Here is a 53,609-nt window from a genome sequence, read left to right on the forward strand (position 1 = left end):
GAGTAGGGGAGTAGGGGAGTAGGGGAGTAGGGGAGTAGGGGAGTAGGGGAGTAGGGGAGTAGGGGAGTAGGGTGTGTGTTCCGCAGGTACAATCTGCCTCTACTGCCTTATTCTCCCCACTCCCCTAGAGCAATCAAATGCCTTCACCGGCAAGTTCCTCCGAAATCGTGCCGACCTGGTCCTGGGCGCTGCGCATCATCGGATAGATGGCCAGCACCTTTTGCCAGGCCTCGAGCGCCGATTGCTTGTGGCCGGTCAACGCCATGATCTGCGCCAGGCCGGACAGCGCACCGAAATGGCGCGGCTCGAGCTGCAGCGTATGGTCGATGTCGGACATCGACTTGCCGTAGTTCTTCATCATGAAATGCACGGTGGCACGCCGGTTCCAGCCTTCGGCATAGGTCGGCTGCAAAGTCACCACTTGGTCGAGGAAATCGAGCGCGACGTCGAATTTCTGGCTTTCGACGGCTTTTTGCGACCATTGCATCATCAGGTCGATCGAGGCGCTGCCGGATTGCGACCACTCGCTCCAGATGTTGCCGGCGATGCGCTCGGCCGCCTTTTCGTTGCGCTCGCGTTTCAGATCGCTGAACAGCTGGTCGAGGCGGGCTTGTTTCGTCGTTGCGGCGGGCGGGGCGTCCTGAGTGGCCGGCGGCGCGATAGCATCATCCGCCCATGCCGGGCCATAAATGGCGCCGGAAACAAGCAGAGATGTCAAAAATGCAAAAAGAATCCGCATCACCGGACTCTAGTCCCAGGCGACGGAACGTCAAACTGAATTTGGTGTGAAAGGCCGGCAGGCGGCAACAAGCATCAAATGGGCGGAGGCAACAGCCTCCTGCCCGAAAGCTCAGCCCTGGCGTGCCTTGTAGCGCGGGGCGGTCTTATTGATGATGTAGACGCGGCCCTTGCGGCGAACCAGCTGGTTGTCGCGGTGACGCGCCTTCAGCGCCTTGAGCGAATTCTTGATCTTCATGGTCTTGCCTGTCGGTGTGGACCCGGTCCGGGTCGAAATTTTAAGGCGCGCCAGAAGACGCGCCTTTGAACTGTGGGTGGCTCATAAACGAGGAGCCTTGTCCCTGTCAACCGCAAGCGTGCTCCATTGCGGCTGTGAATCATCCCTGTCATCAATTATCCGCCATATCGGCCTGGCGCATTGCGCGGCCCCGGGCCGGCTGGGATGATGCGGTCGCCGTGAAGTGATTTGGAGAGAACCATGCGCCGAATGTTCCTGTCCGCCTGCCTTGTCCTGCTGGCGGCAGCTTCGGTTGCGCGCGCGCAGGAATGCGACCGCAGCGACGATAGCCAGCAGATGATGAAGATCTGTGCCGGCGAAGACTATCAGGCCGCCGACGCTAGGCTCAACAAGGCCTATCAAAACCTCACCAGCTCGGATGATGCCGGCGGCAAGAGATTGCTGCAGGTGGCGCAACGCGCCTGGATCGCTTTTCGCGATGCCGAGTGCGCGCATTCCACTGCCGCCAGCGACGGCGGATCGATCCATGCGATGGAAGTCTCGCAATGCCTGACCAGATTGACCAATGATCGCGTCAAGCAGCTCGCTGCCGCGGCCAATTGCGAGGAAGCCGATGTGAGTTGCGCCAATCCAGGCGAGGACGAGAGCGACGACGTGCAGTAGGCAACCTTATGAGGCGCGACGGCTGATCCGAGTGAAATGGCCCATCTTGCGGCCGGGCCGCGCTTCGGCCTTGCCGTAGAGATGCAGCATCAGATCGGGCTCGGCGAGAAGCTCAGGGATGCGCAGCACATCGTCGCCGATCAGGTTCTCCATCACGCAGTCGGAGTGGCGGTCCGGGCTGCCGAGCGGCAGGCCGGCGATGGCGCGGATATGCTGCTCGAACTGCGAAACGATACAGGCGGCTTCCGTCCAATGGCCGGAATTGTGCACGCGCGGCGCGATCTCGTTGGCCAGCAGCGAGCCGTCCGCCAGTACGAAGAACTCGACACCGATGACGCCGACATAGTCCAGCGCCGACAGGACCTTCGATGCCGCCGTTCGTGCGGCTTGCGCCGTTTCGAGCCTTACGCGGGCCGGTAAGGTTGACGTATGGAGAATGCCGTTGCGGTGGATATTCTCGGCCGGATCGTAGGCGACGACCGCGCCGTCCAGCCCGCGCGCCGCGATCACCGAGATCTCGCGCTCGAACGGCACGAAGGACTCCAGAATCAGCGGCACATTGCCCATCGCCTCGCAGGTGCCGGCAAACCCGCCGGTTTCCATGTTGCGGAAGACGCGCTGGCCCTTGCCGTCATAGCCCATGCGGCGCGTCTTCAGGATGCCGCTGCCGTCGAACGCCTTCAGCGCCGTCGTCAGTTGGTCATCATTGTCGACGGCGTGGAAATTCGCGGTGGCGATGCCGATGCCGTTGAGGAATGTCTTTTCGCTCACCCGGTCCTGCGCCACTTCCAGCGCGCGCGCCGGCGGATAGACCGGAACCTTGGCGGCCAGCGCGCTGGCCGCCACGACCGGAACGTTCTCGAACTCGTAGGTGACGACGGAACTCGACGCTGCCAGTTCGGCAAGGGCAGCCTTGTCGTCATAGGCGGCTGTTATCTGACGGTTGGCGACCTGCGCGGCGGGGCAGTCCGCTTGCGGCTCCAGCACCACGGTGCGGTAGCCGAGGCGGGCGGCTGATATCGCCAGCATGCGGCCGAGCTGGCCGCCGCCAATGATGCCGATCGTCGATCCGGCGGGCAGGCTCACGGCGTATCCGTCGGTTCGGCAGCGACCTTGGCGGTCTGCGCGGCGCGCCAGGCATCGAGACGGACGGCAAGGCTGTCATCGTTCAGCGCCAGCACGGCAGCGGCCAGAAGGGCTGCGTTGGCGGCGCCGGCCTTGCCGATGGCTAGCGTTCCCACCGGAATGCCGGCCGGCATCTGGACAATGGACAGCAGCGAATCCTGCCCGGACAGCGCCTTCGATTCCACCGGCACGCCGAACACCGGCAGCGGCGTCATCGCCGCCGTCATGCCGGGCAGGTGCGCCGCACCGCCGGCGCCGGCGATGATCACCTTGTAACCGGCCGCCTTGGCGCCTTTGGCGAAATCATAGAGCCGGTCCGGTGTGCGATGCGCGGAGATGATCAGCCGCTTGTGCGGGATGCCCAGTGCCTCCAGCGTTTCTGCGGCGTGGCGCATCGTCGCCCAGTCGGACTGGCTGCCCATGATGATGGCGACGTCGGCGCGTTGATCGTCCAAGTCCGTGTTCCCCGGAGACAAAGGCGCGCCTTAGCGGAATTCGAGCCAAGCCGCAAGGATAGGCGGCCGCCGCTTCGGTCCGGCAAGACGGAAACCAGCCGGTCAGATGCCGTCGCGCTCGGCCTCTGGTGTCGAGACCAGCAACGCCGAAGCCGCGTTGGCAGCGGTGACCGCCGCGTGCATGGTCTCTCCTCGGGCAAGCCCCGCGGCCAGCGCGCCAACGAATTCATCGCCGGCGCCATGCGTGCTGGCGACCTTGACCGGGATGGCGGACAGAGCAAAGGCCTCGCCGCTCCGATCGCAACAGGCGACGCCCTCGCCGCCCGCCGTGACAATTGCCACCGGATAAAGATCGGCCAGCAGCCGTGCGGCTTGCGCGGCCCCGTCCAGCGTCTCGACCACTGCTGTGCCAGCCAGGAATTCCGCCTCGATTGCGTTGACCACCAATATGTCGACCAGGGCGATCAACTCGTCGGAGAGTTTGCGCGCGGGGGCCGCGTTGAGCACGACGCGGCCGCCCCGTGCTTTGACGGCGCGTGCGGCGGCAATGTTGCCGGCTTCCGGCACTTCGTTCTGTAACAAAAGCACTGCCGTTTGGGCCATCACATCGGAAGCAGAGGCAATGTCGGCATGGCCCAGTGTCAGATTGCTGCCTGAGACGATCACCGCGCCATAGTCGCCGCCCGCGTCGAAGATCGCCACGCTCATGCCGGAGCTGGCGCCAGCGGCCACCCGCACGAAGCGGTGGTCGACCACCGCGCGATCGAGATTGGCCAGCAACGCCCACCCGAAATCATCGTCGCCGACGGCGCCGATCATCGCCGCGCGCACGCCGGCCCGCGCCGCCGAAACAGCCTGGTTGCCGCCCTTGCCGCCGCATTTCGGGTGCCAGGCATGGCCGGTCACCGTCTCGCCCTTGCGTGGGCGGTCGGGCGCGTCGACCATGATGTCGTAGTGCAAGCTGCCGAACACGGTGACCAGCGGCGTTGTCGTCATGAGCCCCGGTCTTTTCGTTTCGATGTCACCGCCGACATGGTGCGGCCGAGGTTGCGCTCCGCCGCCTGATAATCGCGCTGCGCCACCGCCACGAACAGCGCGTCGAGGATGTTGAGCTGGGCAATGCGGGCCGCCGCATTTTCGCCCATCAGCGGCGAACCCTGCGCGGTCGAGCAAAGCACGATGTCGGCGACCGCAGCCAGCGGCGAGTTGTCGTAATTGGTGATGGCCAGCGTGCGGGCACCGTTCTTGCGGGCCAGCTGGATGGCGTCGATGACGGCCGACGTGTTGCCCGAATGCGAGAAGCCGACGGCGATGTCGTCGCCGCCGAGCAGCGAGGCCGACATCAGCATCATATGCGAATCGTCATAGACCGATGCGCGGATGCCGATGCGCAGAAACTTGTGCGAGACATCGCGGGCGATCTGCGCCGAGCCGCCGACGCCATAGAAATCCCGGTTCTTGGCACGGAAGAGCAGCTCGGCGGCGCGGTCGAAATCCTCGATGTCGAGGATTGCCAGCGTTTCCTCCAGCGCCTGGATGGAGGTGCGGAACACCTTCTGCACGATCTCGGCCGAACTGTCGTCGGACGACAGTTCCTGGTGCATCTCGGCGGTCGGCAGGCGACTGTATTTATAGACGGCGGTGCGGAAGTCGCGATAGCCGGAAAAGCCTAGCTTCTTGGCGATCTTGACCACCATCGCCTCGGACACGCCAGACTCTTCGGCGATCTGCTTCAGCGGAATGCTCTCGTCGAAGCCGCGCCGGCCGAAGACGGTTTCCACCACCTTCGCCTCCAACGGGGTGAGATGCGGCATCATCATGCGGATGCGTGGTCCTACCGCTTTCAGGTCCAGCCCGCTCAAGGTCATCCACGCCCCCTCGTCACGCGATCGATAAGCATCGCGGCGAGGATTATAAGACCAGTTGCCAGAAGCTGATAGAAGGACTGGACGTTCATCAGCGTCAAACCGTTGCGCATGGCGCCGAGGATGATAGCGCCCAGGATGGTGCCGACGATGCTGCCCTTGCCGCCCATCAGCGAGGCGCCGCCGATGGCGGCAGCCGCGATGGCGTCGAGTTCCCAGAGATTGCCGAGGATGGGCTCGGCGGCGCCGAGCCGGCCGATCAGGATCTGCGCGGCAAGCGCTGCCAGCAGGCCTGAGATCATGTAGGCGGCGATCTTGGTGCGGGCAATCGGCACGCCGGCGATGTAGGCCGCCTCCTCGTTGCCGCCGACGGCAAGCAGATATTCGCCGAAGGGCGTCTTCTTCAAAACGACCCAGGCGACGACAGCCACGCAGGCGACGATGACGACCGCCAGAGGCAGTCCAAACAGCGATCCGTTGAAGATGGCGCGGAACCCCGCGGGCAGGCCCAGAACCGGATTGCCGCCGGTGTAGATCAATGCCAGCGCCCGGTAGGTGCTGAGCGTCCCCAATGTGACGATGAAGGGCTGCAGCCCGACATAGGCGACGAGCACGCCGTTGACGAGGCCGCAGGCAAGGCCAATGGCGAAGCCGGCGGCGATGGCCAGCGGAAACGGCACGCCGGCGACCATCATAGAGGCCGAGATGACGGCCGAGAGCGCTGCCGTCGGCCCGACCGACAGGTCGATGCCGCCGGAGATGATGACAAGCGTCATGCCCAGCGCCAGACAGGCATTGATGCTCGACTGCTGCAGGATGTTGATCAGGTTGCGCTCGGCGAAGAAGCCAGGCACCAGCGCGCCGAATACTGCCAGGATCACGACAAGGCCGATCAGCGTGCCGGCGTCGCGCATGGAAACCCCGCGCACGAATTCGGCCCGCGGCCGCACCAGAGTGGTATCCGACATATCCGTCACCTACTGCCTTGCCTGCTGTGCGGCCGGCGTTTGCGTTTGCGGGATGGCGTGCGCCGCGATCGCCTGTTCGCTGATATCGTCTCTGTGGAGTTCGGCCGCGATCGTGCCGTCGCGCATGACCAGCACGCGGTCGGCAAGCCGGATCACTTCGGGGAGCTCGGAGGAGACGACGATCACGGCATGGCCCTCGGCGGCGAGTTCCTCGATCAGATGATAGATCTCCGCCTTGGCGCCGACATCGATGCCGCGCGTCGGTTCGTCGAACAAGAGGATGCGGGTTCCCGCCGCCAGCCAGCGGCCGATGATCGCCTTCTGCTGGTTGCCGCCGCTGAACAGGCGAATCGGCCGGTCGAGCAGAAACGGCCGCAGGTTGACACGGCTCATCTTCTCGACGGCCACGTGTTTCAACCTGGCGTGATCGATGAGACCGCGCGGCGCGAACACGGCCATCGAGGCCAGCGCCATATTGCAGGTGATCGAGCGCAGCGGCACGATGCCTTCGCGTTTGCGCTCCTCCGGCACCAGTCCGACGCCGGCGGCAATCGCATCGCGCGGGCTGGCGAAGCGCGCCGCCTTGCCGTCGATTGCAATCGTCCCGGCCGTGGCGCGATCGGCGCCGGCCAAGAGCCGCAAAAGTTCAGTGCGGCCGGAACCGACCAGGCCGGCAATGCCCAGCACCTCGCCGCGATGCAGATTGAACGACACGTTGCGCACCTTTGTCGCCGAAGAGAGGCCACGCGCGCTCAGCATGACCTTGTTCGTGGCATGGGAATTATGGTGTTCCCGCGCCAGTTCGCGGCCGACCATCATCGCTACGACCGCTTTCTCCGACAGGTCTTTCAGATCGACGGAATCGACGACGACGCCATCGCGCATGATGGTGGCGCGCCGGCAGATACCGAACACCTCGTCCAGCTTGTGCGAGACATAGACGACCGCGACGCCGTCGCGGGCGAGGCCGGTGATGACTTGCGCCAGCCGTTCGAATTCGCTCGGCGTCAGGCTCGATGTCGGCTCGTCCATGGCGACGATGCGGGCGCGATCGAGCAGCGCGCGAGCGATCTCGACGATCTGCCGCTGAGCCACCTTCAGGGTACCAAGGGGTGCCGCCGGATCGATGGAGGGATCAATGGCCGCAAGAGCATCCGCAGCACGGCGCTCTTGCTCGCGCCGGGCGACGAAGATACCGCCGCGCGTCAGCGGATGGCCGAGGAACATGTTCTGGGCGACGCTGAGGCGCGGTACCTGCTGCAATTCCTGATGGATCATGGCGACGCCCGCAGCGCGTGCGGCGACCGGGTTGGCGAGTGTAACCGGCTTGCCGTCGATGAGGATGCTTCCCGCTGTCGGCCTGTAGACCCCAGACAGGACGCGCAGCAGCGTCGACTTGCCGGCGCCGTTTTCGCCGAGCAGGCCGTGGATTTCACCGGCCCCGACCGAGAGTGACACCTCGTGGAGCGCCCGTACGGCCGGAAACAGCTTGGAAATGCCCTTGAATTGCAGCCGGGGTGACATCGGGTTCTATCTCCGAGCAAGAGTGCCGGCCGGCAGCGAATTGCTCTGGCCGGCACCCGCCGATTAGCCTTATTGGCCCGCTGCCGCGTCCTCGAGCAGGGCCTTGCGCGCGCCGGTGCCGGAATAGCGGTCGGCATTGTCCTTGGTGATCAGCGCCTGCGGCGTGGCGACAACGCGCGGCAGCTTCTGTCCCGCGACGAGACGCAGAGCTGTTTCCAACGCCACTTCGCCGGTCAGCACCGGGAAGCTGTCGACCGTGCCGGTCAGTTCGCCGGCCCGTATGGAGGCGTAGGCATCGGAAATGCCGTCGGTGCCGAAGACCGCAACCTTGTCCTGCAGGCCGGCGGCCTTGACAGCCTCGACGATGCCGAGCGCCATGCCGTCATTGTTGGCATAGAAGCCGATCAGGTCGGGGTGCTGCTGCAGGATGTTGGTGGCCGCGTCATAGGAGGTTTGGCGGTCCCAGTTGCCGGGAACGCTGGCGACAACCTCGAATTTGCCCCCCTCGGTGATGGTCGACTTGAAGCCGTCGGTGCGCTGCACGGCGGCATAGACGCCAGCCTGACCTTCGACGATGGCGACCTTGCCGCCATTCGGACGGTTCTTGATGAACCATTTGGCGACGCGCACACCATTGTCGCGTTGGACATTGCCGACATAATGCTCGGCCTGCGGGATAACGGCGTCATTGACGTTGACCACCGGCACGTTGGCGGCCTTGGCCTGCTCCATGATCGGCTGCAGATTGGCATCCGTCTGCGGCGAGACGAGCAGCACGTTGTAGCCCTGCGTCACCAGGCCTTCGGCGATGGTGAGCTGGCCGAGCTGGTCGCCCTCGCTCTGCGCTGCCTGATAGACGACGGGAACGCCGACCTTGGCGCCGAATGCCGTGTAGCCCTCGCCCAGCGAGCGCCAGTATTCATTGGTCAGCGTCTTGGAGACCGCGCCTGCCTTGGTGCCTTCGGGCAGCTTGGGGAACGCGCCGAACTTGGCCTCGACCTGCGACCAGTCGATGCGGTCCTTTTCCGTGTCGGAATTGAGCGGCGCGAGGTCGGCGGCAAAGGCAGAGCCGATCGAGAGAACCATTAGTGCGGCAGTAGCGGTGGCAAGCAGAAGTTTCATTTGTATTCCTCCCTGGTTGAAAACGGCGATGGCGCGGATGCCTCAGCTATCCGGCCCGAGCATGATTTCCTGGATGATGGCCTGCGACGTCACCGCGTCCTGGCTGTCCATGGCGGCGGACAGGCGATTGTCCTGCTCCAGCCGGTCGACGACGCGCAGCATGCGCTTGACGGTGGCGATGTTGACTTCGCACTCGCGCACCGGATCGAGCCCGGTCATATCGGGGAACGTGTCGAAATAGATGGCGCCGGCGTAACCGTCGCGGCGAATCTGCCTGAGCAGCTCGATGGTCTGCAGCGTGTGCACCGCGCCGACCATCAGGCCGTCGTCGCGCTTGGCGTAGCCGTCGTTCAGGTGCACGCCGAGCAGCTTGCTGTGACGCGCCACCAGGGCCGCGGCAAAGGCCGGCTGTTCGTCGGCGTAGAGCACATGAGCGAAATCGAGCGTGACGCCGAGATTGGGCAGGCCGACATCGCGGATCGCCAGCAAGGTCGTCGCCGCATCCGGCGTCAGGCTGTAGGAGCGTGGTTCGTTCGGTTTGTATTCAAGGCTGATCTGACAGTCGGGATCATGTGCCGCAACTTCACGAATCCCATCAATTTCGTGTTGCCAAAGTGTTGAATAGTCGGCCTGGAAGGCGTAGTCGAAGCCATCCTGGCCGAGCCACAGCGTCATCAGGCTGGCGCCGGCCTCACGCACGGCATCGATGCCGGCCTTGGTCAGGTCGATGGCCTCGCGGCGCACCGCCGGATCCGGATTGGTGAAGGCGCCGAGCTTGAAGGCGGGGTTGGAGTAGTAGCGCATGGCAAAGCCATTGATGGAAAGCCCGAGATCGCCCAGTTTCAGGGTGATTTCCGTGGGCTTTTCACCGACGTGGTCAGGAAAGTTGAGGTCGAGATCGGTAAGCCCCTCGACCTTGGCGGCGCGCGCCGCCATCTGCAGCAGCGACGGCTTGCCGGTAAGATCGGGCCACTCGGCCTGCGGTCGCGAGGCAAAGGAATTCAGGCGCGTGGCGAAACGGTTGGCTGTCATGAGCGATCCTTCATCGTCATGACTTCACATAAATATAGATATTTGTAAAGTTATTGTTGAAAAGTTGTGAAGCAGCCGCCAAGCTGGAACCGCCAAGGCGCGCAGAGGGAGCCGGCAGTTTCCTGGCCGGTGCCCTGGAGAGCCCGTCAGGGCAGGAGGCGCATGATGGCGCGTGCCGGTTACGGCCGACGCATTTCAGGTAGCGATTCGCCGGGTGTTCAATCTGGCCAGCGTAAGACGCCGGACGAATCCTTGCGGGCGACTTTCATCGCATCGGCCGGGCGGTCCTTGGCGGTCAATATGGCGCGCAGCCGTTCGGCGACGATCTCGGCCTCGCCGGGATGAAGATTGCAGGGGTCGAGGAAGAAATGGCCGCGCTCCACCTCGTGGTTGCGCACGATAATCGGCGGCGAGCCCGTCGCCAATGCCGAGGTGAGACCGGCCGCCGTGAACCGGCTTTCGGGCAGTACAAAAATCTGAAGCCGATCCAGAGGGTTGGCGGTCGGATCCGGGATGATCTGCGCGATGACGCCCGGCAGCCCGTGCAACGTGTCCTTCCACAGGTTGAGCGCGGCGTCTTCGCGGCGGCGGATGCCGGCATGGTCGCGCTTTTCCCAGGCTTCCAGTGCGGCCATGGTGCCGGCGATGCTTTCCTTGCCGACCTTCATGGCGCGGGCGACGCCGCGGTTCTGCAGATAAGCGGCGCGAACCAGATCCTTGCGGCCGGTGACGATGCCGCTGGTCGGCCCGCTCAGGAATTTGTGGCCGCTGTAGATGACAATGTCGGCGCCGCGCGCGAGGAAGTCGCGCAGATCATACTCTGAAGCCGCATCCACGATCACCGGGACACCCCTGGCGTGGCAGATCTCGCAGAATTCCTCCAGCGACAGCATGCCATACTGCACGGTGTGGTGCGCAACGACATAGAGGCCCGCCGCCGTGCGGTCGTTGATCGCGTCGCGCACATGATAGTCCTGCGTCACGCTGACCGTGCCGGCCGGCACGACCCTGGCGCCCGCCAGCCGGACCGACTGGTCGATCGGCGCACCATAGTTGACGATGTGGCCGAGCTGGACGATGACCTCCGACTTGAGACCTTCCGTGTTATCAGGCAGCCGCTCGATGGCGAGCAGATTGGTCCCCGTCATCGCACCGGCGATCGCCATGGTGATGCCGCTGGCGCAGCAGGCAGTGATGAAACCGGTTTCGCCGCCGGTCAGGCGCGCGACGATCGTGCTTGCGGCGCGTTGCAGGTCATCCATTTCCACCCATTGCGAGGCCATTTCCGCCATGGCGCTGATCGCTTCGGGGACAATGATCGACGCGCCGAGCGCGGTCATCGTGCCGGAGACATTGATGATCGGGCGAAGGCCGAGCCGTTCGCGGATGGTGGTGTTGGAGCCGTCGGTGGAAGTGGTTTTCATCTCTCGGATTCCATTCTTCTAAAGGTCAGGCGGCGATCTCGACAACCGCCTCGATTTCAACGGTGATGTTTCCAGGCAAGGAGCCGACGCCGATCGCCGAGCGGGCATGGCCGCCGATATTGTCGAACACATCGGCAAACAGGTCGGAACAGCCATTGACCACTTTCGGGTGGTCGCTGAAGGTCGGTATGGCGTTGACGAAGCCGAGCAGCTTGACGACGCGCACGATCCGGCCAAGGTCGCCGGTGGCTGCGTGCATGACGGCAAGCAGATTGAGGCCGGTGAGGCGGGCATGGCCATAAGCCTGCTCGACGGTGACATCGTCTCCTACCTTGCCGGTGAACAGTTTGCCATCGGTGCGCAGCGGTCCCTGGCCGGACAGGAAGATCAGCCGGCCGCTTTCGGCATGGGTGACGAAGTTGGCGATCGGGGTCGGCGGCTCGGGCAGCGTCAGGCCCAACGCGGCGAGCCGGATATAAGGCGTCATGAAAGAAGGCTCCTTACGACAGCGTTCGCTGTCCCGTTCTAGAAATGCGAGGCGCGGAAGCGTGCCAGGAAGGTGCGCAGGCGCTCATTGTCGGTGTCGGCTGCCAGGATTTCGGCGGGTGGACCCGCCGCGCTGACGCCGCCATCGGCCATGAAGATGATGCGGCTCGAGGCATCTCGGGCAAAGGCCATTTCGTGCGTGACCATCACCATCGTCATGCCGTCCTCGGCCAGGCTGCGCACGACCTCGAGCACCTCGCCGACCAGTTCCGGGTCGAGCGCGGATGTTATCTCGTCGAGAAGCAGGATCTTCGGCCCCATGGCCACGGCGCGGGCAATGCCGACGCGCTGCTGCTGGCCGCCGGACAGTTCGGCGGGCAGGCTGTCGGCCTTGTGGGCTAGACCGACCCGGCCGAGCCAGTGTTCGGCGATGGTGCGCGCTTCGGCGTTGCTCTTGCCGCGCACCTTGGTGAGGCCAAGCATGATGTTGCCGGCGGCTGTCAGGTGCGGAAAGAGGTTGAAGCTCTGGAACACCATGCCGGTCTCGGCGCGCATCGCGGCGAGATCGCGTTCGCTGCGACGCTGGCGGGTTCCGGCTTCGCGAAAGCCGACCTCCTTGTCGTCGATGCGAATCGAACCGCTGTCATAGCTTTCGAGAAAGTTGACGCAACGCAGCAGCGTGGTTTTGCCGCTGCCGGAGGGGCCGATGACCGTCACCACCTCCCCCTTCGCCACCTGCAGGCTGACCGAACGCAGGACCTGGACGGTCCCAAAGGCTTTGGAAACGTCCAGGACGTCGAGAAGGGCCGGGGTGTTTTTCGGACTTGTGGACATTGCTATTCCCGGATGAAGGAGAAACGCCGCTCGAGCCGCCGGCTGGCGAGCGAAAGGGCATAGTTGACCGCGAAGTAGATGAGCGCGCCGAGAATATAGAGCGGCATGGCCTCGTAGGTGCGGCCGATGACCTGGTTGATGGCCTGCATCAGGTCGGTGATGCCGAGCAGCGATACCAGCGCGCTGCCCTTGACCGCATCGGTGACGCCGTTGATCCAGGGCGGCAGGAAGCGCCTGAACGCCTGTGGGAAAATGACGTAGGCGAGCCGCTGGCGAAAGGTGAGTCCGATCGCCATCGCCGCCTCGGACTGCCCTTTCGGAATGGAGCCGACAGCACCTCTGAAATATTCGCCGACCTGGGCTGTCTTGAACAGGGTCAGCGCCAGCACGGCGGCCCAGAACGACGGCAGATGAAGCCCGACGGCCGGCAGTCCGTAATAGACAAAGAAGATGAGCACCAGGATCGGGATGCCGCGGATGGTGTCGCTGAAGATGCGCACGGCCCATTGCAACGGCACCGGGCCATAGACCAGACCGACGCCCATGATCACGCCGGCAATCAGCGAAAACACCACGACCAGCAGGGATACCCACAGTGTCAGCGCAAAGCCCTGGGCGAGGAAAGGTAAGGCATAGGCGATCTGGGTCAGCATGTCAGCGCGCCGCCCTGAACCGGCGCTCGACAAGCCGAAGCGCAAAAAGCAAGATGTAGCCGGTCACCAGATACATCGCCGTGACCACGAGATAGACCTCGACGATGCGGAAGGTGTTGAAGTTGATCCACTGGGCGCCATAGGTCAGCTCCGGCACCGAAATGACCGAGGCGACGGAGGTGTCCTTGAACAGCGATATGAAGGTGTTGGACAATGCCGGCAAGGTGATGCGCAGCATGGTCGGCAGGCGCACGTTGAGCAGCCTTTGCCAGGGCGTCAGGCCGATTGCCTTGCCGGCGTCCAGCTGTCCGCGCGGAACGGCTTCGAGCCCGGAGCGAAACACCTCGACCAGATAGGCGCCGCTATAGAGCGACAGCGTGACGACGAACGAGGTCGGCGCGCTGTAGGCGATGTCGACCACTGTCGGCAGGCCGTAGAAGACGAGGTAGACGAGCAGGATCAGCGGCACGTTGCGGATGAATTCGACGTAGGCGGCGATGATGGTGCGCACGATGCGTCCGGCAGACACGTACCAGACCGCCAGAACCAGGCCGATGACGGTGCCGATGGCGATCGATATGACGGCGAGCTCGAGACTGAGCAGCAGTCCTCCCCACAGCTTGTCGAAGTGCCGCCAGATCAGGTTGAAATTAAGGGCATAGCCCATGCGTCCGCCTCAGTGCCGCAGGCTTAGAGCAGTTCACCGTTTCACGGAAACGGCGACCCGCTCTAACTCTTTGTTTTGACGCAATTCCGGGCGGAAAACCGTTTCACACTTTTCCTGGAATTGCTCTAGGGAGGCGGAAGGGCGCTGGATACGCCCATCCGCCCCGCAGGTCAGATTGCGGGGAAGCCGGGATGGCGCGCCGGCGGCTCCTGTCCGAAAAAGTCCTTGAAGGCGGCATCGTAGAGTGCGTTTTCGTGGCCGAACATGGCGATGGTGAAGGTCGAGTTGACGAAGGTCAGCCAGTCAAGGTCGCCTTGCCGGAGTGCCGCGCCATAAAGCATGCTCAGCCAGCTCTTGCCGGCGTCGAAATATCTGTCCGGATTGCGCGAGGCGAGCCAGCGCACCGTGGACAGATCGACGGCAGCGGCGTCGACGCGTTTCGATTCCAGTGCCTGCAGCACGTTGGCCTGGGTATCGATCTGCATAACCTGGCACTCGGGCAGCACCGAATGCACCTGCGCCTCGGCATCGACATTCTGCAGGATGGAGACGCGTGTCGCCGAGCCGCCGGCAAGCAGCTTGTCGAAGGTCTTGTTCTCGGCGGTCGGAAGGCTCAGCAGGGCGACGCCCTCGACGTAGTAAGGCCGGGAAAAATTGACCAGCTGCGAGCGCTGGGCGCTCATCGTCATGAACTGAATGGTGATGTCGACCTTGTTGGTGGTGACGTTGGGGATGCGCTGTGCCGGATCCTGCATCACGAACTCGACCTTGGTCGGATCGTCGAAAAGGCCCTTGGCAAGAATGCGCCCCATGGTGATGTCCATGCCGACGAGTTCGCCGGCATCGTTCTCGAAGTGCCACGGCGCATTGGTGCTGCCGGTGCCGACGATCAGCTTGCCGCGATCGAGCACGGTGCGCAGCAGGCTGTCGGGTGCTGCCTGGGCAGCGGCCTTTTGGGCATCGACGGTTACCGCCGCACCCACGACGCCGGCCGCGGCCAGTCCCGCCATTCCCAATTTCAGAAAATCACGTCTTCCGGATGTGTCGTTCACGGCGACCTCCTTTCGTTTGTGTTCCCCTTGCACAGGCAATACACGCGTCAGTGACGTCGAAGCGATTGTCTCTTACAAGAGACGCATGTATCCTGTACAGGACAGATACTAACACCGGGAATCAACAATGCAAGATGGCAATACCTCGGCACTTTCAGCCGGCGAGAAGATTTCGGGCTCCCGTGAAAAGGGGCTCAACCGGGTGCTCGAGATTCTGGAGTTTCTTCACACGACCCAGCGCGCGATCGGCATCGGCGACCTTGCCAAGGGCGTGAACGCGCCCCGCTCGACGACCTATACGCTGGTGCGGTCGCTGGTCGATGCGGGACTGCTGGAAATGGAAGGCGACGGCAATCGCGTCTATTTCGGCAAGAAGCTCTATCTCTACGGAATGGACTATGTGCGGGGCAACGACCTGTTGAGGCGGGGGCGCCAGGAGGTCGACAATCTGTCGCGCGAGACCGGCGAGACTTCCGAACTGTGCATGCTGCAGAGCGGCCGCTATACGATCGTCCATGCGAGTCCCGGCACCAGACCGTTCCGCATCAGTTCCGCCACCGGCTTGCAGATACCGCTGCCCTGGACAGCCTCGGGGCGGCTGCTTCTGGCGGGGCTGGAGAAGGCTGAGATCGAAGACATGGTGTCAAACGACGACCTCGTGCTGCCCGACGGGCGCAAACTGCGGCTTGACGATTTCGTCGCCGACATCGCAAAAGCCCAGGTCACCGGCTATTGCGTCACTTCGGGCCTTGTCGATGCCTATACGAAGTGCCTTGCCGCACCGGTGTTTTCAGCGCCGGGCAAGGTCGAGGCGACGATGTGCCTGGTGGTCCCCATCGATACGTCCGAGGAGCGGACCGGCGAACTCATCGGCTTGCTGCGTGATCGTGCCGCAAAGCTTTCGATCGCCGGGTAGCGCGCGGGCGAGCGAATGCCAACTCACGCAATGATGTCGGGAATGATCTTGTCTTCCAGTGCCATCAGCCGATCCTTGAGGAACAGCTTCTTCTTCTTCATGCGCTGGATCTGCAGCGGATCGCAGGCCATGGCGATCATCGCGTTGATGGCGGCATCGAAATCGGCGTGTTCCTGCTTCAGGCGGGAAAATTCGAGGCGAATATCGGCCTGTTCCTGATCGGACATTCTCTACCGTCTGCACGTCTGCGGCGCCCAAAGCTGGGCCTGATTGGGCGGGGCCGGGTGTTTTGTCACCGGCGTGCAGCCCATATCACATTTCACAGTGTCGTGGAATGCTACCACGGATCATTCGACATCGCCCGCGGAAGGTGACACACTGTCACCGTGCCGTCACAGAAGCGAACCTGCGGTGGACGCGCCGTGACGGTTGCAATCGAGGAAAACCATGAAAGGGAGAACCAATCATGTCTCTTGCATCCCATCTTGATGAGTTGCAGCGGAAACACGGCGACATCGAACGTGAAATCGATGACGCGATGAATCATCCATCGGTCGACGACCTCGAAATCGTGAATCTCAAGCGACGCAAGCTGGCACTCAAGGACGAGATTGAAAAACTAAGAGGCAAACCGACCACGCATTGATACCCTCCTGACATAGCCGCCCAATATTCGCGGCCTCTTTTCCCGGCGGCACCACGCCGCCGGTGTGGAGGGTTTTGATTTCCAGCACCGGTCTGTCAGCCGAAGCTGGACTTGCACCCGGCTCAATCTCCGCTTCGGCCGTCGCCCGTTTCGCCAGAACATCGATTGTTTCTGGTCGCCGGCGGCGGGCGATTCCGGCCAGTGGCGACCTGTCGCCATTGACAAGCCATCTTTGCTCCTCCACCTCATGCCCGGACCTCAGCGCATCGGCCCGGGGCGTCGTTGTGCGTCCATGCAGGACACAAGATGCCCCAGAGACAAAAGGCTGCCGGCATGACCGGATATTTTTCCTCTCCTTTCCCCCGCCGCACGTCGGTCGGCGTCGATGTCGGCGGCGTGGTCGTCGGCGGCGGCGCGCCTGTCGTCGTCCAATCGATGACCAACACCGACACGGCCGATATCGACCAGACGGTTGCGCAGGTCGCAGCCCTCCACCGGGCCGGCTCCGAGATCGTGCGCATCACCGTCGATCGCGACGAGAGCGCCGCCGCCGTGCCGCGCATTCATGAGCGGCTTCAGCGGCTGGGTATCCACGTGCCGCTGGTCGGCGATTTCCACTATATCGGCCACAAGCTTTTGGCCGATCACCCGGCCTGCGCCGACGCGCTGGCCAAATATCGCATTAACCCCGGCAATGTCGGCTTCAAGGACAAGAAGGACCGCCAGTTCGCCGATATCGTCGAGATGGCGATCAAGCATGACAAGCCGGTACGCATCGGTGTCAACTGGGGCTCGCTCGACCAGGAGCTTTTGACCCGGCTGATGGACGACAACCAGGACAAGGGTTTCCCGCTGACGGCCCAGGAGGTGATGCGCGAGGCGATCGTGCAGTCGGCGATCCTGTCGGCCGAGATGGCGGAGGAGATCGGCCTTGACCGCGAGAAAATCATCCTGTCGGCCAAGGTCAGCGGCGTGCAGGACCTGATCGCCGTCTATACCGAACTCGCCACCCGCTCCAATCATGCGCTGCATCTCGGCCTGACCGAAGCCGGCATGGGCTCGAAGGGCATCGTCGCTTCGTCGGCCGCCATGGGCATCCTGCTCCAGCAAGGCATCGGCGACACCATCCGCATCTCGCTGACACCGGAGCCGAATGGCGACCGCACGCGCGAGGTGCAGGTGTCGCAGGAATTGCTGCAGACCATGGGGTTCAGGCAGTTCGTGCCGATTGTTGCCGCTTGCCCCGGTTGCGGCCGCACCACCTCCACCGTGTTCCAGGAACTCGCCCAGAACATCCAGGCCGATCTCAGGAAGAACATGCCCGTGTGGCGCGACAAATACCCCGGCGTCGAGAACCTCAAGGTCGCGGTGATGGGTTGCATCGTCAACGGCCCTGGCGAGTCCAAGCATGCCGATATCGGCATTTCGCTGCCCGGCACGGGCGAAATGCCGACGGCGCCTGTCTTCGTCGACGGCAAAAAGGCGGCGACGCTGCGCGGGCCGTCGATCGCCGCGGATTTCGAGAAAATGGTCGCCGACTATATCGAGCAACGGTTCGGTCGCGGCAAGGCCGCGGCCGAGTAGAACCGATGCAGCGTTTCCTTTGGGCAGCGCTGATCCTGCTGTACGGGCTGACCTGGTCGACCCTTGTGCTGGCCGATCCGCCGCAATCCGCCAAGCAGCGGCTGATCGACAAAGTCTGCAATCTGATCCAGGCGCATGCCGACCAGAACGGCCTGTCCAGGGATTTCTTCGCCCGGCTGATCTGGAAGGAAAGCCGTTTCGATCCCAACGCCGTTAGTCCGGTCGGTGCCGAAGGCATTGCCCAGTTCATGCCGGGCACCGCCAAGATGCGCGGGCTTGCCAATTCCTTCGACATCAACCAGGCGATTCCGGCTTCGGCTAGATATCTCGCCGAAATGAAAACCGGCTACGGCAATCTCGGCCTGGCCGCCGCCGCCTACAATGCCGGCGAGAGCCGGGTGTCGCGCTGGCTCAGCTCCGGGGGGTTCCTGCCGATGGAGACCGAAAGCTATGTCTTAGACATCATGGGCGAACCAGCCGACAAGTTCACGGACCGGGCCTATGCCGGAAAAGTCGAGCCGCTCGACGCAAAGACGGATTTTGCCGTCGCTTGCCGAAAACTGCCGGTGATCATGTCGCGGACGGTGGCCATGGCTTCGATCAACATAAAGCCATGGGGCATCCAGGTGGCCGGCAATTTTCGCCGCAGCGCCGCGATCAACCAGTGGCTCAGGATAAGGAGCCGGTTCCCGGCCCTGCTCAACGGGCATGATCCGGTGGTCAGCCGGGTGCGCACGCCGATCGGCCGGCGCGGCATCTACGCGGTCAGGATCGGTGTCGACCGCCGCGCCGATGCCAACGTTATTTGCCAGAAATTGCAAAGTGTCGGTGGGGCGTGCGTGGTGGTGCGCAACCGGTAATTTGGCCGCTGCCGGCGCGATGTTCTGTCTGAGAAAGGCATTTATAAGCGACAGCCGGAACGTCGCATCCAGCAAAGATTTCAGCTATAGCGGCCGCCATCTTTACTGGGCGGCGGCCCTGTCTTTGACGAGCAGCATGGGTCTCAACATGTTCGATGGATACATTATCTGCGGCACGCCGAGGACCGGAAGCACGCTGCTGTGCAAGCTTCTGGCATCCACGAAGACGACTGGCGATCCGCACTCATTCTATCGGCGGCAGGATGTGCTGGAGTGGGCTGAAGAGTGGAAGCTGCCCGATCGCGACACGATGAGTGAGCTCGACTTCAATGTCGCCTATCTCAACGCGGCGATCGCTGCGGGCAAGGGTGGAACCGGCCTCTTCGGCCTTCGCTTGATGCGCGAAAATCTGGATGAGCTTTCGACGATCCTCGACCGGATTTTCCCGAAACTGCCGTCGGACAGAGCGCGGTTCGAAAGAGCATTCGGCAATGTTCTCTACATACACCTCTCGCGGGAGGACAAGCTCGCGCAGGCTGTCTCCCTGATCAAGGCAGAGCAGACCGGTCTTTGGCATATCGCTCCCGACGGCACCGAGATCGAAAGGGTCGCGCCGCCGAAAGAGCCTCAATATGATTTCGAGCGGATCAAACGAGAGGTCACGGAACTCGAGTCCTATGACGCGGCCTGGAACATTTGGTTCGCAGAGCAAGGCATATCCCCGCTGCGTGTCGGCTATGAGCGCCTTTCAGGCAATCCGGCCGCGACATTGCTAGGCATCTGCGAAGCCCTGAGGGTCCGAGCGCCTGACGAGGAGGATGTAAGCCCCGGCGTTGCAAAGCTTGCTGACGCGACAAGCCTCGACTGGATGCGCCGCTATCGTCTGGAGGCAGCAGCCGTCTGACGCATCCCATGGATGCAGCCTAGGCGGTCTTCGCCACCACCGTTTCGCTGAGCCAGGTGCCGATCTTGGTGCCCAGGCGGTCGGGCGAAACTGGCTTCGGCAGATAGTCGTCCATGCCTGATTCGATGCACTTGTCGCGATCACCCTTCAGCGCGTGCGCGGTGACGCCGATGATCGGGATGTGGGCGCCCGTCGAGACCTCCATCGCCCGGATGGCGCGGGTCGCCTCATAGCCGTTCATTTCGGGCATCGAGACATCCATCAGGATCAGCTTGGGGCGCAGCGCCCGGTACATCTCGACCGCCGTGCGGCCATTGCCGGCGATGCGGTAGCTCAAGCCCAACCCGTTGAGGATTTGGCCGAACACCAGCTGGTTCACGTCATTGTCCTCGGCAATGAGGATGTCGATCGGTCCGTTCGGCGCGGTTGTCGATTCCGGCGCTGCCGCGACCGGCATTGCCGGGCCGCGGATGACGGTGAAGGCGGGCGGCGCCGCCGGGGGAGCCTGCACGATCGGTTCGCGGACGAACCGCGCCTTGCCGACCTGCGAGCGGGCCTTCTGGATCACCGAGATGACCGTGCCGAGCAGCACCGCGGAGCGCGCCGGCTTGGTCAGGTGTGCTGCAATGCCGTAGTCGATGATCATCTTGCCGAAATCGACCTGGTCGACCGAGGTCAGCAACACCACCGGGATGGAGGACAGCCGGCTGTCGGAAGCAATGGCTCTGGCGACGTCGGCGCCGTTCATGCCCGGCATTTGGTAGTCGAGGATGATGCAGTCGACGGCGGCGCCCAATTGAAAGGCGCGGTCGAGGAAAGCAAGCCCAACCGCGCCGCTTTCGGCGGCGGCGCAATCGAAGCTCCAGCTTCTGAGCTGCTCGAGCAGGATTTCGCGGTTGACCGGATTGTCGTCGATGACCAGCACGCGCGCGCCGGTGACGTCGACCGGCACGATCTCGTCGCGCGCCGCCGCCTGATGCGCGGCCAGCGGCACCGCGAACCAGAACACCGAGCCGCGGCCGATCTCGCTCTCGACACCGATCTTGCCTGCCATCAGGTCGACGAGGCGGGCGGCGATGGCGAGGCCCAGCCCCGTGCCCTCATGACGGCGGGTGGACGAGCCGTCCACCTGCGCGAATTTCTCGAATACATTCTGCAGTTTCTCGGCCGGTATGCCGATGCCGGTGTCTTCGACGCGGACCTTGAGCTGGACCACGTCGTTGACGATTTCGCCGCCGACATCGATCAGCACATGACCCTTTTCGGTGAACTTCACGGCATTGCCAAGCAGGTTGGTGATGATCTGCCGGAACCGGCCGGCGTCGCCGACGACATGGGCCGGCAGGCGCGGGTCGACACGCACGATCAGTTCGAGGTTCTTTTCGGCGACGCGCGCCGAGACCAGCGTCGCCACATCCTCGACCGCCTCGGAAAGGCGAAAGGGAGCAGGGTCGAGGGTGAGCTGGCCGGCATTGATCTTGGAGAAATCGAGGATGTCGTTGATGATGGTGAGCAACGCGTTGCCGGATTTGACGATGACGTCCGTGAAGGTCTTTTGGCGCGGGGTCAGATCGGTCTTCGCCAGCAGTTCGGCCATGCCGAGCACGCCGTTCATCGGCGTGCGGATTTCGTGGCTCATATTGGCCAGGAATTCCGATTTGGCGCGGTCGGCGGCCTCGGCCTTGAACAGGGATTCGGCGGATTCGGCAAAGGCGCGGCGGATTGCCACTTCCATCGGGCGGAAGATCCAGAAGGCGACGATGGCAAGTGCCGCGAACAGGATGCCGCTCGCCCACAGCAGCAGTCTGTCGCTTGAGGCATCGGCCAGGTGGCGCTCATCATCCATGGCGGTGCGGACGCGAACCAGCATAGGCTGGGCAAACAGGTCGTTCTGGTTGCGGATTTCGCGATAGCTCCACTCGTCGACCTTCTGCGCCACCGACATCAGGTTAAAATTGCGCACCATGTCGCGCGGCGACCAGAACAGATCGCCGTTGACGGAAGCGGACTGGAGTTCGTTGACGGTCTTGATCGACAGCCGCGGCTTGATCGCCGCAAGCTGGGCGGTCAGCGTCTCGATCTCGCCGGTCAGACGCTCCGAATGGCCGCGCGCCGATGTGGTCAGGGCATCGCGTGTCTCCGCCCGCCAGGCGGTGCCGGTCGTCTCGGCAAAGCTGGTCGCGTTGCGCAGGTCGCGGGTGAAGATGACGAGATTGCTGCTCAGCGCATCGATGTCGCGGCGAAAGGAATTGACGCGGTCAAGCGCAATCACAATGCCGGCGGAAGCCAGCGCGAAGATCAGCAACCCTGAAATATAACGAATCCGGACCGACCGGATGAAGGACGAATATTCAGGCATGCGCAACCCCAACACATACGCACCATTTTAATGGCCGGGATTACGCTTCATTTACATTAAAATTTCGTTCGTGCGGGTTGGCAGGCCATGCGAGCCGCCGGATGGACAGCACGCCTAGGCCGCTTCCACGACGAGGGCGCGGATGCGGCCACTCACCGAGCCTTCCCCGAACCGTTTCCCAAGGGCATTCGCCACGTATCGCGTCGCCTCCTCCAGCGAGACGCCGCGCGCCTCGATCTCTGCCCGCAGGGGCGTGCCCTGGCAATAGGCTGCGGCTGCCTCATATGGCGAGGAAGCGGCGCTGACGGCATCCAGCGGCTCTATGGTGATGTCACGGAAGCCGGCGGCATGCAGGTCGGCGCGGATGGCGTCCGCATCGTGATAGCCATGCGGCGTCCTCGCCATGAAGCGAGGCGGATCGGCCGGAAAGAAATGGCCGAGTGCCCGCGTCACTTCCTCGGCGAACTCGTTGTCTTCGATGGCGCCCCAGACGTTGAACAGGAAATGCCCGCCCGGCCGCATCATCCGCCGCGCTTGCCCGTAGGCGCCCACCCGATCGGGGAAGAACATCGCGCCAAATTGGCAGACCACGGCGTCGAACCGGGCGTCCTCGAAGGGCAGTGCCTGGGCGTCGGCCTGCTGCCAGATGATACGAGGATCGTCCGACATCCGCGTGCGCGCGTGGTCGAGCATCGGCTGGTTAAGGTCGGTGGCACGATGCGTGTTTGCGCCGGCAATCTTGCTGCCAGCGCACGCGTCACCACACCGGTGCCCGCCGCCACTTCGAGCACCGATTGCGGCCCGAGCTTCGACACTCTCTCCGCCAGATCCTGCGCATAGGGCTCGAAGATCAGCGGCACCATCGCCCGGTCGTAGACTTCGGGGATGGAACCGGTGAACAGCTTGTCGGTGGTCGACATGGCATCCCTCCAACTCTATCCGCACCGCGTGCTTGCCGTGCGGTGGCAAAGCGATGTCGATCCTCTGCCTCGGCAGGCTTCCGCTCAAGCTCTATTTCAGAACCGGCCGGCGGGGACGTGCGTGCGTCGATCAGCTCGATGTTCCGGCTGGCACAAGCTCAGCTGTTACGCGCCGCCACGAACGTCGCCGCTTCCTTCAGCAATTGGGCATCGTCGCCATAGGGCTCAAGCAGTGCATGGGCCTGTTCGACGAGGCCGTGAAGCTGGCCGCGTGCCCAATTCGCACCATGCAAGGCCACCAGCGTCGCCTTGCCGGCGGCGGCGTCCTTGCCGGTCGCCTTGCCCATCTGGCTGGCATCGGCGGTCAAATCGAGCAGGTCGTCGGCAAGCTGGAAGGCAAGACCGATCGCCGAGCCGAATTCGGCCAGCCGCTCGCGGTCATCGGCTGGTGCACCGGCAATGAGTGCGCCTGCCTCGCAAGCGAAACGGATCAGCGCGCCGGTCTTCATCGCCTGCAGCCGGATGATGCCGGTCTCGTCCGGCGGCGCCTGTTCGGCTTCGAGGTCGAGCTTCTGGCCGCCGACCATGCCACCGGCTCCGGCCGCACGGGCAAGCGCCAGCACCAGGGCTACCCGCCGTTCCGCCGGCAGAGCGGTCGCCTCGCCAGCAATGATGTCGAAGGCCAGCGTCAGCAAGGCGTCGCCGGCCAGGATAGCGGTCGCCTCGTCGAAGGCTCTGTGCACGGTCGGCTGGCCACGGCGCAGATCGTCGTCGTCCATGGCTGGCAGATCGTCGTGTATCAGCGAATAGCAATGCACGCATTCAAGGGCTGCGGCGACGCGCAGTGCCGCCTCGCCATCGGCGGAAAAAAGGGCGGCACTTTCCATGACCAGGAAAGGGCGCAGGCGCTTGCCGCCGTTCAGCACGCCGTGCCGCATCGCCGCCATCAAACGCTCAGGCCGCGCGATCTCGCCCGAAAGCGCACGGTCGTCGAGCAGCCGCCGTAGCAGCACCTCGACGGCGGCTGCCCGTCTGATCAGCGCCATTTCGAACGCCATTTGGTCGTTATTCCTCATGGCCCGGACCGGTAGCCGACACTCAGACGTTGCGCAAGAAGCCAAGCGCCATTATGCCGGGGCAGGGAGAAGCACGGGTTGGGCGGCTTGGCGGAACCGATCGTCGATCATGAAACCGAAAGACTGGACATGGCGACGAGATCGCGGGGCGTAAACCGCCGTGGTCTCAAGCGCTGGGTCCGGCGCGGCATCGTCGTGGCCGCGGTGCTGGCTTTGATTCCGGTCGTGCTGACGTTTCTGTATCTGCCATTCTTCGTGCATCCTGTCTCGACGCTGATGCTGAAGGACCTGGCGACGTTCTCCGGTTACGATCGCCGCTGGGTGTCGATCGACGACGTGTCGCCGGTGCTGGCCAATTCCGTCATCATGTCGGAGGACGGGCAGTTCTGCTTTCATCGTGGCGTCGATCTCGGCGAGCTGAGGGGCGTCGTCGACGACGCGCTGGCCGGCGAAGCGACGCGCGGCGCCTCGACCATCACCATGCAGACGGTCAAGAACCTGTTTCTCTGGTCGCGGCCGCTGGGCTCGGTGCGCAAGGTGGTCGAATTGCCGCTGGCCGTCTATTTCGATGCGGTGATGTCGAAACGGCGCATTATGGAAATCTACCTCAACATCGCCGAGTGGGGGCCGGGCATCTACGGCATCGAGGCCGCGGCACAGCACCATTTCGGCGTTTCGGCAAAACAGCTGTCGCGACGGCAGGCCGCCTTGCTTGCGGTCTCCTTGCCAAATCCGATTGCCCGCAATCCGGCCAAACCCGGGCCTGGCTTGAGGCGGCTCGCCAATCTGATCGAGCGGCGCGCCGGCCGCTCCGGCGCCTATGTCGGTTGTCTCCGCTAGCCGATCCAAAAAAATTCGCGCCAGTGCTGGCCAAAACGGCACAGGGCGTGTATAGGCACCCGACTTTCTCAGATTTAGGCCCCGACATGGCCCTTTCACGAGGGCGGGCGGGGCTTTTGACCATGTAGTGGAGCATATCCATGGCCGTTCCGAAACGAAAAACCTCTCCGTCCAAGCGCGGCATGCGCCGCTCGGCCGACGCCCTCAAGGCCCCGACCTATGTCGAGGACAAGAATTCCGGCGAAATGCGCCGTCCGCACCATATCGACCTGAAGACCGGCATGTATCGCGGTCGCCAGGTGTTGACCCCCAAGGAAAGCTGAGACCAGCTTTTTCAAAGGTTTGAATTTCCAAAAGGACCGGCCGGTGGCTGGTCCTTTTGCGTTTGGGCGGGCCGGCAGCGCAGGCGTGCACCGCCGGCGTTGCAAATCCTTCGGCCGGCAACCGGCTGACATGGTTGTTGCGTGCGGTCTTCGACCGTGTTCAGCGCCGATGGCGAAACATCTTGACGACGTGGCTATGGCGCATTCTACAAAGGATCGCCCCCACATGGAGACGCCAGATGTTCGGTGCCATTCCGCTGCTGATCGTGCCTTTCGTGCTCTACAACCTCGGACTGCTGGGAATTTTCGGTAGCGGTGACGATCCGTGGGCGAGCGAGGTCTTCTCCTTCAGCATGATGTCGGGCGGCGTGTTCTCGATGACGCTGGGCGACCTGATGATACTGATCGGGCTGATCTTCCTGTTCCTCGAAATGGCGAAGTCGGTGCGCACGACCAACGCCTCGATCATGGACCATCTTCTGTCGACGCTGGTGTTCGTGGCCTTCCTGGTCGAGTTCCTGTTGGTGAAGGGCGCGGCCCATTCCGTCTTCTTCACGCTGATGGTCATCGCGCTGTTCGATGTGCTGGCCGGATTCGCGGTGTCGATGCGATCGGCCAGCCGAGACATCAATCTGAATTAGTTCCTCAGCGAAGCGATTGGCAGGAAACGCGCATCGCTTCGTCATCCCAGGGCCTCCGCGACGGAGCTTCGCTCCTGCTTCGCCCAGCGATGACCAAAGTGGAGAGGATTCAGCCCGGATCGGCGGTGAAGCCGGCGGCCTCGATGCCGGCGATGGCCGCGGCTTCGTCATTGTCCGACGTGTCGCCTGAGATGCCGACGGCGCCGATGATGGCTCCGGCCTTGTCGCGGATCAGCACGCCGCCGACCACCGGCAGCACGCGTCCGCCCGAGACGTCCGAGATGCCGGCCACCAGGTGCGGGCGCTCCTTGGCGAAGGCCTCGACTTTGCGTGAGCCCATGCCGATGGCGAGCGCACCGTAGGCCTTGCCGGCCGACATTTGCGGGCGCAGGAACGAGGCGCCGTCCTGGCGCTGGAAGGCGACCAGATGCCCGCCGGCATCAAGCACCGAAACGCCGAGCGGCTTGAGCTTGAGATCGGCGCCCTTGGCAAAGGCGGCATCGATGATTTGCCTGGCTTTTTCGAGCGGCAGTGCGGTCATGGCAGTCTCCTGTTTGAAAACGCGTCGATCATCGACCGTCGACGGGCGAGATAACATCCCCGTTTCGGTTGAAATTGCTTCGCGTGAAGGGGCGGGATGGAAGCAGCTTTCACCGATACCATCAGGACAGGCATTAGCGTTTATGGCTCAAGGGGTGGCTGCTATTTTTTCTTGGCGCGGGTCGGCTTCTTGGCGGGTGCCGCCGGCGCATTGGCTAGGTCTTCGGCTTCCTTGGCGAGACGCAGCGCCCGCAGCTTGTTGGTCTTGGCCTGGCGGGCGTCGCTCTCGGCGACGTATTCGGCCATCGCCTTCTGGCGGACGGTTGCCGCCTCTTCCTGCTTCTTGAAACGCAGGTCGGCGCGCGCGCGGGCAGCATCCCGAGAGTTTTCAACCAAGACCTTATCCAATCCCGTAAATTGTGATTTTCCGCCTCTTCTAGCAGAGTCGGCCCCAAAACGGGAAAATAAGTTAATTACGCGGCTGTGCTGGCGGCGGGGGCCTTGCTGGCAACCACGGCCTCATAGGCGGCCTGCAAGGTCGCGCGGACAGAAGGACCCGCTGCAGTATCGAGCGGCATGCCGAGATGTTCATGGCGCAACTCGTCCATGAATTTGTCCCACATCGGCTGTCCGCCCTTTTCCAGAAGTTCGGCGCGGATCGACAGTTCTTCGCTGACCGGCAGCCAGATGCGGCCCCAGGCGCCGAGATGGGCCAGGATCGGCACCAGCGTGATCGCCATTTCGGTCAGGCTGTAGATCGCCTTCTGCTTGTGCGAGGGGTCGTCGGCTTTGGTCAGCATGCCCAGCTCCATCAGCCGCTTCAGCCGGTCGGCGAGGATGTTGGAGGCGATGCCTTCCATCGATCCGTTGAGCAGCTCGCGAAAATGACGCCTGCCGCCGAAGATCATGTCGCGAAGGATGATCAGGCTCCAGCGATCGCCGAAGACTTCCAGCGACAGGTTGATCGGACACCCGGACCGGCGATCCATGCTCATGAGATTTTTCTCCAAAACCGGTTGCATTATCGTATCGGTTTTATTATCGTGCAACCGATTGCAAAATGCAATCGGTATTGCAGGAGAGGAGGTCGCACCGTGACGACGACCGAACGCCCCGAAATCATATCCGAAACCTTTGGCGATCCGGCGAACCCGCCGCTGTTGCTGATCATGGGAGCGATGGCCTCGATGCTGTGGTGGCCGGAGGCGTTCTGCCGGAAACTGGCCGGTGCCGACCTGTTCGTGATCCGCTATGACAATCGCGACACCGGCCGTTCGACCAAATACAAGTCGGGAGAGCCGCCCTACACGTTCGATGATATGGCCGACGATGCAATGCGCGTTCTCGATGACCACGGCATCGGCAAGGCGAATGTCGTTGGCATGTCGATGGGCGGCATGATCGCGCAGCTTGTGGCGTTGAAACACCCGTCCCGTGTCGCATCGCTGACCGTCATCAGCAGCTCGCCCGTGGGAACCGACACTTCGCACCTTCCGCAGACGAGCGATGCCTATATCGAGCATTCGGCCGAGGGCGCCAAAGTCGATTGGTCGGACCGTGGCCAGCTGATCGATTTCATCGTCAGGGATGCGCGGGCGATCGCCAGCATCGCACATCCATTCGACGAGGCCCGGATGCGTGCCTTTGTCGAGCAGGATCACGACCGCTCCGGCGGCTTCCTGAGCGCGACCAACCATTTCATGCTCAAGGGCGGCGACGCCTGGAAGGGCCGCCTGCACGAGATCGCGGCGCCGCTGCTGGTCATCCATGGCACGGCTGATCCGATCTTTCCGGTCGAACATGGCGAGGCGCTGGCCGAGGCGGTCACCGGCGCGAAAATTCTCCGGATCGGAAGCGACGGCCACGAGCTGCACCCGGACGACTGGGAGGTGATTGTCGCAGGCATCGTCGCCCAGGCCCATGTCGCTTGAAGCGGCAAGCGGGCCTTGACGGGCCATGCTTGCCGCAGTGTCTGACCCTTGATGAGCAGCACGGCACCGGCCATCGATGAACCACGAAACAGATAAGCAAAAAATGTCCCTGACGCTTCATTTCCATCCGTTGGCCTCTTTCTGCTGGAAGCCGTTGATCGCGCTGTATGAGAACGTGACGCCGTTTACCCCTGATATCGTCGATCTCGGCAATGCGGAATCGCGCGAGGCCTTCCTGAAGATTTCGCCGGCCGGCAAGATGCCGGCGCTGCGCGACGATGCGCGCGACCGCACGGTGCTGGAATCGACCATCGTTGTCGAATATCTGGCCGCGCATTATCCGGGGCCGGTCGACCTCGTTCCCGCCGACATCGACCTGGCGCTGGCCGTCCGCCAGGCCGATCGCTTCTATGATTTTTTATGTGCAGGAGCCGATGCAGAAGATCGTCGGCGACCGGTTGCGGCCACAGGACAAGACCGACCCGTTCGGCGTCGAGCAGGCCCGCGACCAGTTGCGCAATTCCTACGCCATCATCGAACAAGACATGCAGTCGAAGATCTGGGCGATGGGCGACACCTTCACCACGGCCGATTGCGCGGCGTCCCCGGCGCTGTTGTATGCCAACAAGGTCGAGCCGTTCGGCGACAAATACCCGGCCGTGAAGCGCTATCACGACCGGCTTCTGCAGCGGCCTTGCTTTGCCCGGGTTGTCGAGGAAGCGCAGCCCTACTTCAAGTTCTTTCCCTACAATAATGGCTGATCGGGATGCTGCACGATCTCGCCCCAGACGCTCGCCGATACGGTCGGTCAACTGACCGAGCCGCTGGCAATGTCACTGAGAAGCTCAGGCTTCCCAGAACTGATCGAGCCAGATGTTGAGTTTGAGGAAGCCGGTGCCGCTCACCGTATAGACGCGCCTTGTTCCTTCCGGCTTGGCGTGGACCAGGCCGGCATCGAGCAGCACTTTCAGATGCTGCGAAACGGCTGGGCGCGACACCGGCAAGCCGGCGGCCAGTTCGGTGACGGTTTTAGGGCCGCGGCGAAGTTCTTCCAGAAGATGGCGCCGGTTGGGATCGGCAATCGCCATGAAGGCGTCGGAAAACATCATGCCTGTATTAGTGCGGCAAAGCCTTTCGAATCTCAACCGTCTGCTTCTGCTTTTCTTCTGGGATCAAGCCGCAATGCTTCCGGCGTCACCGAACGGTCGGCCGGCTGCGTCTTGAAGGCGTCACGATCCCCGATCGGCACCGGCGCGCGGCGGCTGATGCGCAGCAGCGTGTAGCCCGCCAGGCAGAGATGCGCCAAGGCGGTCGCCAGGAACAGACCTTCCGGGCGCATCCAGCCCATCAAAGCGGCGGCGAGCAAGGGTCCAATCATCGTGCCGAAGCCGTAGAGCAGCAGCAGTCCGCCCGACACCTTGACGAAATCCTCCGAGCGCGCGTGGTCGTTGGCATGCGCCACGGCGATCGAATAGAGCGTGTAGGCGAAGGCGCCATAGGCTGCGGTGAAGACGATGACGAAGATGCCGGAGCGTGGCTCGAACAGGAAGATCATGAGCGCGAACAAGGCCGCGCCGAAAGCAGCGCCCGCCAGCACGAAACGCCGGTCGGTCTTGTCGGACATGCGCCCGGCGGGAAGCTGCATGGCGGCACCGGCAACGACCACAAGGCTCATCATCAGGGCGATCTCGGCCGTGGAGATGCCGATACGGGCGCCGTAGACCGCGCCAAGCGTGCCCCAGGCCCCGTTGGCGATGCCGATCAACACGCAGGCGACCGCCGAAACCGGCGAATTGGCATAAAGGCCTTTGACGTCGAGCGAGACATCCTGCAGCGGCTTGGGGTGGGAGGCGGTCGAGACCGCGGTCGGAATGAGCGACAGGCAAAACAGGATGCCGGTGATCATGAACAGCGACGCCGATTTCACGTCGCCGCCGGCGACGATCATCTGCCCGCCCATGATCGAGGCATAGGTGACCATCATGTAGAGGCCGAAGACGGTGCCGCGATTCTCGTTGGTGGCCTTCTCGTTCAGCCAGCTTTCGATGACCATGAAGGCGCCGGCCATGGTGAAGCCGGTGAAGGCGCGCAGCAGGATCCAAACATATTCGTCGATGATCAGGCCGGTGAGCAGCGCCACGATGGCGCCCGACGCGGCAAAGGCGCCGAAGGCGCGCACGTGGCCCGCGCGGCGCACGATGCGCGGCGCAAAGAAGCAGCCGGTGACGAAGCCGCCGGCCCAGGCCGTGCCCATCAGGCCGAGCGATGCGGTCGAGAAGCCTTCCAGCTGACCGCGCAGGGGCAGCAGCAGCCCGTGCAATCCAGACGCCGCCAGCAGGAAGGCGGTGCCGCGAAGCAGCGAGAGGATCGGACGGTAGGTTGCGAACATTGTTTGATCCGGCTCGAGTTTGGCGGGGACGCTGGGTCTGAAGACAGTCGCATTCGGGCTTTTCGGCGGCGGGCTTTAGCGCCCGCGCACCTATCCGCGACGGAACAGCGCCTCGGCGGCGGATTTGGTGTTGTCCTTGGCCTTGAGCTCGGCCTCCAGCCTGGCGATCTCGGCGCGCAGGATGCCGATCCGCTCGGTCAAGTCGCTGACGGAAAGCAGTGACAGGTCCTGCCCGATCTCGTGCGGGCGCGCCTTCTTCTTGGGTTCGTCGTCGAAGATCGCCATCGTCGCTCCTCCTCCGCCAAGACCAGATTGGCCATTTGCCTGATTTGGCAATCAGCATACATAGGGCAGGGGCGTCGATGCAAACAGCCGATCGGATAACGGCGAGGAAAGACGGGAAATCTCATGGCGAGCGGACAGAAAATTCCGGCAAGGATGACGGCCATCGCGATCTCGGAGCCGGGTGGCCCTCGGGTGCTGAAGCCGGAAACACGCGACGTGCCGCAGCCCGGGCCCGGCGAGATCCTGATCAAGGTGCATGCGGCCGGCGTCAACCGGCCCGACGTCCAGCAGCGCAAAGGCGCCTATCCGCCACCACCCGGCGCATCCGACCTGCCGGGCCTCGAGGCGTCGGGTGAAGTGGCGGCCCTTGGCGACGACATATCACGCTGGCGCATTGGCGACCGCGTCTGTGCACTGACGCCCGGCGGCGGCTATGCCGAATATGTCAAGGTCCATGCCGGGAGCGTGCTGCCGTTGCCCGCCGGCTTCACCCATACCGAAGCCGCGGCAGTGCCGGAGAATTACTTCACCGTCTGGCACAATGTGTTCGAGCGTGGCGCCCTCAAGAAAGGCGAGACGCTGCTCGTCCATGGCGGCTCGTCCGGCATCGGCACAACAGCAATCCAGCTTGCCTCGGCCTTTGGCGCCTATGTCATCACCACCGCGGGCAGCAAGGAGAAATGCGACGCCTGCCTGAAGCTCGGCGCAGACCGGGCGATCAACTATCGCGAGGAGGATTTCGTCGCCGCAGTCAAGGAGGCGACGGGGGGCAAGGGCGCCAATGTCATCCTCGACATGGTCGGCGGCGACTATGTGGGGCGCAACTACGAGGCTGCTGCGGTTGAGGGCCGGATCGTCCAGATCGCCGTGCAGGCCGGTGCTGTCGCAAGCGCGGATTTTTCGAAGATCATGGTCAAGCGGCTTACCCACACCGGGTCGACGCTGAGGCCACGCACCGTCGAGTTCAAGGCGGCGATCGCGGCGGCGCTGGAAGCGCAGGTGTGGCCGTTGCTCGGCACGCGCAAGGTTGCTCCTGTCATGGACATGATCTTCCCGCTCAGCGAAGCATGGCGGGCGCATGAGCGGATGGAAGACGGCGAACATATCGGCAAGATCGTGCTCGACGTCGGCTAGGCCGTATCGATACTCGGCCGGCCTGCAGGCCGGCCGAGCGAGGTCCGCGCCCGTGGCTGCCTACAAGATGAACAGAAGCTTAATGCTGCAATGCAGCATTTGCATCATTGCTATGCAAAATCAGCCATTCAAGTCCTCATCGATGACGCCTATTTGAGCACCATCGAAACGAACATCATTTTGGAGGACTACCATGAACCCGATCCGCGCTTTCCGTAACTGGCGTATGTACACCGAGACCGTCCGCGAACTGAACCGTCTCAACGCACGTCAACTCAGCGATCTCGGCATCAACCGCGCCGACATCGAAAAGATCGCCCGCAGGGCCATCTGACTTCGAGCATGGTTCGCTGTAGGGTGGCTCACCGTTTCACGGAAACGATGAACCGCTCTAGCTCCTGCCGATGCGACTCCGGACGGAAAACCGTTTCACGCTTTTCCCGGAATTGCTCTAAGGAGCGGACCTTGCCGTAGAAGCAAGAGCCGGAGCTGACGGTTTTGCCGTCGCCGGTTCCGAGCCCGCTGGACCCCGTCCGGCGGGTTTTGTCTTTTTGGGGCCATCAACCGCATGCGCTCGACAGCAATCTGAGGTTGACCTTCAACGGCCGCCCTTGCGCAAGGGAGGCCGCCAGCCGCGCCTCTGCGGGGTCGATCGAGAAACCTACTTCGACAAGTGGTTCAACTACAATGGACGGTGGACGCTCACCCAACTCTACGATCATGCCGTGACCGATCCGGTACCGCTCTCAATGGATTTCGTCAGTGCCAACAATCTGGACCCATACGATTCTGATGGCCTGCGCGCCACGAGCGAGACCGGCAACTGGTTCACCTATGTGCCGGACATGGACGGCTACGTAACGGTTTTCTGGCTATCGGACCGCGTAACCTATCGCCTGTTCAGACAATACCATCCGCGCGATGCGGACGGCTGGGCGAATGGTTGGCTCTCGGTGGAAGGGGTTGTCGGCATCTGGACGAACAATTCATTCGCAGGTCGCGACTACGTCGAAATTTCGAGCAGCAACGGCAATGCGCACGACACGCTACAAGCGAGCGGGGTCCTTTTCATTCACAACAGTACATACCCCGTCCAGGCAGGAAAACCGGTCCATGTGCTGATCGGAACGCGGTCAAAATCTTTAGTGTTTGCGACGGAACGGGCATCAACTTGGGGGCCGGCGTTGTCGCGCGAATTGATCACCCCATTTCCATCTTCACGCGAGCGGGGCTGGAGCCATATTCGCCGTTCTACTGAACCTGGATGACAACTGGGCCGCTACCGTTTCGAGGCATTCGACCTCGGGTAAGGTGGAGCTGTCGGGCCGATACCGACAGGCCGGAAAGCCGACGCGCGATTTTTTGCGCCATCCGTCGAACAAGGGACGGCCGCGCTCCGGGCGATCTGACGGTCTTGGGAGCGCGCAGCGCACGCGGTGCGGTCTTGGCTCCAAAAACGTTGCGAAACGACCCGAGAGCGGTTATACAGACCGCGAATTTCCCATTTTGGTGGCTCTAAACCACCGCCCGCGCGGGAACGCGGGCGAACGAGAAGGATTTGTAAAATGGCCAATACGCTGCTGATGCCCAAGGCGACCGCTGTCTGGCTGGTCGACAATACCGCACTTTCCTTCGAGCAGATCGCGCAGTTCTGCGGGCTGCACCCGCTCGAGGTCAAGGCAATCGCCGACGGTGAATCGGCGCAAGGCATCAAGGGCATGGACCCGATCATGACCGGACAGCTGACCCGCGACGAGATCGCCCGTGCCGAGAAGGACCCGAACCAGCGCCTGAAGCTTTCGGACCCCAAGGTCCGGGTGCCCGAATCCAAGCGCAAGGGGCCGCGCTACACGCCGCTGTCGAAGCGCCAGGACCGGCCGAACGCGATTCTGTGGCTGGTGCGCAACCATCCCGAGCTCAAGGACGCGCAGATCTCGCGCCTCGTCGGCACCACCAAGTCGACGATCGAACAGATCCGTGAGCGCAAGCACTGGAATTCGGCCAATCTGCAGCCGATGGATCCTGTCACGTTGGGCCTCGCCTCGCAGATCGACCTCGACATGGAAGTCAATCGCGCCTCGCGCGGCCGCGAACAGGCGCAGCCGGTCGGCGACACGCTGCTGCCGGCGGCCTTGACCGAGCGGCTGGTGCCGGCTCCCGAGAAGCCCAAGGACGAGGATGCCGAACTCGACGCCAACGCCGTGTTCGCCAAGCTTTCGGCCTTGAAGTCGAAGAACACGGACAATGACGACGACGAGTGAGGTTGTCTGACATTCTAATAAAAGCCCGCTTCGAGCGGGCTTTTTATTGGGTCAACAACTCAGCTGCGCGCCGCGCGATCCGGCGCCATGCCATAATCTTCGCTGCGCTCCACCGCGCGGTAGAAGTCGGCAAGCTGCTTGCCGCGCTCGGGCTTGAAGATGCGGCCAGCGATGACCACGGAGGCGATGCGATCGATGCGGAAGGCGCGAAAATCGTCGCGCATCTCGCACCAGGCGACCAGCGTCCACACCTTGCCCCAAAACCACAGGCCGAGCGGGCGGATATCGCGGGCGGTGCCGCGGCCGGCCTCGTCGGAATAGTCGATGGTCAGCACCTGCCGTTTTTCGACCGCGCGCTCGATCAGGTCAATCGCCTCGCGAGCAGCGTCGCTGACCACCCACATCGGTGTGTGGATCTCAGTGCGGGCGATGCGGTCTTTCTCGGCATCGGGCAATACGGCGCCGATCTTGACCAGCGCCTCGTCGGCGGCCCTCGCCATGGCGGCACCGCCAAAGGCGCGCACCATGCGGGCGCCGGCGACCAGCGCGACGATCTCGTCACGCGTGAACATCAGCGGCGGAAGGTCGAAACCCTCCCTCATCATATAGCCAACGCCGGCCTCGCCGTCGATCGGCACTCCGGTCGACTGCAAATCGGCAATGTCGCGATAGATGGTTCGCTCGGAAACTTCGAGCCACGTGCCGAGCTTCTGGGCAGTGACCAGTCGGCCACCGCGCAGATGCTGCACGATCTGGAAGAGCCTGTCGGCGCGGCGCATCGTATGGTCCCTCGGCGTTGTCTCTATGCATGTCGCCCGAAACCGGTCCACCTCTGGGTGGCATGCATCGTGTTTTCGCGCATGCCGCTATCCCAAAACCGCAGAACACTTTTGGGCGGCATGTATCATGGCTTCAGCCCTTCGCGCTTGCGCTGCGCGGCGACGAACTCCGCGCCGAAGGACAGTTTCTTCGTCGTCGGTGTTTTCGCATCGAGCACGCGCCAGAATGGTGCCACGCCACTCAGCGTCATACCGCGCTGGAGGTCCTCGTTGGCGGCTTCGGCAACAGTGCGCAGATGATAGCCTATGGTGACCGGGCATGTCACTTCGGCGCCATGCTCTATGGCAAGTGCTGTACGCAGCGCACGCATATCCATCTCGACGCCTTCGGGAATCGAGCGGATGAAATCATCGACCTGGCGCGCCGTCGGCACCAGCATAGGCTGGCCTTCGACGACATCGGCCATCGTGCGCGGCGTCGGCCTCACGCCGTTGATGCCTGGTGTGCTCAGTCTGTCGTTCCAACTCTTCATCGATCGTCCTTTAACGCCAATGCGCAGTGTCCGAAGCTGGCACCATTGCACGCCCCTCCTGACAGCATACTGTCAGGAGGCTTCAGCGTACTCCTTGGCGAACAGCGTCCGCATCTGTGCGAGATCGCTGCCTCTTTCGGGGTAGAGCGCCTTCAGAAAGGCGAGTGCGAAGGTGCCTGGTGCCGAGCCCGGTGCGGAAACGATGTTGCCGTCGGCTACGGCATGCGGCACATCCTCGTAGTTCTCGGCACCGGCATAACCGGCTTCATGACCCTTGATCCACTCGCGGCCATTGCTGGTATGCCTGGCCTTCTCGAAAAGGCCGGCTCGGGCCAGCGCCAGCGTGCCGGCGCAGATGCCGCCGACCACGCCGCCGCGCGATGCAATGGCGGCAAGCAGGTCGCCTACATCAGGCGGTGCCTTGCCCGTCCACCGGTCGGAACCAATGACGGCAATGGCATAGAGATCGGCATTCTCGCCGGCGCCTGTTGCGCGATCGGGGATCAGCCGAAAGCCGCTAATGCCCGTCACCTGCTTGCCATCAGGCGTCAGCGACACGGCACGGGCGCCGAACCATTCGACCGCCGAGGCCGCCAGCAGCCCATACTCCCAGTCAGCGAAGCCTTCGATGAAAAGGAAACCGATTGTCTTTTGTTCGGGCATAAGCGCGCTCCGCGTGTCGACCTGTTACCCTGCTTGTTATCTGGGCGTTGACGCGCCCACATCCAATCGCCGGGTCGAAAAATTGGCTTCAATTGCCGCGAGAGCCACGGTCGGCGTACATGTCGGGCCAGCCGATATCCTTGCGAATGTCCGCCGGCAGCGAGTTCATGAACCGCTGGGTGCGGATCTCGTTGCGCATCGTCCGGATCTTGCCGACATAGTGCTGCATGCCGCGCAGAATGGTGTAACCGTTCATGGCTAAGTCTCCTCTCTCTGTGTAGAGGCACTATCGCATACCCCTCCTGACAGCAGTCTGTCAGGAGGATGTCAGGGCGCGAGACAATAGTTGCGGCCGGTGCGCGCGCCGCAGGCAAGGCATCGCTTCTCGCCGCATCGAGCGGTGCCTCAAGGCAGGTTTGCGACGTCCGATTGTTCATGGCGACGACGTTGTTTTCGGCGCCGCTGTTCAGCGTCCGGCGACGGACTGTCGGAATACGAGGCCTTCAGCGAGGTGACCGCAGGTCTGATATGAAGGGAGAAAATTCTTCCCCAACAGCAGGGAGACGACGATGAGCTTGCAACTGACAGGTATCCACCATCTGACCGCCATCACCGCCAATGCGCCTGGCAATCTTCATTTCTACACCAAGGTGCTGGGTCTGCGGCTGGTCAAGAAGACCGTAAACCAGGACGACACCTCGGCCTACCACCTCTTCTATGCCGACGGCGAAGCGACGCCGGGCACCGACCTTACCTTCTTCGACTGGCCGGTCGGCCGCGAGCGGCGCGGCACGCACAGCATCGTGCGGACCAGCCTCAGGGTCGGCAGCCGGGAGAGCCTTGCCTGGTGGAAGCAACACTTGACCGATGAAGGCCTGGCAACAGGAGAGGTCGCCGACATCGGCGGTTATGCGTCGTTGGACTTCGAAGATCCCGAGGGCCAGCGTCTGCGCCTGGTCCGCGATGGCGGCAAGGGCGGCAGCCATCCCTGGGCGCAAAGCCCGGTACCGGTCGAGCACCAGATACGCGGGCTCGGGCCGATCGTCATCAGCGTTCCCGACATCACCAACACCGAAGCGGTGGTGACCAAAGTGATGAACATGCGCAAGGCGCGCGACTATGTCTCGCCGGAGGGGCAGGTTCACGTCTTCGAAATGGGAGAGGGCGGGCCGGCGGCGGAGTTGCATGTCCTGGTGCAGCCGGGACTGGCGCCGGCGCGGCAAGGCGCGGGTGCGGTTCACCATGTCGCCTTCAGGGCGCCGGACCAGGAGACGCTGCATCAATGGACGGCGCGGCTGGCCGAGTTCCGGCTGCCGTCGAGCGGCGAGGTCGAGCGCTATTATTTCCGTTCGCTCTACTTCCGCGAGCCGAATGGCATCCTGTTCGAGATCGCAACCGACGGGCCGGGGTTCACCGCCGACGAGCCGCTGGAAACACTGGGGGAAAGCCTCGCCTTGCCGCCATTCCTCGAACCGAAGCGGGCTTCGATCGAGGCTGGCCTCAAGCCGCTGAAGTAGATCGTTTCCCAGTCGCAGACGGGCGCCGCGTTCCGACCTAGGATCGCGGCGTCGTTCTTTCTCAGGCAATGAACGACGTGCTTTGACAGCCGGGCGCGTTGCTGGTCAAAGGCGGCATGACGAAATTCCTCGCCCTTGTCATCGTCGGTTTCATGGTCATTCAACTGATCAAGCCGCTCGGCTGGCCAGGCCTCAAGCGACGCGGCGATTTCTGGAAGCTGGCACTGCTCGCCATGGCCGCGATTTCACTGGCGGCCGTGCTCGGGCATTTGACGTAGGACGGCACTTGTCGTCGGTGCCCAATTGCCAAGCACCGGGCCAACCAGATGCTCGGCCCAAGCCCGGTAGCCTGCTTCCGAGGCGTGAAAGCCGTCCGAGGCAAAGCCGGCTTCCGGATTGGTGATCGGCAGGCGCGGCGCCGGCACCGCGCCGCGCTCCAGGCAAAGGCGTTCGCCCATCCGGTTCATGTCGGTGGCGCGAATCTCAAGAATTTTTCCGAGCAGCGGCGGCATGGCCGGCGCCCGCGTGAACTCCAGCACCGGCGACCACACCACGCGTGCTTCCGGCCACTTGGCACGCATCGCGTAGAGCAGGCCGCCGAACTCCTTCTTGAAGCGCGGCACGGAGTGAAAATTCTTGGTGTCGTTGGTGCCGATGGCCAGCACGATATGCGTCCATGGATCGGCCGACAGATTGGGCAGGACATGGTCACGGATCTGGCCAGACGTTGCCGAATTGAAGCCGGCAGCGCGCCAGCGCACGGCGCGGCCTGTACTCTGTGAAATCAGCACGGCGAGTTGCGCGGCCAGCCCATCTTCCGAATTACCGATGCCGACCGAAGCGGCGGAGGAATCGCCCAGCACCAGAAGCGAGATTGGCGGTGCTGTGCCTGATATTTCGTGCATGACCGGCCCTTGCGCCGGCAGCATGCGCGTGGTGCGGCGTCGCACGCCGAGGCCTTGCCAGATATAGACCGGGAAGGCGAGCCAGGTGAGTAGGGCCGTGAAGCGCATAGCAGTACCGTTAAACGATCAGCGGCAGCCTTAGCGCATGTTTTGGTCGACGGGAACGCTCTTCAATCGCAGCAACTCGCCTGCCCCGCTTGCTTGCCCTGATGATATTCATCGTGCAGCCGCACCCAATCCATCAGTCCGTGATAGGGGCCGTTCTCGTTGCGGCCCTTCGGCGTCATGTCGAGATAGTCGTAGGCGCCGATCTGCGCCTCGCCGCCGCGGGCGCGCGACATGAAGGTGAGCAAGATGTCGCCGGTCTCGTCCCGGTAGAAAACGCTGGTGCCGGGAAGCTCCTTCGATGTCCGTGGACGGGTCTCGAAATTGTAGGTGGTGTCGCCGGCGGCGATCTGCTTGTCGGTGAAGGAGACCTGCATGTCGAAGTTGAAATCCGAGGCATAGGACGACACCCAGTCGAACTTCCAGCCCATGCGCTGCTTGTAAGGCAGAAGTTCCGCCAGTGGGGCGCGCGAAACCACGACCAGCGACACGTCGTGATGCCGCAGATGCTGATTGGCGCCGTCGATATGGTCGGCAAGGAATGAGCAGCCCTCGCAATGATTGACGCAGCCCGGCCCGAACATGAAGTGATAGACGATCAGCTGGCTGTTGCCGGCAAGCAGGTCGGCCAGTCTCTTCGGCCCTTGCCCGGTCTCGAAGACATCGTCCTTCCGGATCTTCAGCCAGGGCAATTCACGCCGCTCAGCCGCGATCCGCTCGCGGAGCCGCGTCAGTTCCTTCTCGCGCGCCAGATGCGCCTTGTGCGCCTGGAACCGGTCTTCGCGCGAAACGACCTTGTTGCGATGCATGAACCTCTCCCTGAAGTGTCATTCCAAGGACGTTCGGGATGAGCACAACCCGACATCGCCCGAGAGGAAATAAGGACGGAGAGGCTCCGCCCCAAGCCCGGCAAGTCACAAACAAAAAACCCGGGCGCATCGGCCCGGGTTCGAAGGAGGAAGAAAGGACTGTGGTCAGGCGGCCTGTTCCAGGCTCGCCTTCCATTTTCCGAGCGCTGCCAGATGGTTCATGTGGGCGCGATGGGTGAAGGCAGCCTGACCGGCGGCGACGTTCGAGGCCTTGCCGCTCCAGGCTTTCTGTGGCGCGGCCTGCAGCGCGCGACCATAGGAGAAGGTCAGCTTCCACGGGTGCGGCCCGATGGCGTTGATGGCGTTGAGGTTGGCGGTCGCTTCCTCGTCCTCCTGGCCGCCGGACAGGAAGGCGATGCCCGGCACGGCTGCCGGTACGGTTTCGCGGAACAGCTTTATAGTCTTTTCCGCGACTTCTTCAGGGCCACTCACCTTGCCTGATTTCCTGCCGGCCAGCACCATGTTCGGTTTCAGGATAGTACCTTCCAGCACGACGCGCGCCGCGTAGAGTTCGCTATAGAGCTTGAGCAAAATCACCTTGCTGATCTCGTAGCATGTGTCGATGTCGTGGGCGCCATCCATCAGCACCTCCGGTTCGACGATCGGCACGATGCCGGCTTCCTGGCAAAGAGCGGCATAGCGGGCGAGCGCATGGGCGTTGGAGCCGATCGAGGTCCCCGAAGGCACGCCTTTGGCGACATCGATGTCGATCACCGCGCGCCATTTGGCGAAGCGGGCGCCGAGCTTGTAGTAGTCGGCAAGGCGCTCGCGCAGGCCATCGAGGCCTTCGGTGATGGTGTCGCCGGGAAACCTGGCCAGCGGCTTGGCGCCTGCATCGACCTTGATGCCGGGGATGGCGCCGGCCGCCTTGATGATGTCGACCAGCGGCGTGCCGTCGGCGGCCTTCTGGCGGATCGTCTCGTCATAGAGGATGACGCCGGAGATGTAGCGGGTCATTGCCTCCCTGGTGCGGAACATCATCTCGCGGTAATCGCGGCGGCTGTCGGCTGTCGATTCGACGCCAATGACGTCGAAGCGCTTCTTGATGGTGCCCGAACTTTCGTCGGCGGCCAGCAGGCCCTTGCCATCGGCGACGATCGCAGCGGCAATGTCTTCGAGACGTTCGCTCATTGTGGCTTCTCCTGAAACGGTTGTTCCGCGCTTAACGGAAGTCTACCGCCAAAGGAATGGCATCGGAAAGCTCGAATCGATTGAAAGCCTCGGGCGGCCTTGTTCGCTCTCCGAGTGTTGATCGCCTCGGAGCCTCAGCGCTTCAAGACGTCGACGCCGGGCAGCGGCTTGCCTTCCATCCATTCCAGGAAAGCGCCGCCGGCGGTCGAGACATAGGTGAAGTCGTCGGCGACGCCGGCATGGTTGAGCGCCGCCACCGTATCGCCACCGCCGGCGACCGAGACCAGCTTGCCGGCCTTGGTGCGCGACGCCGCGTGCTTGGCAGCTGCCACCGACGCATGATCGAAGGGCGCGATCTCGAAGGCGCCGAGCGGGCCGTTCCAGACCAGTGTCGCGGCGCGGTCGATCCATTCGCCGATGGCCGTCACGGTTTTGGCGCCGACATCGAGGATCATGCCGTCGGCCGGCACATCCGATATAGCGACGGTCCCGCAGGCCGCGCCCGCCTTGAACTCCCTGGCGACGACGCCGTCGACCGGCAGGATGATGGCGCAGCCGGCCTCGGCCGCCTCGATCATGATCTGCTTGGCGGTCGCGGCGAGATCATGCTCGCACAGCGATTTGCCGACATTGGTGCCACGCGCGGCAAGAAAGGTGTTGGCCATCCCGCCACCGATGACGAGGGCATCAACCTTCTTCACCAGGTTCATCAACAGATCGATCTTGGTCGAGACCTTGGCGCCGCCGACAATGGCGACGACCGGACGAACCGGTTTTCCCAAGCCCTTCTCCAGCGCCTCAAGCTCGGCTTGCATGGTGCGGCCGGCAAAAGCCGGCAACAGATGCGCCAGCCCCTCGGTCGACGAATGGGCGCGGTGCGCGGCGGAAAAGGCGTCGTTGACGAAGATGTCGCCATTGGCGGCAAGCTTTTCGGTGAAGGCCGGATCGTTCTTTTCCTCGGCCTTGTAGAAGCGGGTGTTTTCAAGCAGCAGCACATCGCCCTTGTTCATGGCGGCGACGGCGCTTCCGGCCGTGTCGCCGACGCAATCCGAGGCGAAACCGACGGGACGGCCGAGCACGTCGGCTGTCGCCCTGGCGATAGGCTCCAGCGAGAATTCGGGCGAGGGGCCATCCTTGGGCCGGCCGAAATGGGCGAGCAGGATGACCTTGGCGCCCTTGGCCGATAGCTCGGCGATAGTCGGTGCGATGCGTTCGATGCGGGTGGCATCGGTGACCTTGCCGTCGGCGACAGGCACGTTGAGGTCGACGCGCACCAGCACGCGCTTGCCGCTGATGTTGCCGATATCGTCGAGTGTCTTGAAGGCGGCCATGCGGGTTCCTTTCGCGAAAAACCGGGGGACCATACCCCGCATCGGTGACGATGCAAGGCTTAGGGCGCGCTCGAACCGAAATTTTGAAGTGGGTACGATCTTGCGCCGGCGGGGCGGATGAATGGCAGCGCTCAATAGCGGTTTTGTCAGCTTTCGGTTGCTGCCTTTTCAGGCGCTGGCTCCGGGGCCGGCTTTTCGTCCGCCCGCGCCTCGGTCTCCTGCGTCTCGGTCGGCTTGCGCCAGTTGCGGATGAAGGCGGAAAGACGGTCGCCGATTTCGCCGGCGCTGAGGAAGACCGGCACCCGCGCCACCGGCGCGGTCGGCTCGAAAGACAGACCGAGGCCTATGATCTTGCCCTTGTCGTCGACGTCGCGGACGATCAGTTCTATCGGGCCGAGCAGGACGCGGTCGGCATATTCGGCATGGCCGCCGAGCCGCGCCGTGACCAGCGCGCCAACGGTGAGCTTTTGCTCCGCTTCGGTCAGGCCTGGCGTATAGGCCGCTTCCAGTTCAGCGGCGGAGCGCGCGGGGTCGACCGCGAAGGCACCGAAGAAATCGGCATCCTGGGGATCGACCACGGCACGGCTGGCGAACAGCTTGTCGAGCAGGCGCGGATAGCGGTCCGGCACGAAAATATAGACCTGGTCGCCGGCGGCGAGCCGGCCCATGTCCTGGAAGCGCATCGAGCGGCCGTCGCGCAGCACCAGCGAGGGCCGTGCCCAGCGCGGGATGCGCTCGCCGCGCGCCACCGGGCTGCCGTGTGCGACGCGATAGGCGAGAAGCTCGTGATGGGCCGAGCCCGGCAGTTCCAGCTCGACCTTGTCCAGCGGTCCGAGCCGTGCCGGTACGATCAGGCCGAGGCGGCGCGCCAGCGGTCCGACCGTCCAGCCCTGGATGACCAGCGACACGAGCACGATGATGAAGGCGGTGTTGAAGATGACACGGCCGTTTTCCAGGCCGCCGAGCAGCGGGGTGATGGCGAGCAGGATCGACACCGCGCCGCGCAGGCCGACCCACGAGATGAAGGCGACTTCGGGGCGCGGCAGACGGAACGGGATCAGGCAGAGCCAGACGGCGACTGGCCGCGCCACGAACATCAGGAACAGGCCGAGCAGCACCGCCGGCACCATGATCGCCGGAAACTGCGACGGCGTCGCGAACAGGCCGAGGATGAGGAACATGATGATCTGCGCCAGCCACGACATGCCGTCCTGGAAACGCTTGAGGATGGTGACGGCTCGGATGTCGGAATTGCCGGCGATAAGGCCGGCAATATACACCGCCAGGAAGCCTGAGCCGCCAATGGCGCCGGCTGCTGCAAACACCATCAGCGACAAGGTCAGCACGAAGATCGGCAGCAGGCCGTGGTCGAGATTGAGTCGGTCGACGAGGCGCACGATGGCGAGACCGCCCAGCACGCCTACGATTGCACCGAGGCCCATATTGAGGAGGAAGCCGAGGAACAGGCTGGTGACCAGAACATTGGTCTCGGGGTTGGCGTGGGCGGCGATGATCTCTACCAGCGTGATGGTCAGGAAGATGGCGATCGGGTCGTTGGTGCCGGATTCCACCTCCAGCGTCGAGCGCACGCGTTCGCGCAGATTGATCTCGCCGGCTCGCAACAGGAAGAACACGGCCGCCGCATCTGTGGAGGCGACGGCAGCCCCGAGCAGGAAGGATTCCAGCCAGGTGAGATCGAGCAGATAATGGGCGGCGACGCCGAACAGGCCGGTGGTGACAAGCACGCCGAAGGTCGCCAGCGACAAAGCCGGGCCTGCAGCCTGCCGCAAGGCGTTGAGCGGCGTGCCGAAACCGGAATCGAACAGGATGACGGCCAGCGCCAGTGAGCCGGCAAAATAAGCGATGCGGGCGTTGTCGAACTGGATACCGAGTCCGTCGGTGCCGGTGGCGAGGCCAATGCAGAGAAACAGGAGCAGAAGAGGGGCGCCGAAGCGGAAGGCGATCAGGCTCGAAAACGCGGCGGCGACGACAAGCGCTGTGCCGACCAGCGTGACGAGATAGATCGCATGCTCCATCCTGAAATCAGCCCCTCAAATTCGTCTGTCTCCTGCTTTGCGAGAGAGTGGGGCGAAGACGTGACCAGTGCAAGGCGGCAGGGTGGCTTTTTGGCCTATGCCGCTGATTTTTGGATGTTTTGGCGTCCAGGACACAATTTGGAAAGGCGCAAGCCGCCCTCATGAAAAACGCCCGGACAAAGCCGGGCGTTTCAGGTCTCGAAAAGAAAGCTTTGCGATCAGGCGATGGTCTTGCCGAAAGCGACCGCGGTGTCGCCCATGCGGTTGGAGAACCCCCATTCATTGTCGTACCAGGACAGCACCGAAACGAAGTTGCCGTCCATCACCTTGGTCTGGTCGAGCGCAACGATCGAGGAGCGCGGATCGTGATTGAAGTCGATCGACACGTTCGGGTGATGGGTGACGCCGAGAATGCCCTTCAGCTTGCCGTTGGAGGCGGCGATCACCGCGTCGTTGATCTCCTGCACCGTGGTCGAACGCTTGGCGATGAACTTGAAGTCGACGACCGAGACGTTCGGGGTCGGCACGCGGATCGAGATGCCGTCGAGCTTGCCCTTCAGGTCGGGCAGCACCAGCCCGATCGCCTTGGCCGCGCCGGTCGAGGTCGGGATTTGCGACAGGGCAGCGGCGCGGGCGCGGTAGAGATCCTTGTGCATGGTATCCAGCGTCGGCTGGTCGCCGGTGTAGGAATGGATCGTCGTCATCATGCCTTTTTCGATGCCGACCGTCTCGTGCAGCACGGCTGCCAGCGGGGCCAGGCAGTTGGTGGTGCAGGAGGCATTCGAGATGACGATGTGGTCCTTGGTCAGCTGGTCGTGGTTGATGCCGTAGACAACGGTAAGGTCGGCGCCTTCGGCCGGAGCCGAGACGATGACGCGCTTGGCGCCGGCGGTCAGGTGGGAGGCTGCCTTGTCGCGGGCGGTGAAGATGCCGGTGCATTCGAGCGCGATGTCGATGCCGAGTTCCTTCCACGGAAGCTGCGTCGGATCCTTGATCGCGGTGACCTTGAACGTCTCCTTGCCGACGGTGATCTGGTCGCCGGACACCGAGACTTCATGCGGGAAGCGGCCGTGCACGCTGTCGTAGCGCAAAAGGTGCGCGTTGGTCTCGACCGGGCCGAGGTCGTTGACGGCGACGACGTCGATGTCCTTGCGGCCAGATTCATGGATGGCGCGAAGGATGTTGCGGCCGATGCGGCCGAATCCGTTGATGGCAACTCTGACGGTCATTATTCTCTCCCTGGGAGTTGGAGGGCGGATGAGGGGTCCGCAGTTTCATAGCTGTGGAAGCAGAAAGAATCCAGCCGCAGTGGCGTGGATTTAAATCGATTAAATTGGGCCGGCCCGGCGAGACCGCCTTACGCGATTTCGCCGAACCTTGAACCTATTTGTTATGCAGGCGGGCTTCCGCCGCCTTGGCCGCGGCTTCGGCGGTGATGCCGAAATGCGGATAGAGTTGCTCGATAGTGCCCGAGGCGCCGAAGCCTGTCATGCCGACGAAGATGCCGTCGGAGCCGATCAGATGATCCCAGCCCTGGCGTATGCCGGCTTCGATCGCCATCTTGATTGGCGCGTTGCCGATCGTTTTCTTGCGGTAGTCGTCGCTCTGCTGGTCGAACAGTTCGAAGCAGGGCACCGAGACGACGCGGGTGGGATGGCCGTGCTTTTCCAGCAGGTCGCGGGCGCCGAGTGCGATCTCGACCTCGGAGCCGGTGGCGAAGATCGTCACCGTTGCCTCGCCGCTGGCGGCAGCCAGCTCATAGGCACCCTGGCTGCTCAAGTTGTTGGCAACGAATTCGTTGCGTACCGTCGGCAGGTTCTGGCGGGTAAGCGCCAACGTCGACGGCGTCTTTTCCGACTCCAGGGCGATCTGCCAGCATTCAGCGGTTTCCACGGCGTCGGCCGGGCGGAAGACATTGTGGTTGGGAATGGCGCGCAATGCGGCCAGATGCTCGACCGGCTGGTGGGTCGGGCCGTCTTCGCCCAGACCGATGGAATCATGGGTCATGACGAAGATCGAGCGGATGCCCATCAGCGAGGCGAGCCGCATCGACGGACGGGCATAGTCGGAGAAGCACATGAAGGTGCCGCCATAGGCGATGAGGCCGCCATGCAGCGTCAGGCCGTTGATCGCGGCGGCCATGCCGTGCTCGCGGATGCCGTAGTGGACATAGCGCTGGCCATAGTCGTCCGACGTGATGTTCTTGGTCTGGCTGGTCTTGGTGTTGTTGGAGCCGGTCAGGTCGGCGGAGCCGCCGATGGTCTCGGGCACGGCGCCGTTGATGACTTCCAGCGCCATCTCGGACGATTTGCGGGTGGCGACCTTCGGCTTGTCGGCCGAGAGCTTCTTCTTGTAATCGGCGATGACGGCGTCGAAATTGGACGGCAGCTTGCCGCTGAGGCGGCGCTCGAACTCAGCCTTCAGTTTGGCATCGGCCTTGGCCAGGCGGCCTTCCCAGTCGGTGCGTGCCTTGACGCCGGCCTTGCCGGCGGTGCGCCAGGCGTCGAGGATGTCGGCCGGAATCTCGAAGGGCGGCGAATCCCAGTTGAAGAACTTCCGGGCGCCGGCGATCTCGTCGGCTCCGAGCGGCGAACCGTGCGCCTTGTTGGTGCCGGCTTTGGTCGGCGCGCCGAAGCCGATGGTCGTCTTGCAGGCGATCATGGTCGGCTTGTCGGAATGGCGGGCGGCTTCGATGGCATAGGCGATGGCTTCCGGATCGGTGCCGTCGATGTGGCTGGCATTCCAGCCGGAGGCCTGGAAGCGGGCGACCTGATCGGTGTTGTCGGACAGCGAGACCGGACCGTCGATCGAAATGTCGTTGTTGTCCCAGAAGACGATCAGCTTGTTGAGCTTGAGATGGCCGGCAAGCGCGATGGCTTCCTGGGACACACCTTCCATCAGGCAGCCGTCGCCGGCCAGCACATAGGTGTAGTGATCGACGAGGTCGTTGCCGAAGGCGGCGTTCATGATGCGCTCGCCGAGCGCGAAGCCGACCGAATTGGCGAGACCCTGGCCAAGCGGGCCGGTTGTCGTCTCGATGCCGGTGGCGTGACCATATTCAGGGTGACCGGCAGTCTTCGAGCCCAACTGGCGGAAGTGCTTGATCTGGTCGATTGTCATGTCTTCGTAGCCGGTCAGATGCAGCAGTGAATAGAGCAGCATCGAGCCATGGCCGGCCGACAGGATGAAACGGTCGCGGTCGGCCCAGTGCGGGGCCTTGGGGTCATATTTCAGGAAGCGCGTGAACAGCACCGTGGCGATATCGGCGCAGCCCATGGGCAGGCCCGGATGGCCGGAATTTGCCTTCTCGACGGCGTCCATGGAGAGAAAGCGGATCGCATTGGCCATCCGGTCATGTTGTTCACGCGACGTCATGGTTCCTCCAGAAGTGGGGGTTTGGGGGCTTGGGAGAGCCCTTGAAAAGGGTGCGCGACACATAGCAGGCGCGCGCTTTTAGTCAACAAATCGGGTGCACATTTGCCGGCCTTGTGATGCCGGCGGCGGGTCTGCATTAGCGTTAGCAGGGGACAGTCGCGAGAGCTTTGTTGACGTTGCCTTCACCCGGTGCCTAATGTTTCAGGGATAACGCGTTCTGAACGTGAACGATTCGGTGATGGGCAGGGCACAGGACGAAGGCCATGACCGGGGAAGCCACACTCAAGGAAGTCATCGCGAGGCTGGGCAAGGCCATCGAGGGGCTGGAAAACGCTGTCGCGGCCAAGCTCGAGCATGAACGCGATTACTCGGAAGCCGAGGCCGAAGTGCAGCGGATGAATGCCGACCGCTCCCGGCTGGCACAGGAACTCGACAATTCCGAAGCGCGCGCCGAACGGCTGGAAGACGCCAACAAGGAAGTGTCGCGACGGCTGGTGACCGCCATGGAAACCATCCGCGCCGTGTTGGACAGATAGGAGCTGGCCCCGATGGCACAGGTCACGGTTTCAATCGACGGCAAGCAGTATCGCATGGCCTGCGACGAGGGCCAGGAAGAGCATCTGATCGACCTTGCCGAACGCTTCGACCGCTATGTTTCACACCTGAAGGACTCGTTCGGCGAGATCGGCGATCAGCGACTGACCGTGATGGCCGGCATCATGGTGATGGATGAACTCTCGGAGTTGCAGAAACGCGTCAAGGGCATGGAAAGCGAAGTGCTGACCCTGCGCAAGACCCGCGACGAGGCTCTGACCAAGGCCGACAAAAGCGATAGCGTGCTGACCAACGCGCTCGGCGCGCTGGCACAGCGCATGGAAGACCTGGCTGTGACGCTGGCGGTCAACAAAACCTGAGGCAGGAACCTTTCCTGTCCAGCCCAACAGGCTCTCATACGCGCGCAGCGTATTCGGCAGCATAAAAATGCTCGCCTGCCGCCGACAAGAGTTTCATATTATCTTGCAGCCACGATTTTTGCGCTAAGATGCAACGATGCCGGGCGGGACAGCTTGATGTCGGCGTGATTGCCGCGTGCTGTTCCTCGCTGCCGACGGTTCCGTTTACAGGGGAGATGTACCATGAGCCTTCGTATCAACGACATTGCGCCGGATTTTACCGCCGAGACCACGCAAGGGACGATCAAATTCCATGACTGGATCGGTGACGGTTGGGCGATCCTGTTCAGTCACCCGAAGAATTTCACGCCGGTCTGCACGACCGAGCTTGGCACGATGGCGGGGCTCGAAGGCGAGTTCAAGAAGCGTAATGTCAAGATCATCGGCATTTCGGTCGATCCGGTCGAAAGTCACGGCAAGTGGCAGGACGACATCAAGACGGCGACCGGTCATTCGGTGAACTACCCGCTGATCGGCGACAAGGACCTCAAGGTCGCCAAGCTCTACGACATGCTGCCGGGCGGTGCCGGCGAGACGTCGGAGGGCCGTACGCCGGCCGACAATGCCACGGTGCGCTCGGTCTACGTCATCGGACCTGACAAGAAGATCAAGCTGGTGCTGACTTACCCGATGACCACGGGGCGCAATTTCGATGAGATCCTGCGCGCGGTCGATTCCATGCAGCTCACCGCCAAGCACCAGGTGGCGACACCGGCGAATTGGAAGCAGGGCGAGGACGTTATCATCACCGCTGCTGTCTCCAACGAAGACGCGATCAAGCGCTTCGGCGCCTACGAGACCATTTTGCCCTATCTGCGGAAGACCAAGCAGCCATCGGCCTGATCCCAGGCGCTTCGGAACGATCTTTGGCCTTCTCGCCCTTGCGAGCCAAGTGATACTTGACTGCCGCACCCGAGCGGACAACCATGCTCCTCTCGGGTGTCGCCAGAGAAAATCATTCCTGACGACCGAGAGTTGGGGAAGCCGGAATTGGACGTAGCTTTGGCCAGGCCGCAGGTCAGCGGCTTCTATGACAAGCCGACCGGGGCCATTCAGTATGTCGTCGCCGACCGGGCGACGAAACGCTGCGCCATCATCGATCCGATCCTCGATTTCGATGAGAAATCCGGCGCCACGGCAACGACGAATGCCGACGCCTTGCTCGACTTCGTCAGCGAGCAGGGGCTGAGCGTCGAATGGATCCTCGATACCCATCCGCATGCCGACCATTTTTCGGCGGCGCATTACCTGAGAGAGAAGACGGGCGCGCCGACAGCAATCGGCGACAGGGTCGTCGAGGTCCAGAAACTGTGGAAGGCGATCTACAACTGGCCGGATTTCCCCGCGGACGGCTCGCAGTGGGACAGGCTATTTGGTGAAGGCGAAACCTTCCAGGTGGGCACGCTTCCGGTCAAGGTGCTGTTCTCGCCCGGGCACACGCTGGCCTCGATCACCTATATGGTCGGTGATGCCGCCTTCGTCCACGATACGCTGTTCATGCCCGACAGCGGCACGGCGAGGACGGACTTTCCCGGCGGCAGTGCCGCGCGGCTCTGGCGCTCGATCCAGGACATTCTGGCGTTGCCGAACGAGACGCGCGTCTTCGTCGGCCATGACTATCAGGCCGGCGGCCGCGAGCCCTCGTGGGAAAGCACGGTCGCCATACAGAAGGCAACCAACATCCATCTCGTCGCCGCGCGCAGCGAGGCCGAGTTCGTCGCCTTGCGCGAGGCGCGCGACAGGACGCTGCCGATGCCAAGGCTGATCCTGCATGCGCTGCAGGTCAACATGAATGGCGGACGGCTGCCGGAACCGGAAGCCAATGGCCGGCGGTACCTGAAGTTTCCGCTGGATGGGCTTTGAGGGGCTGTTGGCGAAGTTGCCAATCTCCCCCTTGCGGGGGAGATGCCCGGCAGGGCAGAGGGGGGTGCTGTCCCGCCAACCTGTCAGCTAATTGTGGTTGTGCCTTCAGTCTTTCGGTTGGGTGACTGACGCCGAAAAGTAGCGATCCTTCACACCCGCCTCTGTCCTGCCGGACATCTCCCCCGCAAGGGGGAGATCGGATGTCGCCTTCGCTTTCGCCAACCACCATTGCAGTCCGCTACAAAAAAGGCGGCGCCAGTTTCCTGACGCCGCTTTGATTTTTGTAACCGAAGCTAACCTTACGCCGCGGGCTGCGCCTCAATCGTGCGCAGCGCCTGGATCTGGCGCTTGGCGGCGGCCTTGACCGCATCCTGCACCTTCTCGAAGGCGCGCACCTCGATCTGGCGCACGCGCTCGCGGCTGATGTCGAACTCGGACGACAGCTCTTCCAGCGTCAGCGGCTCCTCGGCGAGGCGACGGGCCTCGAAGATGCGCCGCTCGCGCTCGTTAAGCACGGCAAGAGCGCCCGACAGCATGCCGCGCCGGTTTTCCAGCTCGTCCTGCTCGATCAGCATCTCTTCCTGGCTTTCGTGGTCGTCGACCAGCCAGTCCTGCCACTCGCCGGACTCACCTTCGCTCGCCCGGATCGGGGCATTGAGCGAGGCGTCGCCCGACAGGCGGCGGTTCATCGACACCACCTCGGCTTCGGAAACGTTCAGCCTGGTGGCGATCTCGGCGATCTGGTCGGGCTTCAAGTCGCCGTCGTCCAGCGCCTGGATCTTGCCCTTCACCTTGCGCAGGTTGAAGAACAGGCGCTTCTGATTGGCGGTCGTGCCCATCTTGACCAGGCTCCACGAGCGCAGGATGTACTCCTGGATCGAGGCCTTGATCCACCACATGGCATAGGTCGCGAGGCGGAAGCCACGCTCGGGTTCGAATTTCTTGACGGCCTGCATCAGGCCGACATTGCCTTCCGAGATCACTTCACCAATCGGCAGGCCATAGCCGCGATAGCCCATGGCGATCTTGGCGACGAGTCTGAGGTGGCTGGTGACGAGCTTGTGCGCAGCGGAGGTGTCTTCATGCTCGGCGTAACGCTTGGCGAGCATGTACTCTTCCTGCGGCTGCAGCATGGGAAAGCGGCGGATTTCTTCCAGGTAGCGGCTGAGGCCGCCTTCGCCGGAAACGATACTGGGTAGTGACTGGGCCATGATAGCGCCCCCTCTCTATTGGAGTGATGCCCCCGAAACGCGGCGGGCATGTGACGCGAGCACCAAAAGGCTCGCCCGCGACATCAGATCTTATACAGGAACAAAACCAGAAAAGACAGGCATTTGTTCAACACGAAACAGTGTGTCACGGTGAAGTGAACAATCTCTGTCAGGTTTTTTAAGGCTTGTTGGTGAGGGTTCAGAGTTTGCGGAAGCCGCCGACGAGTTCCTCCATGTCCCCCGGTAACGGCGCCTCGAACCTCATCGTTAGATGGGTAGTGGGGTGGCGAAATGCAAGGAGCCAGGCATGCAAAGCCTGCCGGGGAAATGCCTTGACCTGACTTTTCAGCGGTTCGGGCAGCCGGTTGGCCTTGGTGCGGAAGGCCTGGCCGTAGTCGGGGTCGCCGACCACGGGATGACCAATATGCGCCATGTGGACACGGATCTGGTGGGTGCGGCCAGTTTCCAGCCGGCATTCGACCAGGCTGGCCGTGGCGAACTCCTGTTGGTTCTCGCCGAAGCGCTCCTGCACGGCGAAGTGGGTGACCGCATGGCGGGCGTCGTCGCGTCCTTCCGGCACCACGGCACGGCGCACCCGGTCGGCGGCGCGGCCGAGCGGCGCGTCGACCCTTCCGGCCGGCCTCTGCGGTATCCCCCAGACCAGCGCCAGATAGGCACGTTCGAGATCGCCGGTCAGGCCGTGATCGGCGAAAGCCTCGGACAGTGACTTGTGGGCGCGGTCGGTCTTGGCGACCACCATGACGCCGCTGGTCTCCTTGTCGAGGCGGTGGACGATGCCTGGCCGCCGGACGCCGCCGATGCCGGAAAGGCTGTCGCCGCAATGATGGATCAGCGCGTTGACCAGCGTACCGGTCCAGTTGCCGGCGCCGGGGTGCACGACAAGCCCGGCCGGTTTGTTGATGACGATCAGCTCGTCGTCCTCATAGAGCACGTCTAGCGCGATGTTCTCGCCCTGCGGCTCCGCCGGCTCCGGCTCCGGCATGGTAACCGACACGCTTTCGCCCGGCGCCATCTTGCGCTTGGTCTCGTCGACAGGCTTGCCGTCGACCGAGACCGCGCCCTGCCTGATCAGCATCTGCACGCGGCTGCGTGACATGTCCGGTCCAAGGCTTGCGGCCAGCCACTGGTCGAGGCGCAGGCCGGCCGCATCCGCGCCCGCCACCAGCACGGTCGGTACCGCCTCTATCAATTCGGGGGCCTCTTCGCTATGAGCGCTCATTGAAAAACCGTTCCGGAACTGTTTTGCCATGGCCAGCCCGATCGCCGAAGAAGACCAGGATAAGCCGCTCGACCCCGAGGTCGAAAAGGTGCGCAGGAAACTCGTCCGCTTCGTCGGGATCAATCTCGGCCTGCTGTTCCTCGCCCTTATGGTGGTGATCGGCGCCCTTGTCTACAAAGCGCGCAATGCACCGCCGGCGAACCCGCCGCTGGCCGGCGATATCCAGACACCCGCCGGCGAACCGGTCAGCGGCGACATCGTGCTGCCGGTCGGGGCCAAGGTGGTCAGCCAGTCGCTGTCCGGCAATCGTGTCTCGATCGATGCCGAGCTTGCCGACGGCAGCCGCACGATCTTCGTCTACGACATCACCGAGCGACGCCTGATCGGCCGCTTTGCGATCCGCAACAAGTGACCGAGCCGCAACGATGAACGGCAGCAGGCCAATGAGCAAGCCTCAGGGATGAGCGGGTTCGCCGAGCATCGTCGCGTCGCCACGGTCGCCCTGGTCGTCGCCAACTATGACGAGGCGATCGCCTGGTATGTCGAGAGGCTGGGGTTCCTGCTCGTCGAAAATGTCGATCTCGGCGGCGGCAAGCGCTGGGTCACAGTGGCGCCGGCCAACGGGCAGGGCGCCAGGCTGCTT

At 63.2% G+C, this 53,609-nt stretch carries 61 protein-coding genes and 1 pseudogene (1 of these 62 running past the window's edge); 23 read left to right on the forward strand and 39 right to left on the reverse strand.

Annotation, left to right across the window (positions count from 1 at the left end; genetic code table 11):
• Positions 1-133: 133 nt before the first annotated feature.
• Both NKJ11_RS21065 and ykgO read right to left on the reverse strand, forming a co-directional pair.
• Positions 134-739, reverse strand: a complete 606-nt coding sequence (locus NKJ11_RS21065; RefSeq protein ID WP_128306105.1) for a tetratricopeptide repeat protein — start codon at positions 737-739, stop codon at positions 134-136.
• A gap of 111 nt (positions 740-850) precedes the next feature.
• Complete coding sequence (gene ykgO / locus NKJ11_RS21070; protein ID WP_006327841.1) at positions 851-976, reverse strand: type B 50S ribosomal protein L36; 126 nt, start codon at positions 974-976, stop codon at positions 851-853.
• A 240-nt stretch (positions 977-1,216) separates the two neighbouring features.
• On the opposite strand from ykgO, the gene NKJ11_RS21075 reads away from it, so the two are divergent.
• Positions 1,217-1,639 (forward strand): lysozyme inhibitor LprI family protein, encoded by a 423-nt coding sequence (locus NKJ11_RS21075; protein ID WP_128306104.1) that lies wholly within the window; start codon positions 1,217-1,219, stop codon positions 1,637-1,639.
• 6 nt (positions 1,640-1,645) lie between these two features.
• Here the strand turns inward: NKJ11_RS21075 and NKJ11_RS21080 are convergent, their stop codons facing one another.
• From NKJ11_RS21080 to NKJ11_RS21145, 14 genes are all read right to left on the reverse strand, one after another.
• Positions 1,646-2,725 carry a 5-(carboxyamino)imidazole ribonucleotide synthase gene (locus tag NKJ11_RS21080; RefSeq protein ID WP_352442009.1) on the reverse strand — a complete coding sequence of 360 codons (1,080 nt, stop codon included), beginning with the start codon at positions 2,723-2,725 and terminating at the stop codon, positions 1,646-1,648.
• The gene (purE, locus tag NKJ11_RS21085) at positions 2,722-3,219 is read right to left on the reverse strand and encodes a 5-(carboxyamino)imidazole ribonucleotide mutase (protein ID WP_023810926.1); all 498 of its coding nucleotides are present in this window, start codon (positions 3,217-3,219) and stop codon (positions 2,722-2,724) included. The genes NKJ11_RS21080 and purE overlap by 4 nt, the downstream gene beginning before the upstream one ends.
• 102 nt (positions 3,220-3,321) lie before the next feature.
• A complete protein-coding gene (locus NKJ11_RS21090; protein ID WP_352722454.1) occupies positions 3,322-4,215 on the reverse strand; it encodes a ribokinase in 894 nt (297 codons plus the stop codon).
• Positions 4,212-5,087 (reverse strand): MurR/RpiR family transcriptional regulator, encoded by an 876-nt coding sequence (locus tag NKJ11_RS21095; RefSeq protein WP_352794217.1) that lies wholly within the window; start codon positions 5,085-5,087, stop codon positions 4,212-4,214. The genes NKJ11_RS21090 and NKJ11_RS21095 overlap by 4 nt, the downstream gene beginning before the upstream one ends.
• The gene (locus NKJ11_RS21100) at positions 5,084-6,052 is read right to left on the reverse strand and encodes an ABC transporter permease (RefSeq protein WP_352794218.1); all 969 of its coding nucleotides are present in this window, start codon (positions 6,050-6,052) and stop codon (positions 5,084-5,086) included. The genes NKJ11_RS21095 and NKJ11_RS21100 overlap by 4 nt, the downstream gene beginning before the upstream one ends.
• Before the next feature lie 9 nt (positions 6,053-6,061).
• Positions 6,062-7,576, reverse strand: a complete 1,515-nt coding sequence (locus tag NKJ11_RS21105) for a sugar ABC transporter ATP-binding protein (protein ID WP_023810930.1) — start codon at positions 7,574-7,576, stop codon at positions 6,062-6,064.
• Positions 7,577-7,645: 69 nt separating this feature from the next.
• Entirely contained in the window at positions 7,646-8,698 is a 1,053-nt protein-coding gene (locus NKJ11_RS21110; protein WP_128305972.1) for a sugar ABC transporter substrate-binding protein, read from the reverse strand.
• A 42-nt stretch (positions 8,699-8,740) separates the two neighbouring features.
• Complete coding sequence (locus NKJ11_RS21115) at positions 8,741-9,730, reverse strand: TIM barrel protein (protein ID WP_352794220.1); 990 nt, start codon at positions 9,728-9,730, stop codon at positions 8,741-8,743.
• A 218-nt stretch (positions 9,731-9,948) separates the two neighbouring features.
• The gene (locus tag NKJ11_RS21120; protein ID WP_128305970.1) at positions 9,949-11,154 is read right to left on the reverse strand and encodes an aminotransferase class V-fold PLP-dependent enzyme; all 1,206 of its coding nucleotides are present in this window, start codon (positions 11,152-11,154) and stop codon (positions 9,949-9,951) included.
• A gap of 25 nt (positions 11,155-11,179) precedes the next feature.
• Positions 11,180-11,641, reverse strand: a complete 462-nt coding sequence (locus NKJ11_RS21125) for a RidA family protein (RefSeq protein ID WP_128305969.1) — start codon at positions 11,639-11,641, stop codon at positions 11,180-11,182.
• A gap of 38 nt (positions 11,642-11,679) precedes the next feature.
• Positions 11,680-12,474 (reverse strand): amino acid ABC transporter ATP-binding protein, encoded by a 795-nt coding sequence (locus NKJ11_RS21130; protein ID WP_128305968.1) that lies wholly within the window; start codon positions 12,472-12,474, stop codon positions 11,680-11,682.
• Between the two features lie 2 nt (positions 12,475-12,476).
• Complete coding sequence (locus tag NKJ11_RS21135) at positions 12,477-13,127, reverse strand: amino acid ABC transporter permease (RefSeq protein ID WP_128305967.1); 651 nt, start codon at positions 13,125-13,127, stop codon at positions 12,477-12,479.
• A gap of 1 nt (position 13,128) precedes the next feature.
• A complete protein-coding gene (locus tag NKJ11_RS21140; protein WP_023810937.1) occupies positions 13,129-13,794 on the reverse strand; it encodes an amino acid ABC transporter permease in 666 nt (221 codons plus the stop codon).
• A gap of 170 nt (positions 13,795-13,964) precedes the next feature.
• The gene (locus tag NKJ11_RS21145) at positions 13,965-14,846 is read right to left on the reverse strand and encodes a transporter substrate-binding protein (RefSeq protein ID WP_128305966.1); all 882 of its coding nucleotides are present in this window, start codon (positions 14,844-14,846) and stop codon (positions 13,965-13,967) included.
• Positions 14,847-14,973: 127 nt separating this feature from the next.
• Between NKJ11_RS21145 and NKJ11_RS21150 the strand changes: the two genes are divergently transcribed.
• A complete protein-coding gene (locus tag NKJ11_RS21150) occupies positions 14,974-15,762 on the forward strand; it encodes an IclR family transcriptional regulator (RefSeq protein WP_352794222.1) in 789 nt (262 codons plus the stop codon).
• A 23-nt stretch (positions 15,763-15,785) separates the two neighbouring features.
• Here NKJ11_RS21150 and NKJ11_RS21155 read toward each other — a convergent pair whose 3' ends face one another.
• Positions 15,786-15,989: a YdcH family protein gene (locus NKJ11_RS21155; protein WP_013529216.1), complete on the reverse strand. Its 204-nt coding sequence runs from the start codon at positions 15,987-15,989 to the stop codon at positions 15,786-15,788.
• A 239-nt stretch (positions 15,990-16,228) separates the two neighbouring features.
• On the opposite strand from NKJ11_RS21155, the gene NKJ11_RS21160 reads away from it, so the two are divergent.
• The 4 genes from NKJ11_RS21160 to NKJ11_RS21175 all read left to right on the forward strand — a co-directional run bounded on the left by NKJ11_RS21160 (position 16,229) and on the right by NKJ11_RS21175 (position 19,756).
• Positions 16,229-16,408, forward strand: a complete 180-nt coding sequence (locus NKJ11_RS21160; RefSeq protein ID WP_013529217.1) for a YdcH family protein — start codon at positions 16,229-16,231, stop codon at positions 16,406-16,408.
• 333 nt (positions 16,409-16,741) lie between these two features.
• On the forward strand, positions 16,742-17,992 hold the full coding sequence (gene ispG / locus NKJ11_RS21165) for a flavodoxin-dependent (E)-4-hydroxy-3-methylbut-2-enyl-diphosphate synthase (RefSeq protein WP_164893111.1): 1,251 nt from the start codon (positions 16,742-16,744) through the stop codon (positions 17,990-17,992).
• A 5-nt stretch (positions 17,993-17,997) separates the two neighbouring features.
• The gene (locus NKJ11_RS21170) at positions 17,998-18,852 is read left to right on the forward strand and encodes a lytic transglycosylase domain-containing protein (RefSeq protein WP_128305963.1); all 855 of its coding nucleotides are present in this window, start codon (positions 17,998-18,000) and stop codon (positions 18,850-18,852) included.
• Position 18,853: 1 nt separating this feature from the next.
• Positions 18,854-19,756: a Stf0 family sulfotransferase gene (locus NKJ11_RS21175; RefSeq protein ID WP_352794224.1), complete on the forward strand. Its 903-nt coding sequence runs from the start codon at positions 18,854-18,856 to the stop codon at positions 19,754-19,756.
• A 19-nt stretch (positions 19,757-19,775) separates the two neighbouring features.
• Here NKJ11_RS21175 and NKJ11_RS21180 read toward each other — a convergent pair whose 3' ends face one another.
• The 3 genes from NKJ11_RS21180 to NKJ11_RS21190 all read right to left on the reverse strand — a co-directional run bounded on the left by NKJ11_RS21180 (position 19,776) and on the right by NKJ11_RS21190 (position 24,111).
• Complete coding sequence (locus NKJ11_RS21180; protein ID WP_352442019.1) at positions 19,776-22,115, reverse strand: response regulator; 2,340 nt, start codon at positions 22,113-22,115, stop codon at positions 19,776-19,778.
• Positions 22,116-22,229: 114 nt separating this feature from the next.
• Positions 22,230-23,060, reverse strand: coding sequence for a class I SAM-dependent methyltransferase (locus NKJ11_RS21185; RefSeq protein WP_352794256.1), 831 nt, complete (start codon positions 23,058-23,060; stop codon positions 22,230-22,232).
• 133 nt (positions 23,061-23,193) lie between these two features.
• Positions 23,194-24,111 carry a polyprenyl synthetase family protein gene (locus NKJ11_RS21190; protein WP_352794226.1) on the reverse strand — a complete coding sequence of 306 codons (918 nt, stop codon included), beginning with the start codon at positions 24,109-24,111 and terminating at the stop codon, positions 23,194-23,196.
• 78 nt (positions 24,112-24,189) lie between these two features.
• On the opposite strand from NKJ11_RS21190, the gene NKJ11_RS21195 reads away from it, so the two are divergent.
• The 3 genes from NKJ11_RS21195 (at position 24,190) to NKJ11_RS21205 (ending at position 25,915) form a co-directional block, all read left to right on the forward strand.
• Positions 24,190-24,951, forward strand: coding sequence for a transglycosylase domain-containing protein (locus NKJ11_RS21195; protein WP_031213164.1), 762 nt, complete (start codon positions 24,190-24,192; stop codon positions 24,949-24,951).
• 140 nt (positions 24,952-25,091) lie between these two features.
• Complete coding sequence (gene rpmF, locus NKJ11_RS21200; protein ID WP_008834724.1) at positions 25,092-25,274, forward strand: 50S ribosomal protein L32; 183 nt, start codon at positions 25,092-25,094, stop codon at positions 25,272-25,274.
• Positions 25,275-25,513: 239 nt separating this feature from the next.
• Positions 25,514-25,915 (forward strand): hypothetical protein, encoded by a 402-nt coding sequence (locus tag NKJ11_RS21205; RefSeq protein WP_127296853.1) that lies wholly within the window; start codon positions 25,514-25,516, stop codon positions 25,913-25,915.
• Positions 25,916-26,024: 109 nt separating this feature from the next.
• Here NKJ11_RS21205 and NKJ11_RS21210 read toward each other — a convergent pair whose 3' ends face one another.
• The 3 genes from NKJ11_RS21210 to NKJ11_RS21220 form a co-directional block, all read right to left on the reverse strand.
• Positions 26,025-26,456 carry a GlcG/HbpS family heme-binding protein gene (locus NKJ11_RS21210; protein WP_023810947.1) on the reverse strand — a complete coding sequence of 144 codons (432 nt, stop codon included), beginning with the start codon at positions 26,454-26,456 and terminating at the stop codon, positions 26,025-26,027.
• A gap of 161 nt (positions 26,457-26,617) precedes the next feature.
• Positions 26,618-26,851 carry a hypothetical protein gene (locus tag NKJ11_RS21215; RefSeq protein WP_127296851.1) on the reverse strand — a complete coding sequence of 78 codons (234 nt, stop codon included), beginning with the start codon at positions 26,849-26,851 and terminating at the stop codon, positions 26,618-26,620.
• 77 nt (positions 26,852-26,928) lie between these two features.
• Positions 26,929-27,450, reverse strand: a complete 522-nt coding sequence (locus NKJ11_RS21220; protein WP_128305885.1) for a winged helix-turn-helix transcriptional regulator — start codon at positions 27,448-27,450, stop codon at positions 26,929-26,931.
• A 99-nt stretch (positions 27,451-27,549) separates the two neighbouring features.
• Between NKJ11_RS21220 and NKJ11_RS21225 the strand changes: the two genes are divergently transcribed.
• On the forward strand, positions 27,550-28,386 hold the full coding sequence (locus tag NKJ11_RS21225; protein WP_352794227.1) for an alpha/beta fold hydrolase: 837 nt from the start codon (positions 27,550-27,552) through the stop codon (positions 28,384-28,386).
• 103 nt (positions 28,387-28,489) lie between these two features.
• A pseudogene (locus NKJ11_RS21230) lies at positions 28,490-29,147 on the forward strand (glutathione S-transferase family protein).
• A gap of 84 nt (positions 29,148-29,231) precedes the next feature.
• Here NKJ11_RS21230 and NKJ11_RS21235 read toward each other — a convergent pair.
• The 3 genes from NKJ11_RS21235 to NKJ11_RS21245 form a co-directional block, all read right to left on the reverse strand.
• Positions 29,232-29,495, reverse strand: a complete 264-nt coding sequence (locus tag NKJ11_RS21235; RefSeq protein WP_013529232.1) for an ArsR/SmtB family transcription factor — start codon at positions 29,493-29,495, stop codon at positions 29,232-29,234.
• Positions 29,496-29,527: 32 nt separating this feature from the next.
• Positions 29,528-30,775 carry an MFS transporter gene (locus NKJ11_RS21240; protein WP_352772850.1) on the reverse strand — a complete coding sequence of 416 codons (1,248 nt, stop codon included), beginning with the start codon at positions 30,773-30,775 and terminating at the stop codon, positions 29,528-29,530.
• A 90-nt stretch (positions 30,776-30,865) separates the two neighbouring features.
• Positions 30,866-31,060, reverse strand: a complete 195-nt coding sequence (locus NKJ11_RS21245; protein WP_352554508.1) for a DUF1192 domain-containing protein — start codon at positions 31,058-31,060, stop codon at positions 30,866-30,868.
• Between the two features lie 123 nt (positions 31,061-31,183).
• Between NKJ11_RS21245 and NKJ11_RS21250 the strand changes: the two genes are divergently transcribed.
• From NKJ11_RS21250 to NKJ11_RS21265, 4 genes are all read left to right on the forward strand, one after another.
• Entirely contained in the window at positions 31,184-32,194 is a 1,011-nt protein-coding gene (locus NKJ11_RS21250) for an NAD(P)H-quinone oxidoreductase (protein ID WP_032909131.1), read from the forward strand.
• A 193-nt stretch (positions 32,195-32,387) separates the two neighbouring features.
• Positions 32,388-32,528 carry a DUF1127 domain-containing protein gene (locus tag NKJ11_RS21255; protein ID WP_013529236.1) on the forward strand — a complete coding sequence of 47 codons (141 nt, stop codon included), beginning with the start codon at positions 32,388-32,390 and terminating at the stop codon, positions 32,526-32,528.
• A gap of 277 nt (positions 32,529-32,805) precedes the next feature.
• Positions 32,806-33,462 carry a hypothetical protein gene (locus NKJ11_RS21260; protein ID WP_352794229.1) on the forward strand — a complete coding sequence of 219 codons (657 nt, stop codon included), beginning with the start codon at positions 32,806-32,808 and terminating at the stop codon, positions 33,460-33,462.
• Between the two features lie 297 nt (positions 33,463-33,759).
• Positions 33,760-34,455, forward strand: a complete 696-nt coding sequence (locus tag NKJ11_RS21265) for a DUF1013 domain-containing protein (protein WP_023810957.1) — start codon at positions 33,760-33,762, stop codon at positions 34,453-34,455.
• 59 nt (positions 34,456-34,514) lie between these two features.
• Here NKJ11_RS21265 and NKJ11_RS21270 read toward each other — a convergent pair whose 3' ends face one another.
• The 4 genes from NKJ11_RS21270 to NKJ11_RS21285 all read right to left on the reverse strand — a co-directional run bounded on the left by NKJ11_RS21270 (position 34,515) and on the right by NKJ11_RS21285 (position 36,686).
• A complete protein-coding gene (locus NKJ11_RS21270; protein WP_013529238.1) occupies positions 34,515-35,234 on the reverse strand; it encodes a helix-turn-helix transcriptional regulator in 720 nt (239 codons plus the stop codon).
• Between the two features lie 125 nt (positions 35,235-35,359).
• A complete protein-coding gene (locus NKJ11_RS21275; protein WP_023810958.1) occupies positions 35,360-35,767 on the reverse strand; it encodes a hypothetical protein in 408 nt (135 codons plus the stop codon).
• Positions 35,768-35,839: 72 nt separating this feature from the next.
• Complete coding sequence (locus NKJ11_RS21280) at positions 35,840-36,430, reverse strand: DJ-1/PfpI family protein (protein WP_023810959.1); 591 nt, start codon at positions 36,428-36,430, stop codon at positions 35,840-35,842.
• A gap of 88 nt (positions 36,431-36,518) precedes the next feature.
• A complete protein-coding gene (locus NKJ11_RS21285) occupies positions 36,519-36,686 on the reverse strand; it encodes a hypothetical protein (RefSeq protein ID WP_023810960.1) in 168 nt (55 codons plus the stop codon).
• Between the two features lie 313 nt (positions 36,687-36,999).
• On the opposite strand from NKJ11_RS21285, the gene NKJ11_RS21290 reads away from it, so the two are divergent.
• A complete protein-coding gene (locus tag NKJ11_RS21290; RefSeq protein WP_352442021.1) occupies positions 37,000-37,947 on the forward strand; it encodes a ring-cleaving dioxygenase in 948 nt (315 codons plus the stop codon).
• A 116-nt stretch (positions 37,948-38,063) separates the two neighbouring features.
• Positions 38,064-38,225, forward strand: a complete 162-nt coding sequence (locus NKJ11_RS21295) for a hypothetical protein (RefSeq protein WP_023810961.1) — start codon at positions 38,064-38,066, stop codon at positions 38,223-38,225.
• Here the strand turns inward: NKJ11_RS21295 and NKJ11_RS21300 are convergent.
• From NKJ11_RS21300 to tkt, 7 genes are all read right to left on the reverse strand, one after another.
• Positions 38,193-38,960, reverse strand: coding sequence for an SGNH/GDSL hydrolase family protein (locus NKJ11_RS21300; protein ID WP_352611774.1), 768 nt, complete (start codon positions 38,958-38,960; stop codon positions 38,193-38,195). The genes NKJ11_RS21295 and NKJ11_RS21300 overlap by 33 nt on opposite strands.
• A 62-nt stretch (positions 38,961-39,022) precedes the next feature.
• The gene (locus NKJ11_RS21305) at positions 39,023-39,766 is read right to left on the reverse strand and encodes a DUF899 domain-containing protein (RefSeq protein WP_023810963.1); all 744 of its coding nucleotides are present in this window, start codon (positions 39,764-39,766) and stop codon (positions 39,023-39,025) included.
• A gap of 165 nt (positions 39,767-39,931) precedes the next feature.
• Positions 39,932-40,957, reverse strand: a complete 1,026-nt coding sequence (locus tag NKJ11_RS21310) for a class I fructose-bisphosphate aldolase (RefSeq protein ID WP_023810964.1) — start codon at positions 40,955-40,957, stop codon at positions 39,932-39,934.
• A 134-nt stretch (positions 40,958-41,091) separates the two neighbouring features.
• A complete protein-coding gene (locus NKJ11_RS21315) occupies positions 41,092-42,288 on the reverse strand; it encodes a phosphoglycerate kinase (RefSeq protein ID WP_352794231.1) in 1,197 nt (398 codons plus the stop codon).
• Positions 42,289-42,434: 146 nt separating this feature from the next.
• A complete protein-coding gene (locus tag NKJ11_RS21320) occupies positions 42,435-44,324 on the reverse strand; it encodes a potassium/proton antiporter (RefSeq protein ID WP_352611776.1) in 1,890 nt (629 codons plus the stop codon).
• A 218-nt stretch (positions 44,325-44,542) separates the two neighbouring features.
• The gene (gene gap / locus NKJ11_RS21325) at positions 44,543-45,553 is read right to left on the reverse strand and encodes a type I glyceraldehyde-3-phosphate dehydrogenase (RefSeq protein WP_352611777.1); all 1,011 of its coding nucleotides are present in this window, start codon (positions 45,551-45,553) and stop codon (positions 44,543-44,545) included.
• 154 nt (positions 45,554-45,707) lie between these two features.
• Positions 45,708-47,699: a transketolase gene (tkt, locus tag NKJ11_RS21330; protein WP_352611778.1), complete on the reverse strand. Its 1,992-nt coding sequence runs from the start codon at positions 47,697-47,699 to the stop codon at positions 45,708-45,710.
• 263 nt (positions 47,700-47,962) lie between these two features.
• On the opposite strand from tkt, the gene NKJ11_RS21335 reads away from it, so the two are divergent.
• The 4 genes from NKJ11_RS21335 to NKJ11_RS21350 all read left to right on the forward strand — a co-directional run bounded on the left by NKJ11_RS21335 (position 47,963) and on the right by NKJ11_RS21350 (position 50,515).
• Positions 47,963-48,235 carry a DUF4164 domain-containing protein gene (locus tag NKJ11_RS21335; protein ID WP_013529251.1) on the forward strand — a complete coding sequence of 91 codons (273 nt, stop codon included), beginning with the start codon at positions 47,963-47,965 and terminating at the stop codon, positions 48,233-48,235.
• A gap of 12 nt (positions 48,236-48,247) precedes the next feature.
• Positions 48,248-48,613 carry a cell division protein ZapA gene (locus tag NKJ11_RS21340; RefSeq protein WP_128305871.1) on the forward strand — a complete coding sequence of 122 codons (366 nt, stop codon included), beginning with the start codon at positions 48,248-48,250 and terminating at the stop codon, positions 48,611-48,613.
• A 222-nt stretch (positions 48,614-48,835) separates the two neighbouring features.
• Positions 48,836-49,495: a peroxiredoxin gene (locus NKJ11_RS21345; RefSeq protein WP_127260439.1), complete on the forward strand. Its 660-nt coding sequence runs from the start codon at positions 48,836-48,838 to the stop codon at positions 49,493-49,495.
• 147 nt (positions 49,496-49,642) lie between these two features.
• Positions 49,643-50,515, forward strand: a complete 873-nt coding sequence (locus NKJ11_RS21350) for an MBL fold metallo-hydrolase (RefSeq protein ID WP_352611780.1) — start codon at positions 49,643-49,645, stop codon at positions 50,513-50,515.
• Between the two features lie 299 nt (positions 50,516-50,814).
• On the opposite strand, the gene rpoH is transcribed toward NKJ11_RS21350, so the two are convergent.
• Both rpoH and NKJ11_RS21360 read right to left on the reverse strand, forming a co-directional pair.
• Entirely contained in the window at positions 50,815-51,726 is a 912-nt protein-coding gene (gene rpoH, locus NKJ11_RS21355) for an RNA polymerase sigma factor RpoH (protein ID WP_352611781.1), read from the reverse strand.
• Between the two features lie 199 nt (positions 51,727-51,925).
• Positions 51,926-52,966 carry an RluA family pseudouridine synthase gene (locus tag NKJ11_RS21360; RefSeq protein ID WP_352611782.1) on the reverse strand — a complete coding sequence of 347 codons (1,041 nt, stop codon included), beginning with the start codon at positions 52,964-52,966 and terminating at the stop codon, positions 51,926-51,928.
• Positions 52,967-52,994: 28 nt separating this feature from the next.
• Here NKJ11_RS21360 and NKJ11_RS21365 point away from each other — a divergent pair, with 28 nt between their 5' ends.
• Positions 52,995-53,378 carry a fimbrial protein gene (locus NKJ11_RS21365; RefSeq protein WP_013529257.1) on the forward strand — a complete coding sequence of 128 codons (384 nt, stop codon included), beginning with the start codon at positions 52,995-52,997 and terminating at the stop codon, positions 53,376-53,378.
• 48 nt (positions 53,379-53,426) lie between these two features.
• Positions 53,427-53,609 carry the 5' end (the start) of a VOC family protein gene (locus NKJ11_RS21370; protein ID WP_023810974.1) on the forward strand. The gene runs 225 nt beyond the window's last position, so only the first 183 of its 408 coding nucleotides appear in the window; it begins with the start codon at positions 53,427-53,429; the stop codon falls past the right edge of the window.

Source organism: Mesorhizobium sp. M0243 (assembly GCF_040321775.1).
Taxonomy (GTDB): Bacteria; Pseudomonadota; Alphaproteobacteria; order Rhizobiales; family Rhizobiaceae; genus Mesorhizobium.

What these genes read in the sequence shown, in the direction of transcription:
- NKJ11_RS21110 (WP_128305972.1), bottom strand. Translation starts at nt 8,698, where the DNA reads ATGAAACTTCTGCTTGCCACCGCTACTGCCGCACTAATGGTTCTCTCG.
- NKJ11_RS21155 (WP_013529216.1), bottom strand. Translation starts at nt 15,989, where the DNA reads ATGTCCGATCAGGAACAGGCCGATATTCGCCTCGAATTTTCCCGCCTG.
- NKJ11_RS21360 (WP_352611782.1), bottom strand. Translation starts at nt 52,966, where the DNA reads ATGAGCGCTCATAGCGAAGAGGCCCCCGAATTGATAGAGGCGGTACCG.
- NKJ11_RS21190 (WP_352794226.1), bottom strand. Translation starts at nt 24,111, where the DNA reads ATGAGGAATAACGACCAAATGGCGTTCGAAATGGCGCTGATCAGACGG.
- NKJ11_RS21335 (WP_013529251.1), top strand. Translation starts at nt 47,963, where the DNA reads ATGACCGGGGAAGCCACACTCAAGGAAGTCATCGCGAGGCTGGGCAAG.
- NKJ11_RS21120 (WP_128305970.1), bottom strand. Translation starts at nt 11,154, where the DNA reads ATGAAAACCACTTCCACCGACGGCTCCAACACCACCATCCGCGAACGG.
- NKJ11_RS21300 (WP_352611774.1), bottom strand. Translation starts at nt 38,960, where the DNA reads ATGCGCTTCACGGCCCTACTCACCTGGCTCGCCTTCCCGGTCTATATC.
- gap (WP_352611777.1), bottom strand. Translation starts at nt 45,553, where the DNA reads ATGACCGTCAGAGTTGCCATCAACGGATTCGGCCGCATCGGCCGCAAC.
- NKJ11_RS21090 (WP_352722454.1), bottom strand. Translation starts at nt 4,215, where the DNA reads ATGACGACAACGCCGCTGGTCACCGTGTTCGGCAGCTTGCACTACGAC.
- NKJ11_RS21115 (WP_352794220.1), bottom strand. Translation starts at nt 9,730, where the DNA reads ATGACAGCCAACCGTTTCGCCACGCGCCTGAATTCCTTTGCCTCGCGA.
- NKJ11_RS21130 (WP_128305968.1), bottom strand. Translation starts at nt 12,474, where the DNA reads ATGTCCACAAGTCCGAAAAACACCCCGGCCCTTCTCGACGTCCTGGAC.
- NKJ11_RS21140 (WP_023810937.1), bottom strand. Translation starts at nt 13,794, where the DNA reads ATGGGCTATGCCCTTAATTTCAACCTGATCTGGCGGCACTTCGACAAG.
- NKJ11_RS21205 (WP_127296853.1), top strand. Translation starts at nt 25,514, where the DNA reads ATGTTCGGTGCCATTCCGCTGCTGATCGTGCCTTTCGTGCTCTACAAC.
- NKJ11_RS21250 (WP_032909131.1), top strand. Translation starts at nt 31,184, where the DNA reads ATGGCGAGCGGACAGAAAATTCCGGCAAGGATGACGGCCATCGCGATC.
- NKJ11_RS21075 (WP_128306104.1), top strand. Translation starts at nt 1,217, where the DNA reads ATGCGCCGAATGTTCCTGTCCGCCTGCCTTGTCCTGCTGGCGGCAGCT.
- NKJ11_RS21305 (WP_023810963.1), bottom strand. Translation starts at nt 39,766, where the DNA reads ATGCATCGCAACAAGGTCGTTTCGCGCGAAGACCGGTTCCAGGCGCAC.
- NKJ11_RS21105 (WP_023810930.1), bottom strand. Translation starts at nt 7,576, where the DNA reads ATGTCACCCCGGCTGCAATTCAAGGGCATTTCCAAGCTGTTTCCGGCC.
- NKJ11_RS21315 (WP_352794231.1), bottom strand. Translation starts at nt 42,288, where the DNA reads ATGGCCGCCTTCAAGACACTCGACGATATCGGCAACATCAGCGGCAAG.
- NKJ11_RS21210 (WP_023810947.1), bottom strand. Translation starts at nt 26,456, where the DNA reads ATGACCGCACTGCCGCTCGAAAAAGCCAGGCAAATCATCGATGCCGCC.
- NKJ11_RS21275 (WP_023810958.1), bottom strand. Translation starts at nt 35,767, where the DNA reads ATGAAGAGTTGGAACGACAGACTGAGCACACCAGGCATCAACGGCGTG.
- NKJ11_RS21345 (WP_127260439.1), top strand. Translation starts at nt 48,836, where the DNA reads ATGAGCCTTCGTATCAACGACATTGCGCCGGATTTTACCGCCGAGACC.
- NKJ11_RS21240 (WP_352772850.1), bottom strand. Translation starts at nt 30,775, where the DNA reads ATGTTCGCAACCTACCGTCCGATCCTCTCGCTGCTTCGCGGCACCGCC.
- NKJ11_RS21285 (WP_023810960.1), bottom strand. Translation starts at nt 36,686, where the DNA reads ATGAACGGTTACACCATTCTGCGCGGCATGCAGCACTATGTCGGCAAG.
- rpoH (WP_352611781.1), bottom strand. Translation starts at nt 51,726, where the DNA reads ATGGCCCAGTCACTACCCAGTATCGTTTCCGGCGAAGGCGGCCTCAGC.
- NKJ11_RS21280 (WP_023810959.1), bottom strand. Translation starts at nt 36,430, where the DNA reads ATGCCCGAACAAAAGACAATCGGTTTCCTTTTCATCGAAGGCTTCGCT.
- NKJ11_RS21220 (WP_128305885.1), bottom strand. Translation starts at nt 27,450, where the DNA reads ATGAGCATGGATCGCCGGTCCGGGTGTCCGATCAACCTGTCGCTGGAA.
- ispG (WP_164893111.1), top strand. Translation starts at nt 16,742, where the DNA reads ATGACCGGATATTTTTCCTCTCCTTTCCCCCGCCGCACGTCGGTCGGC.
- NKJ11_RS21340 (WP_128305871.1), top strand. Translation starts at nt 48,248, where the DNA reads ATGGCACAGGTCACGGTTTCAATCGACGGCAAGCAGTATCGCATGGCC.
- rpmF (WP_008834724.1), top strand. Translation starts at nt 25,092, where the DNA reads ATGGCCGTTCCGAAACGAAAAACCTCTCCGTCCAAGCGCGGCATGCGC.
- NKJ11_RS21270 (WP_013529238.1), bottom strand. Translation starts at nt 35,234, where the DNA reads ATGCGCCGCGCCGACAGGCTCTTCCAGATCGTGCAGCATCTGCGCGGT.
- NKJ11_RS21160 (WP_013529217.1), top strand. Translation starts at nt 16,229, where the DNA reads ATGTCTCTTGCATCCCATCTTGATGAGTTGCAGCGGAAACACGGCGAC.
- NKJ11_RS21365 (WP_013529257.1), top strand. Translation starts at nt 52,995, where the DNA reads ATGGCCAGCCCGATCGCCGAAGAAGACCAGGATAAGCCGCTCGACCCC.
- NKJ11_RS21095 (WP_352794217.1), bottom strand. Translation starts at nt 5,087, where the DNA reads ATGACCTTGAGCGGGCTGGACCTGAAAGCGGTAGGACCACGCATCCGC.
- NKJ11_RS21235 (WP_013529232.1), bottom strand. Translation starts at nt 29,495, where the DNA reads ATGATGTTTTCCGACGCCTTCATGGCGATTGCCGATCCCAACCGGCGC.
- NKJ11_RS21290 (WP_352442021.1), top strand. Translation starts at nt 37,000, where the DNA reads ATGAGCTTGCAACTGACAGGTATCCACCATCTGACCGCCATCACCGCC.
- NKJ11_RS21150 (WP_352794222.1), top strand. Translation starts at nt 14,974, where the DNA reads ATGCAAGATGGCAATACCTCGGCACTTTCAGCCGGCGAGAAGATTTCG.
- NKJ11_RS21125 (WP_128305969.1), bottom strand. Translation starts at nt 11,641, where the DNA reads ATGACGCCTTATATCCGGCTCGCCGCGTTGGGCCTGACGCTGCCCGAG.
- NKJ11_RS21245 (WP_352554508.1), bottom strand. Translation starts at nt 31,060, where the DNA reads ATGGCGATCTTCGACGACGAACCCAAGAAGAAGGCGCGCCCGCACGAG.
- NKJ11_RS21265 (WP_023810957.1), top strand. Translation starts at nt 33,760, where the DNA reads ATGGCCAATACGCTGCTGATGCCCAAGGCGACCGCTGTCTGGCTGGTC.
- NKJ11_RS21100 (WP_352794218.1), bottom strand. Translation starts at nt 6,052, where the DNA reads ATGTCGGATACCACTCTGGTGCGGCCGCGGGCCGAATTCGTGCGCGGG.
- NKJ11_RS21310 (WP_023810964.1), bottom strand. Translation starts at nt 40,957, where the DNA reads ATGAGCGAACGTCTCGAAGACATTGCCGCTGCGATCGTCGCCGATGGC.
- ykgO (WP_006327841.1), bottom strand. Translation starts at nt 976, where the DNA reads ATGAAGATCAAGAATTCGCTCAAGGCGCTGAAGGCGCGTCACCGCGAC.
- NKJ11_RS21065 (WP_128306105.1), bottom strand. Translation starts at nt 739, where the DNA reads ATGCGGATTCTTTTTGCATTTTTGACATCTCTGCTTGTTTCCGGCGCC.
- NKJ11_RS21180 (WP_352442019.1), bottom strand. Translation starts at nt 22,115, where the DNA reads ATGCCTGAATATTCGTCCTTCATCCGGTCGGTCCGGATTCGTTATATT.
- NKJ11_RS21135 (WP_128305967.1), bottom strand. Translation starts at nt 13,127, where the DNA reads ATGCTGACCCAGATCGCCTATGCCTTACCTTTCCTCGCCCAGGGCTTT.
- NKJ11_RS21170 (WP_128305963.1), top strand. Translation starts at nt 17,998, where the DNA reads ATGCAGCGTTTCCTTTGGGCAGCGCTGATCCTGCTGTACGGGCTGACC.
- NKJ11_RS21320 (WP_352611776.1), bottom strand. Translation starts at nt 44,324, where the DNA reads ATGGAGCATGCGATCTATCTCGTCACGCTGGTCGGCACAGCGCTTGTC.
- tkt (WP_352611778.1), bottom strand. Translation starts at nt 47,699, where the DNA reads ATGACGTCGCGTGAACAACATGACCGGATGGCCAATGCGATCCGCTTT.
- NKJ11_RS21295 (WP_023810961.1), top strand. Translation starts at nt 38,064, where the DNA reads ATGACGAAATTCCTCGCCCTTGTCATCGTCGGTTTCATGGTCATTCAA.
- NKJ11_RS21255 (WP_013529236.1), top strand. Translation starts at nt 32,388, where the DNA reads ATGAACCCGATCCGCGCTTTCCGTAACTGGCGTATGTACACCGAGACC.